The following is a 44,238-nucleotide window of genomic DNA, read 5'->3' as shown; positions in this document are numbered from 1 at the left end:
CTCTAACCGGTTTAATGGCGGCTTGGCTGTTTGACCTGTCACTGATGCAGGGCATTTTGGTCGGCGCAATTGTCGGTTCAACCGATGCGGCAGCGGTATTCTCTTTGCTAAAAGGGCAGAGCCTCAACGAGCGTGTTGGCTCAACCCTAGAGATTGAATCGGGCACCAACGACCCAATGGCGGTCTTCCTGACGGTGACCTTAATCGCGTTACTTGGCACCCCAGATGCCGAGATGGGAATGAACTTCCTACTGAAAAGCTTCGCGATGCAGTTTGGTGTTGGCACGCTTATCGGGCTTGGTGGTGGTTGGGTTCTATGGAGTCTAATCAACCGAGTACAGCTGGCTGATGGCCTGTATTCGATTCTTGTGCTCAGTGGTGGTGTGGCTCTGTTTGCCTTCTCTAACATGCTTGGCGGTAGTGGCATCCTATCGATTTACCTAGTGGGCTTGTTCATTGGTAATCGTCCGACGCGCTCTCGACACTCGATTCTTAATGTTCTCGATGGCATGACGTGGCTCAGCCAAATCGTGATGTTCTTAGTGTTGGGTCTATTGGTGACGCCATCGACCTTGATGGATATTGCACTTCCAGCATTAGCATTGGCTTTCGGCATGATCTTGTTTGCTCGTCCACTGTCGGTTTGGTTGGGCTTGCTGCCGTTCAGAAGCTTTACCACCAAAGAGCGCTGGTTTGTTTCTTGGGTCGGTTTACGTGGTGCAGTGCCGATCATTCTGGCTGTGTTCCCGATGATGGCTGGCCTACCTAATGCTCAGTTGTACTTCAATATCGCCTTCTTCGTGGTTATGGTGTCGCTGATTGTTCAAGGCGGCAGCTTAATGAAAGTCGCGAGATTGGCTCAGGTGACGTTACCTCCGACGCCGACACCGATTTCTCGTACAGGCATTGAAATCTACCCTGCTAGTGAGTGGGAGATGTTTGTCTATAAGCTGAAAGAAGAGAAGTGGTGTGTGGGCGAACCACTGAAACGCTTGTCTATGCCGGAAGGAACGCGAATTACTGCACTGTTTAGAAAGGATGCCTTGCTTCACCCATCGGGCAGTACCGTGCTAGAGGCGAACGATATTCTCTGTGTGCTTGGCCAAGATAAAGACCTAGATAGCCTAAGTGAGCTATTCAGTGAGGCACCTTTAGCTGAAGACGCAGCTCGATTCTTTGGTGATTTCTTCCTTGAGGTTGGATTATCGATTGCCGCGGTGAGTGACTGCTATGGCATTGAGCTTGGCTCGGAAGAAGAGCGCGACATGACCTTAAAACAATTGGCTGAACGGGAACTTGGCGCGCACCCAGTATTGGGCGATAGCTTCGAGTGGCATGACATCAATTGGGTAGTCGCAGAGATAGATGATCATAAAGTCGTCAAGCTGGGTTTGTGTTTGCCTAAGACGACTTTAGAAGAGGATATAAGCGAAACCTAGTTATGGACTTCTTGTAGCAAGATAACCGCTTGAGTTCGGTTTTTCACATCCAGTTTACGGAAGATGGCTGTCATATGTGCCTTGATGGTCGCTTCCGAAACATTCAATTCATAGGCGATTTGCTTGTTCAGCAGACCGTCAGAAAGCATCCCTAATACTTTGTATTGCTGAGGCGTCAATGTGGAAATCTTTTCCGCAAGGTCGCTACAGGCAGCATTGTTGGTAATCAGCCCTTCAGGGAAGAACGGGTCGCCATTCAGCACTTGATTGAGTGCGCTCACCAATTCACGCATATCACTCGACTTAGGAATGAAGCCAAACGCACCGTGGCTCTTTACTTGGGTCACTACGCTGGCATCTTCACTGGCAGAAATCACCACAATTGGTAGATCTGGGTATTCAGCACGAAGTTGAATGAGGCCAGACATACCATTTGCTCCCGGCATTTTCAGGTCGAGAAGTAGCAGGTCGGGTTCATCCTCTTTCTTAAGCAGAGTCAGTAAGGCGTCGAGAGAATCAGCCTCAAGCAGGTTCGCACCGCTGATCGCCATATGAACTGACTGAAACAGGGCGTTGCGGAAGAGAGGGTGGTCATCAGCAATGATGATGGTATAGGTCGAGTCCATGACGTTCATACTTTTAACAATTTAGTTAATATTTATTATCATCCTGATTGAGTATGTGGACAATATCTATGCATTAAAAGTCTGAACCATATCGACTTTTATCCCTGTTCTTGGAAAGCGTTTCCTATAATCACAAAAAAGCCGCACTGCCATCTCGTTATGAGGAGCAATGCGGCTTTTGCTAGAGCTTGTATTTAGACGAATGTCGTCGTTATAGCTGGTGGTCTTGCATGTGTTTTAAGAATACATCGGCAGGCATAAAACCAGTCACACGAGCATTTGGAACATGGTTACCCTCGCCATCCCAGAACTCAATCGTAGGCAAGCCGAGTACCTGCAATTGTTTAAGCAGTTCAATATCTTGAGGCATGTTTCTTGTTACGTCAGCCTGTAGCAATACGAAGTCAGAAAGCTTGTTCTCAACATCAGCTTGATGGAAGGTGTACTTCTCGAACTCTTTACACGCTACACACCAATCGGCGTAGAAATCGAGCATCACAGGTTTACCCAGTTTCTTCGCTTCGATGAGTTGAATCTCTAGCTCTTCAACGGTGTTGATGCGTGCAAATTGGATGTGCTGCTGTTCTACGGTTACGCTCTTCTCCGCAAACCAATAATTCAATGCAGGCTGTGCCGAAGCGAATAAGCCAAGCATCGCAATGATGCCCACCGCGCTCTGTTTCCAGCCGCCGAATGGTAGTGCATTTTTGCTGTGGTAAAGCCAACCAAAGGCGATGAAGCCAAGGCCAGACCAAAGCACAGTTGCCCATAATTCAGGGATAATGCGCTCTAGCAGGAAGATAGGTGCTGCTAGCAAGATAAAGCCGAATACGATTTTTACCTTGTCCATCCAGCTGCCTGCTTTCGGCAGTAGCTTATTACCAAATACCGCAACCAAAATCAGTGGGATACCCATACCCATCGCCAATGCGTACAGAGCAATTGCGCCGGTAAACAGGTCACCACTTTGAGCGACATACAGCAGCGCACCGGATAGTGGGGCTGTAGTACAAGGCGAACACACCAAGCCAGAGATAGCACCCATCGCGAACACGCCCAAGGTATTGCCACCTTGTTGCTTGTTACTTTGGTTGTTGAGCCAGGTTTGGATGCTGCTTGGAAGCTGCAGGTTATAAACGCCAAACATCGACATGGCTAAAGCCACGAACAGAACGCTCAACGCAATTAACACGTAAGGATGTTGCATCGCCGCTTGGAACTGCATGCCTGCAGAGGCAACCACTAAACCTAATAGGGTGTAGGTTAGTGCCATACCTTGCACATAGATGAAGGACAACATCAGCGCACGACCTTGGCTGAGCTTGCCGCCACCTAATACGATACCCGTTAGAATTGGGTACATAGGCAGAACACACGGTGTAAAGGCTAAGCCAACACCAAGCGCTAAGAATAATAGTGGCGTCCACCAACTGTCACCGAGCTTATCGGCTAGGCTCGCTTCTTTTGAAACGGGTGCACTTGATTGTGGAGTGGTGTTAGTTGCAACGTCTGCTTTTGGAGATGCTTGCTGTGTTGAAACATCGGCGTCATTGTTTGCAGCCGATGACTCTGGCGACACTACATTAGTTTGAGAGTCGCCTGAATCTGTAGCTGTAAATGGTTCAATATCGATGATTCGAGTTTCGGGTGGATAGCAGAAACCTGCATCCGCACAGCCTTGATATTTAACGATCAGCTGTGAACCATCTTGGTAACTCTGTAGCGGAACTTGCACGAATAATGGCTGGGTATAAATGCTCACCTCACCAAAGAATTCATCTTGGTGTGGCTTACCATCTTCTAATTCAACATTGCCGAGCGCGAGATTTTGCCCAGTGAAAGAGAGGCTATGTCGGTAGAGGTAGTAGCCTTCTTTAACTTGCCAGTCGAGAAGCACCTTGCCGTCTTGCTGGTAGTAATTGAAAGGGAAAGCTTGGTCAACAGGGACAAAACCGTTGTTATTGCCTCCGAAGCTTGGCTCGGCGTTGTCGTTTCCAAAAAGCGCCCACGCAGGCTGGGTGAACAGGGAAACACAAACAAAAAGTAATGTGGCAAGTCGTCGCATACTATTTAGTCATCAAAATGGAGTTGAAGGTATCTTAACTCAATCAGACCGTAATAGTTTGTGATTAGTTTCATCGACCAGCAAATATCCGCTACGGCGGGTGAGCCACTTTCTCAGGCAGTCGAGAGAAGGTTAGCTGTGCAACTGCAGTGAACAGCCCTTGCCAATAAGACATTTAGGCAACACCTAAGCGTGCTCTGACTACTTGTTCACAAGCATCGATATTCATCGTGTCTTTCGGGATAATTAGCACGGTGTCATTGCCGCCAACCGTACCGATAATCTCGGTATGTGGGTCGATATCGACTAATCTTGCGACCAACTGTGCGCAACCAGGGTTTGTTTTTACGATCACCATCGCTTGGTTGTGAGTAATTAATTCGATTTGTGATGAGATTGAGGCATCGACACGCACAGGCGCGCTTTCAACCGTGATGCAGTAAACCTTTTTACCACAGGCATTCTGAATTTTGACAACGCCAAGCTGTGACAAAATGCGAGAGACGGTCGATTGACTGATACCTGTATAGCCAATGTCGACGAGTTTCTCGCGCAGTTGATTCTGGGTCGAGAAGCTTTGTTGTTGTAGTAAGCGTTTGCACGCGGCAGTCAGTGTTTTATCTTCAGCTGAATACAAGCAACCGTGCTCAGTGATTTGGTTCATGAACAACTCCTTAAGGTCAACGTGTTGATATCGCTTGTCCATAGCGCAGAACGCACTCCCAAAGCCGTAGAGTACGATTGTTAATTAGGGCTTACCGATGAACCCCGAAATAAGAGGGAGGGTATGCGAGATGTATGATCATCTATTCATTTAGTCTAACACTAAAGGATAGTTATCTTTTTGAAGGCGATCACCAAACAAAATTCTGGTTAATTGCTTTTATTGTGGGGTTTTATTCTTTGGTTAAATGGATATTTATTCCGTGTTGGGAATAAATATCCATGAATTATTAAGGGTTTTTATTGCGCAGGTAATAGCGCTAAGGGTTAGCGAATTTCACTCATGATCTCGCGAGAGAATACTTTTTCACAGTAGTGACATTTTAGCTGTACGTTTTCGTGTTTTAGCTGCACTTTAAAGCTGCTTTCGACAGGTTCACCGTGCGAAATACAGTTGCTATTTGGGCAAGCGAACACACTGTTGATTTGTTCTGGCAGCACAAGTGTTAGCTTGTTGACCACTTTGTACTCTTCAATCTGATTCACAGTCGCTTGTGGAGCGTACAGAGCCAATTGGTTGGCTTGTTCCTTGGTCAGAAAGATGTTCTCAATCTTGATTAGGTCTTTGTTGCCGAGCGCTGATGATGGCAGGTTTAACCCCATCGTGATGCGTTGTTCTGTTTTATGCAGCTTGAACAGTTTGAGAATTTTAATCCCAAGATGAGCAGGGATGTGGTCAATCACGCTGCCGTTACGGATCGCTTCTACTTGTAGCTGAGTTTGTTTAACCATGACTGTATCTCCTGCTTATAAAGTGTCGTTTAGAACTAGGGCTAATAAAGCTTCACGTGCATACACGCCGTTTTCAGCTTGTTCGAAGTAGTAAGCGTGTGGCGTTTTATCGACGTCAGTTGTGATTTCGTCGACACGTGGCAGTGGGTGAAGCACCTTCATGTTTTGGCGAGCGTCTTTCAGCGTATCGGCCGTCAGAATGTAAGCCGATTTCATGTGCGCGTATTCTGACGCATCAAAGCGCTCTTTCTGTACGCGAGTCATGTACAGAACATCCAGTTCAGGCACCACTTCTTCAATGCTGCTGTGGGTGCTGTATTGGATGCCCATCTCTTCCAGTTCTTCACAAATGTAATCTGGCATGGCTAACACTTCTGGCGCGATAAAGAAGAAACGCACGTTATTGAATTTTGATAGTGCTTGCGTCAATGAGTGCACGGTGCGGCCATATTTTAGGTCGCCAACAAATGCCACATTGAGGTTGTCGAGCGTGCCTTGCGTTTCATAAATTGAGAATAGGTCCAACAAGGTCTGTGTTGGGTGCTGATTGGCACCGTCGCCACCATTCACAATTGGCACACCGTTAGAGAACTCAGAAGCTAAACGTGCTGCGCCTTCTTGTGGGTGACGCATCACAAAGGCGTCAACGTAAGAAGAGATAACTTGCACCGAATCGGCAAGTGTTTCGCCTTTTTTCGCCAGCGATGTGTTACCGCCATTATCAAAACCGATGACCGTGCCACCTAGGCGTTGAACTGCGGTTTCAAATGAAAGGCGAGTTCGAGTTGAAGGCTCAAAGAAGCAGCTCGCCACCACCTTATTTTTCAGCAGCTCTGGATTTGGTTCTGCTTTGAGTCTTGCGGCAGTATCGACGATAAGCTCCAGTTCATCACGAGATAGCTCTGGAATGGAGATGATGTGCTTGTTAAATAACGAATGCGCCATAACGGGTCTTCCTTTTTCTATGCATACAGTCAAATTGCGGACAAAAAAAAGCCCCCTAAAAATAGGAGGCTTCGAAACGATCAATAGAGCAAAATAAAAATGACACCACCGCCACTCTTTGGCGTGTAGTTTGACAATTATGTGCGACAGAATTGCGGTTCATTTTTTGCTCTCTTTAGACAAATTGCGGAGGATTATACTCAGATAAAAAGGCCATGCAATACTTTCCGTAAAGTATTAATTTAATGGATTTTTATGCGAAATTACGTCCGTTTCTAGCTTCCATTTAAGCCTTTGTTGGAACTGCGAATCTCAGGCTTTTTCAGGTAATAATCTCTTCAAGGACATGAAAAAAAATGCGGGTTTTATCCAAGGTTAAAATCCCAAGAACGCCACCCGCATTTCCCTGTTATTGCACTTAACTTGTCAATATCTTGCGAACAAGTGCGTGCTTAACTTCTTAACTTCTTAACTTCTTAACTTCTAACTTTTTAATTTATTAGCTGCCAAGTGTTGCAACCATTACTGCTTTGATGGTGTGCATGCGGTTTTCTGCTTCATCGAACACGATTGAGTATTCAGACTCGACCACTTCATCCGTCACTTCTACGCCATCTTTAAGCTGTGGATATTCAGCAGCAAGCTGTTTGCCGACTGTTGTATCTTCGCCGTGGAAAGCGGGTAGGCAGTGCATGAATTTCACATGTGGGTTGCCTGTTGCCTTGATCATGTCCATATTGACTTGGTAAGGCATCATTAGGTTGATGCGCTCAGCCCATGCTTCTTTCGCTTCGCCCATCGATACCCAAACGTCGGTGTATAGGAAGTCACAACCTTGCACGCCTTCTTGAACATCTTCAGTCAGTGTTATTTTGCCGCCAGTGTGTTCTGCGATTTCACGACATTGAGCCAATAGCTCTTCTTGTGGCCAGAATTGTTTTGGAGCAACAAGGCGAATGTCCATGCCCATTTTCGCCGCGCCAACCATCAGAGAATTACCCATGTTGTTACGAGCATCACCTAGGTAAGCAAAGCTGATTTCATGCAGTTGTTTACCACGGCCGTATTCCGTCATAGTTAGGAAGTCAGCCAGGATTTGTGTTGGGTGGAATTCGTCAGTCAGGCCATTCCATACTGGTACGCCAGCGTAAGCGCCTAGCTCTTCAACGATCTCTTGACCGAAGCCGCGGTATTCAATGCCATCGTACATACGGCCAAGAACGCGAGCGGTATCTTTCATTGATTCTTTGTGGCCAATTTGAGAGCCAGATGGGCCTAAGTAAGAAACTCGAGCACCTTGGTCGAATGCAGCAACTTCAAATGCACAGCGAGTACGAGTTGAGGTTTTCTCAAAGATAAGTGCGATGTTTTTGCCAGTCAGTGTTGGCTGTTCGTAACCGTTGTACTTCGCTTTTTTTAGCTCCATAGAAAGATCTAACAAGTGTTGAATTTCGCGTGGAGTGAAATCTAGTAGTTTTAGGAAGTTACGATTGCGTAGGTTAAAAGCCATGATGTATTCCTTCTTAGATTTAGGCGCTTTCCTGTTACAGGGAAAGAAAATTCAAGAAAGCGCGATTCAATTTTTGTGTATTAATTTCAGTTCAAACGGTGATTCAGTTTTCTCGCAAGGCTTAAAAAGCTCGCGAGTGGATTAATCTTTGGTGATATTGGTGCCCGCCAGGCCTTGCAGGATTTGCAAACCATCTTCGAGCGCACCGATACCGACGACCTTGCCGCCTTGTTGGATGAATTCGCATGACGCTTCAATTTTTGGCCCCATTGAGCCTGCATCAAATTCGAATTGCGCCAGTTCACTTGGTGTGGTGCTGCGCAGTGCGTGTTGAGTCGGTTTGCCCCAATCAAGGTAAACAGCGTCCGCGTCGGTCAAAATAAGCAGCGCATCCGCATCCAGTTGTTTCGCTAAGAAAGCCGCTGACATGTCTTTGTCGATAACTGCTTCAACACCGACTAATTTACCGTTCTCTTTTTTCACTGGGATGCCACCGCCGCCGGTACAAATTACGAGGTGGCCTGCATCGATAAGTTGGGTGATCGCTTCGTGCTCAACAATGCCAGTAGGGCGTGGGCTTGGCACAACGCGACGGAAGTGTTGGCCGTCTGGTTTGACGATCCAGTGGAATTTCTCCGCTAATTCACGCGCTTCCGCTTCTTCGTAGATCGGGCCAATCGGCTTAGTTGGATCGGCGAATGCAGGATCGTTTGGATCAACCGTCATTTGCGTCAACATGCACGAGATGTTGCGGTTAGGCAGATAGTTCTTGAACTCTTGCATCAGCATGTAGCCGATCATGCCTTGAGTCTCACTGCCCAACACATCTAGCGGATATGGATTTACTTTTTTGTATTCCAAACCTTGCAGAGCCAGTAAACCAACTTGTGGGCCATTACCATGTACTAGAACCACGTTGTACACTTTCGCGATTTCAGAGATGGTTTTAACCGCTGTTTCAATATTACGGCGTTGAACATCGGCTTCTAACGGCTCACCGCGACGAAGTAGGGCGTTACCGCCGAGTGCAACAACAACAGTTTGCTTAGTCATAATTGTGTTCTCTCATTTTGGCCAAGCTGAGATTATTTAAGATCGTTCAACTTGGCCGTTTCGTCTTAGTGATTAGATACCATCACGCTCAATTGGGCAGCTCATGCAGCGTGCGCCACCGCGACCTCGGCCAAGTTCGTCTCCTGGAATCGGAAGAACCGTGATGCCAGCTTTGTCGTATTTTTCATTGGTGTAGGTGTTGCCTTCGTAACCAATCACAACGCCAGGTTTAACCGTTAGAACGTTGTTTGCATCGTTCCACTGCTCACGTTCTGCATGGAAGTTGTCACCACCGGTCGTGATTAGGTTTAGCTTGTCTACGCCAAGTGCTTTTTCGATAGCCGTTACGAAGTAGCCTTCTTCTTTCACTTTCACTGCGCCAGACTCATCGCCAGTTAGATTCCAGCACTGTACGTCTTTACTCACCACTTCAGGGTAAACAGAGAACGTATCTTCGTTCATGTGCGTCATCACGGTGTCTAAGTGCATGCAAGAGCGGTGTTTTGGTAGCTGCATTGCGATAACTTGTTTCGCTTGACCGTGTTTGAATAGGCTAGATGCTAAGTGCTCAACACCTTGTGCTGTTGTACGCTCAGACATACCGATAAGAACCGTGCCGCGACCGATTACAAGAACGTCACCGCCTTCAATGGTTGAGTTGTCGTAGCTGATGTTTTCTTCATCGCCGAAGTACTTAATGAAGTCTTGGCCAGCAAATGTTGGGTGCCAGCGGTAAATAGCGCGAACGTGGTTGGTTTCACGTTGACGAGCAGGTTTCGCCATCGGGTTGATGGATACGCCACCGTATACCCAGCAAGATGTGTCACGAGTAAATAGGTGGTTTGGTAACGGTTCGATAATGAAGTCGGTTGGTGCGTGCATGCCTTGCATCATTGAAGATGATTTCATTGGCATCTCAGCGTAAGACAGACCGCCGGTTAGGATTTTTGCTAGTTCTAGGTTTGGTAAGTCGCCCAAGTAGCAGCGCACATCGTTAGCAAAAGTTTTGCCTAAGCGGTAATCAGAAACTTGATGATTCAAAAGCCAATCTTTCGCTTCTGGCACGGCTAGCGTGTCTGCTAGTAGGTCAGTAAGAAGAAGAACTTCAACACCTTGATCACGCAGCGTTTGAGTAAATGCGTCATGCTCTTTACCTGCACGCTCAACAGCCAGTACGTCATCAAACAGTAAATCGTGACAGTTAGAGGGTGTTAGGTGAGTCAGTGCGCGTCTTGGACGGTGAACTAGAACGCGGCGTAATTGACCTATTTCAGAACCTACATAGAACTTACTCATGATCGTCTCTCTCTTATATATTTGAATTACTTTTATCGCTAAGAGTAATTATTTATTTTCAGTTGAGAAGAATGAATTATTTTATTCATATCTCTTGTCTGGAATTAATATTACGCCTGCTAGTCAGGTATTCTTAGAGATCTATCACAAATCGTTTTTTATCCCGCAGCCCTTTAAAATTAAGGGTTTTAACAAAATTTATGCACTTTCAGTCATGACTAATACCTTCTAAATAGTTAGCAGTTAGGGAACTTTATGCACGCTTTTTTGACGAAACTTACTAGAATCTAATTTACGAGGGATTATATGCAGAATAGTTTTGTTGATAAGAATGTACTTAGCTTGGAAATATGCAGTGTTTTTATTTAGATATTTAATTTTGAATGTGGAATTAATTATTTATTAACAAAGTAAATGCGAATAAAGCTGTTGTGATCACATTTTAAAATCGGCTATTTAAGTGTGTTTTTTGATAAAAAAGGGCATTAACCCTCGTCTATTTATTAGGCTGTAAATTACTTTAAATATAATTAACGCTAATAAGTGACTAACTATTTGTTTAAACATCATGGTTGAAAATAGAGTGTTATTTCATCAAGAAAATTGGATGTTAAAAAGTAGGATTGATTCTTCTATTGCAAGCACTTTGAGTTTGGCTGAGCTTTGCTACGAACAGAAGATACCTTGAATATCGCGTGTATGGCTTTGAGGAGCTGTTTCAGTAGCAGAGGGTTATATTGTAGAGGGAACAATAAAAAAGCCGCTGTGAGAAGCGGCTTTGGATGAGATAGGTGTGAAGTGCTGTTAGTTAGATAAGCGCACCAATACTCAGTACAACAATACAGAAAACCATCAAGATACCGACTAGTGGCATCACCCATTTAACCCAGCGAACATAAGGGACGCGAGCAATCGCCAAACCACCCATCACCACCGCGGAGGTTGGGGTGATTAGGTTCACCAAGCCAGATGCTGATTGGTACGCAGTGATAACCAAGTCACGACCTACACCGGCAAAGTCAGCCAATGGTGCCATGATTGGCATGGTAAGCACCGCTAAGCCAGAGGTTGATGGCACTAAAAACGACAGTAGAATCTCTAAGAAGAACATCACGTTAATGAAGATAACCGAAGAGAGTCCCGTTACCATTTGTTCTGCAGAGAACAGAATAGTATCGGTGATCATACCGCGGTCCATCACCACAACGATACCACGTGCAATACCTATGATAAGCGCAACGCCAAGTAGGTCGCGGGCACCATCAATGAAGCTGGTGGTAAACTCTTCTTCGCTCATGCGAGCCACAATACCAACGATGATGGTTGCTGCTAGGAACATCGCTGAGATTTCAGCCATCCACCATCCAGCAACGGATACACCGTAAATCATCACAGCGAACGAGCCACCAAAAATGGTCAGAATCAGTTTGCGAGTTGCTGTGAATTCAAGTTTTTCGCCGCTCGCATTACCCAAGAAGTGCGCTTTGTTCTCTTCGTATTTGTCGTAGACAATTGATGTTGTTGGGTCGGCTTGAACCATTCTTGCGTAACGCATCACGTAGGCAACACAAATACCCCAACCAATAATCAACATCGCAATACGCAACACGATACCGTCCGTAAATGGAATACCAGAGGCGTTGGCAGCGATCACGGTTGCGAATGGGTTAATCGTTGAACCCAGAACCCCAATACCTGCACCAAGCAGTACGGTCGCAGCGGCAACAAGAGGGTCAAAGCGAGCTGCCATCATTACCGGCACTAGCAATGTATAGAAGGGCAGTGATTCTTCGGCCATGCCGTAGACGGTACCACCTGCGGCAAACAGCGCCATCAGTATTGGTATCATCAACTCTTCTCGCCCTTCTAAGCGGGCGGTGACGCGTTCGATACCGGCATCAATGGCACCCGTTTTGGTTACTAGCCCTAAGAAGCCACCAATGATTAAGATGAACAGCGAAACGTCGATAGCCGCCGCTTCATAGCTATTGTGGTCATAGAAGCCGTCAATAGGCGCGAGCAGTACATCAATCACGCCTTGAGGGTTACCTTCTACCGCTTGATAGGTTCCGGTTACGGGTACTTCTCGGCCTAGCTCTTCATTCATTGCACGGTCGTATTGGCCTGCTGGAACAATCCAGGTAAGCAGTGCGACGAACGCAATCAGAATAAATAGAATGGTGTAGGCAGAAGGGAATTTAAAGTTGGCAAAGAAGCCGCCCTTTTTTTTCTCGCTTGGTATCGTTTGAGTTGTCATGGCTATCTCCTTACATCATCTTAAATATAAGTGATGTGAATTAGCGACTAATGATTTATAGATTGTAAATACATGGACACTTATAAAGCACTCAACGATATAAAGTTGCTGACTTTAAATTAAGGTTGTTTTTATATTTACTAATCCAAATGAAGTTAGATTTAATTTAGCTGCGGTTATTTTATTCCTTACTCCGGTATTTAAGTTTGGTGCTGTTCACAAAAATAATGGCTAATGAACGGGCTGAGAAATGGCAGAAAATCGTCAAGGTTTTTTGGTTAGTTAGCTTGGATTAATATTCGTTGTGGATTAACTGGAAGTGGAAGGAGATTGATTTGGTAGGTGTTGTTTATGATTAGGCAGAATAATCTTGGAATTTTATTCAAACTTTATTTTTAGGCGGTTTTTAAAGTTTATAATGGTTATTTGATGCGTATCAAATAACACATTGAGCAGAAAACAAAAAAGGAAGCCGAAGCTTCCTTTTAAATGTTCAATCACCAGCGAATGTTAGATAAACAGACCGCCGAATGCGAAGCCGAGTGCTACCGCAGTACTGATTGTTACCACACCTGGAATGAAGAATGGGTGGTTGAATACGTAGTTACCGATACGCGTTGAGCCTGTGTCATCCATCTCAACCGCTGCCAGTAGCGTAGGGTAAGTTGGAAGTACGAACAGCGCACTTACCGCAGCAAAAGAAGCAACGGCTGTTAGTGGTGCTACGCCAATCGCTAGTGCTGCAGGCATCAGTGCAACTGTTGTTGCGCCTTGAGAGTAAAGCAGCATAGAAGCGAAGAACAGAACAAGAGCCAGCATCCATGGGTAGTCAGCCAGTAGAGCGCCTGCTACGTCTTTGATTTCAGCAACGTGTGCGTTTACAAACGTTGAACCTAACCAAGCCACACCAAGTACACATACACATGCCGTCATACCAGAACGGAACGTTGGTGCTGAAGAAATCTTCGCTGCATCAATCTTAGTGAACATCACGATAGCCGCTGCTGCTGCCAGCATTACAGACATGATCGCTTCGTTACGACCTAGCGCTGGGTTTTCAATTAGGCCAACAGAGCTAGAGATAGCCGCTGCGTAACAAACCACGAAACCAATTGCTGCTAGGAAGATGTACGTTGCTTTCTTCGCTGTAGGTAGAATTTCGCGTTTCTCTTCTGTTGCTAGCTTGATTAGACCTTTCTCTAGACGTTCTTGATAAACAGGATCGTCTTTCAATTCGCTACCCATGTAGTTCGCGACAATCGCACCAACCATACAAGCGATGAAGGTTGTTGGGATACAAACCATCAATAGCGTTAGGTAATCAACACCAAAGGGTGCCAACATTGCTGCGAAAGCCACAACTGCAGCCGAGATTGGCGAAGCTGTGATAGCAATTTGAGAAGCGACAACTGCGATAGACAGTGGACGAGAAGGACGAACACCTTGGCCTTTCGCTACTTCTGCAATAACAGGAAGCGTAGAGAATGCTGTGTGACCAGTACCCGCCATTAATGTCATTACAAAGGTCACAATCGGCGCGTAAAAGGTGATGCGTTCAGGGTGTTTACGCAAAAAGTTTTCGGCAATTTGTACCAACCAGTCCATACCGCCAGCAACTTGCATTGCAGCAATTGCGGTGATAACTGACATGATGATCAAGATTACGTCGATCGGGATGAAAGATTGGCTTGTTGGAACGCCAAGAATAAGTGAAAGGGCAATAACACCAGCACCACCGGCAAAACCAATACCGATACCGCCAATTCTGGCCCCCAAAAAGATAAAGAGCAGGACGACAAACAGTTCTACTGCAATCATAAGTAACACCTCATTTAGATTTTATTATGTGAACATTCGCCGCTGGAATGTTCACATAATAGTTCTATGGTTTAGATTCAATTTGGCAAAAGCGCAACCAACGGAAATCCACAAAATAATCATGGTTAACCGTATTGGAGCCTAAAAAAGGGCTCCGTTTGGAACCCTTTCTCGCTAACTTTATTCGTAGCGCTTCGCTTTATACTGAGGATGCATCAAATTTTCAACAGAGAAAATGTCATCAAGTTCTTCTTCGGTTAATAAACCGCGCTCTAGAACCACATCACGAACGCTCTTACCTGTCTCAGCACAGATCTTACCAACAATGTCACCCTCGTGGTGGCCAATGTATGGGTTTAGGTAAGTAACGATACCGATAGAGTTAAATACGTGAGATTCACACACTTCTTTGTTTACAGTAATGCCGTCTACACACTTGTCGCGTAGGTTCACACAAGCGTTTGTTAGGATGTCTAGAGACTCAAACATGCTTTGTGCAATAACGGGTTCCATTACGTTCAGTTGTAGTTGACCACCTTCTGCAGCGAAAGAAACCGTGTTGTCGTTACCTAGAACTTTAAAGCAAACTTGGTTTACTACTTCTGGCACAACTGGGTTTACTTTAGCAGGCATGATTGAAGAACCGGCTTGTAGTTCAGGTAGGTTTAGCTCGTTCAGACCAGTACGTGGGCCAGAAGAAAGCAGACGCAAATCGTTACAAATTTTAGACAGTTTCACAGCTAGACGCTTAAGTGCGCCGTGCGTCATTACGTATGCGCCACAGTCAGACGTTGCTTCGATAAGATCTTCAGCCGCTACACATTCTAGGCCAGTTACTTCTGCTAGGTGCTTAACTGCTAGGCCTTGGTAACCCGGTGCTGCGTTCAGACCTGTACCGATAGCCGTTGCGCCTAGGTTTACTTCAAGCAGTAGTTTTGAAGTGTATTCTAGGTTTTTGATTTCTTCATTGATGGTTACAGCCCAAGCGTGGAACTCTTGGCCAACCGTCATTGGAACTGCGTCTTGAAGCTGAGTACGACCCATCTTCAAAATCGTGTTGAATTCTTGGCTCTTAAGCTCGAATGCACCTTTTAGGTATTCGATCGCATCAATCAGTTTACGAACGCTGTTGTAAACAGAGATACGGAAGCCAGTTGGGTAAGCACAGTTTGTAGATTGGCTGCGGTTTACATGGTCGTTCGGGTTGATGAACTCGTATTGGCCTTTTTCTTTGCCCATAAGTTCAAGAGCCACGTTCGCAACAACTTCGTTTGCGTTCATGTTTACAGAAGTACCAGCACCACCTTGGAAAACGTCCGATGGGAACTGATCCATGCACTTACCCGTGTCTAGAATTAGGTCACAAGCTTGGATGATGTATTTAGCCACTTCGCTTGGAATTACACCTAACTCTTTGTTTGCTAAAGCCGCTGCTTTCTTAGTCATCACCATACCGCGAACGAATTCAGGTACATCTGAGATCGTTACATTTGAGATGTTGAAGTTTTCAACTGCGCGTAGAGTGTGGATGCCGTAGTAAGCATCAGCCGGAACATGACGTTGACCTAATAGATCTTCTTCGAGACGAGTAGCTTGAGGAGCTTCAACTTGAGCTTCTGATTGAGTAGCCATAACAGGATCCTTAGAGAATTATTCTGATTATATAGTTAGTTATTAGCCTATTCTGTGTGCAAATACTCCGTTCGCTAGAATATTGGGCTGATAAATCCGTCCTGACTTATGTGGCACATGATACTGTACTTAGCGCATAAAAATATTAAGTGGATCACCTTTTTCGGTTTTGTTTCGTCAATATTTTGCAAAGTTATTCTTGGTCAATAAACACGCTTATTTACAGGATAAATTTGAGATTGTTAGGGCTTTCAGCGTAAACTGCAAGGAACAAAGGAGGGCGTGTGTTTCCTATCTTATTATTACTATTTATCTTCGTACCCATCATTGAGATTGGGCTATTTATTCAAGTTGGTGGCTTCTTAGGATTGTGGCCAACTATTGCGTTGGTTTTGATCACTGCATTTGTGGGTGCATCGCTGGTTCGTAGCCAAGGCATTCAGACACTTATGTCTGTGCAAGGTCGTTTGCAACAAGGCGAAATGCCAGCACAACAGATTCTTGAAGGCGTGATGCTTGCAGTTGCCGGTGTATTGCTGCTGACTCCGGGTTTTATGACGGACGCACTCGGTATGTTGGTATTATTGCCAGCACCAAGAGCGATGATTGCCAAGAAAATGATGGAAAAAATGGTGGTGACCAACATGTCTGGTGGTTTCCATGCCGGTGGACAAGCTGGTTTTGGCCAGAGCCCATTTGGACAAGACCCATTCAATCGCGATCCATCTGACCAATCAAAAGACGGCAACACCTTTGAAGGTGAGTTTGAGAAGAAAGACGACGACAACGATCGTAACCGCTTAAACTAATCCGTTGTTTCTATTCTTTGTTTTTCTCTCTTCTTTATATAGAGGGAAAACAGAAAAGGCTCTTACCTTTATCCTTCGCAAGAAAGTGATAATGGTAAGAGCCTTTTTTATTGTCTGTCGCTAGCTGTTACTTACTGTTTACTATCGATAACAGATAACAGATAACAGATAACAGATAAAAGATAAGCTTGGTGTTCGGTTATACCGCGCCTTCAAAACCCATTTGTCGCCATGCTTCAAAAGCAATGATTGCCACTGCGTTAGACAAGTTGAGGCTGCGTGCGTCTGGCATCATTGGAATACGAATACGTTGCTCCATTGGCATGCTTTCGATGAACTCAGCAGGCAGACCGCGAGACTCAGGGCCAAACATCAGTACATCACCTTGTTGGAATTTCGCATCAACGTGGTGGCCTGTCGTTTTAGTGGTGCAAGCAAAGATGCGGAAGTCACCCTCGCGTTCATTCTCTAGATACTCAAGGAAAGCTTCTAGGTTCTTGTGACGCTTAACTCGTGCAAGGTCGTGATAATCTAAGCCCGCACGACGAACTTTTTTCTCTTCGAAATCAAAACCAAGCGGCTCGATAAGGTGCAGGTTTGCGCCGCAGTTAGCTGATAGGCGGATGATGTTACCCGTATTGGGCGCGATTTCTGGTTCGTATAGAGCGATATCAAACATGTTGGTTCACAAGAATAATCAAAGATAGCCAGAGTATACGGTGGCAAGCTGAGTGAGTACAGTTCGCCACCGTCACCATTCGCTTAAGCTTGGTTCGTTAGTGCTTGCGCGTAGTTTTCAGATACGGCATTCCAATTCACTACGTTCCACCATGCATTGATGTAATCAGGACGACGGTTTTGGTAGCTGATGTAATAGGCGTGTTCCCAAACATCGAGTGCAAGAATGGGCTCGCCATTACTGGCAACGGTATCCATCCACGGATTATCTTGATTTGAGGTCGAGATGATCTTCAGTTGTCCTTCTTCAACCACTAGCCAAGCGAAGCCTGAACCAAAGGTATTGATTGCCGCTTGAGCGAACTGATCTTGGAATGTCTCGAAATCTCCGAAAGTACTTCTGATAGCCTCGCCAAGCTCGCCCGTGGCTTCACCACCACCGTCTTGCGACATGCAGTTCCAATACAAGATGTGGTTGTAGTAACCGCCACCATTGTTACGAACCGCTGGGCTGTGCTGAGAAATGTTAGCGAAGATCTCGGTCAGAGACTGTTGCTCTAGCTCGCTGCCAGAAATAGCCGCAACAAACTTATCGTAGTAGGTTCTATGGTGCTTGCTGTAATGCATTTCCATCGTCTTAGCATCAATGTAAGGTTCTAGGGCGTCGTAAGCGTAGGGTAAAGTAGGGAAAGTGTGCGACATAGTAAATCCTCCATAATTAGAGGATTTACCATAGTGATAATAACAATCATTATCAACTGTGATCTTTGTGGGGGTATTACACCGGTAAGATAGGCAGCGTGATTTCGAGCTGTAATCCACCTAGTTTACTGCGGCTTGCTGTGATCGAACCACTGTGTTGACGAATCGCACTTTCTGTAATGGTTAACCCCAATCCTGTTCCGCCTGAGTTTCGATCTCTTGCCGTTGAAACACGATAGAAAGGTCGGAAAATTGAATCTAATTCGTCATCAGGAACGCCTTCACCGTTGTCATTCACGCAAATCGTCAGTTGGTCTTGTTGAACACTAAATTGAACATCAACTTGGTCTCTACCATAGTAAATGGCATTGCGAGTAATATTGTCGAGCGCGCTCATCAATAACTTCGGATTACCCGAGATAGAACGATTAGGAATTTTTGAAAACCTCATCTGCTTGCCCATTTGCTCTGCTTCAAACTCTGCGTCTTTTAGGATCTCTTCCCACAGGCTCGATAAGGGTTGCACTTCACGTGTGATGTGACTATCGACCTGCATACGAGACAAAGTTAAAAGTTCACTGATCATCTGTTCTAAACGCTGCGCTTCAGTATCGATACGCTCTAGCTCTTGGCTGTCGCCTTGCTTACGAATGGCGAGTGCATTCGCCATGCGTAATCGAGTGAGTGGAGAACGTAATTCATGAGATATATCAGACAATAAACGTTGCTGCCCTGAAATCATCTGGTTTACTGCTTCGACCATCTGGTTAAAGCTCTCACCGGCTTGTCTGAATTCTGATGTGCCTTTTTCCAGTTGAGGGTCAACCTCAAATTGACCTTTAGCAACGCGTTGTGCAGCAAGTTCTAGCCTTCGTGCTGGTTGACTTAGCGCCCAAGCTAACCAAAGCAGCAGCGGGGTACTCGCCAGCATCACGGCAAGTAATAACTGTAATGGTTTATCAAACAGTCGCAGTAAAAATGGTGGTGGCTGATCCCATTTAACTCCGATGTACATCATCAGGTCTTCACCGGCGAGTGAAACTGGGATTGGGCCTGCCACCATGTAATGCCCATACAGCTTTTGTTTTGGCACTTCAGGGTTATCAATCGTAGTCACGAAATTGCGAATTGCTTTCACTTTGTAATCTGAATGCTTTTTAGTCGTTAGTACTGAGCCTTCAAGGTCAGTCAAATACATCCGAGGGCGTGTGTCTTTTCTGCTGCGGGTTGGGCCTTCCAGTTGGAAGACAATCTTGCCTAAGTTGTCTTCTTTGGCGAATCGCTTCTCTGTACTTTTCGCAATGCGTTCTAATTTCTTGAGGTGCTCGACCGGTACATCGCGAGCAACTCGAGGATCTAAGTGTGGCAGTGATAGCACCGACAAAAGCACCAGTAACATGGTGAACCAAAAGATAGCAAAGATACGTCCATATAAGCTGGTGATTTTAGGTATACGCATTAATCCTCCTCTACTAACAAGTAGCCACGACCTCGTAAGGTTTTAATGCGAGATTTCCCGTCGCTGCGTTCTGGAATCTTCTTGCGCAGGTTAGATATGTGCATATCAATCGCACGGTCAAACGCCGCTAGCCTTTTACCTAACACGTCTAAACTCAATGCTTCTTTGGTGATCACTTGTCCAGGGTTCTGGATTAGGTGACTCAAGAGAGCGAACTCGGTAGTGGTGAGATCGATAATCTGACCATTGCAATAAGCTTCTTGTTTACCCGGGAAAACTTCGATGTCTTGATCTTGAACTCTATCACTGGCCGCTTTAGGCGCGGTGGCGGTTTGAGTACGACGCAAGATAGCTCGAATACGCGCTAACAACTCTCGGTCACTGAAAGGTTTAGGCAGGTAATCATCCGCGCCAAGTTCAAGACCAATCACACGGTCGATCTCTTCGCCTTTTGCGGTCAGCATTAGCACGGGTGTTTCCCAATTTTCTCTCAGTTTCTTTAGTGTTTCCATGCCATTAAGACGCGGCATCATCACATCTAAAAGAATCAGGTCAATCTCATCATTGATAGCTTCCAGCCCTGCATAGCCATCATTGGCTTCGGAAACAGTGAAGCCCTCAAAGCTCAGAATGTCTTTGAGTAAGCTGGTTAACTCGGTGTCGTCATCAATAAGAAGAATGTTCGCCATTGGGAAGCCTTAATCATTTAGTTAGGTTAATAATACTGCTAATTATTCGTCAACTTTCACTCTTTACGATTCTTTACGCTTTCTAAACGTCACTTTACGAGGGAAAGACTAATCTATATTCAAGCGCTGAGAAACAGACGCAACACATGACTTATTATACCGAATTGAGGCAACAATTATGAAAATGACTAAGAAACTTGTACTAGCAGCTGCGGCACTTCCACTTATTTTTGGTACAGCAAGCGCGTATGCTTACGGTGGTGGTGATAAAGGTGACCACAAAGGTATGCACGACAAGTGTGGCGGTTTCGATAAAAAAGTAATGCGCCAACTAGACCTAACCGACGCTCAAAAAGAACAGTTAAAAGAGATGCGTGAAGCAGACCGTGCTGAGATGAAAGCAAAGCGCGGTGCAAACAAAACGGCAAAAATGGCGCAAATGAAAGCGCATCACGAAAAGGTTCAAGCTCTAGTATTGGCCGACAACTTCGATGAAGCCGCTGCAAACGATCTAGCAAGCCAAATGGTTGCTAAGCAAACTGAACGTCGTGTCGCAATGCTGAAGAAACAACACGACATGATGAGCGTTCTGACAGCAGAGCAAAAAACTCAATTGAAAGAGATCCAACAAGAGCGTATGAGTAAGTGCGCTGACAAAATGGAAAAACGCATGAACAAAGACAAATAGTCTTTCATCTAATCTGGTGTTTAATCCCCAGAATAATGTGAAAAAGCGGCCGTGTGCCGCTTTTTTTGATCCCTTAAAATGAATCTCTTACATCATGTCTGTCATATTCAATTGATTGTTTGCAGGTTATACTTTGTGCTATCAGTCATTTTATAGCCAAATTATGAAACAAGAATACGCACGTTTAGTTACGCTCGCCGCTTGGGCAGCCACTACCATCGCCACAATTTTATTGATCGTGAAGGTCGCAGCATGGTGGGTGACCGGCTCTGTGAGTCTGTTGGCTTCCGTGGTTGATTCCTTGTTAGATATTGCGGCGTCAGTCGTGAACCTAATCGTCGTTCGATACTCTCTCCAGCCTGCCGATAAAGAACATACTTTTGGTCATGGCAAAGCTGAATCTCTTGCAGCACTAGCACAAGCGATGTTTATTTCCGGCTCCGCTTGTTTCCTTATACTTAATGGTATTGAACGCTTCTTTAGGCCTCACGAACTGAACTCTCCTGAAATTGGTATCTACGTCAGCTTATTCGCGATGGTGATGACTTTTGGTCTGGTTCGCTTCCAAAAACATGTGGTCAACAAAACGGGTAGCCAAGCTATTGCAGCCGATTCATTGCACTATCAATCAGACCTTTATATGAACGCCGCGATCATGCTGGCACTGGCATTAAGTTGGTTTGGGCTTGGCCAAGCGGACTCTGTATTTGCGGTGGGTATTGGTATCTACATTCTGTACAGCGCTTATCAAATGGCGATGGAAGCGGTTCAGTCTCTGCTTGATCATAAGCTGCCTGATGAAGAACTAAAGCAGATAAAAGAGACATCATTGAGCGTGGAAGGTGTGTTGGGTGTGCATCAATTACGAACGCGTCGCTCGGGGCCAATACGCTTCATCCAACTGCATCTAGAATTGGAAGATAATATCCCACTTATTGAAGCGCATCGCATTTCTGACGAAGTAGAGGCTAAGCTTATCTCCGTGTTCCCTGATGCTGATGTATTAATTCACCAAGACCCGTATTCGGTCGTATTTGGACCAGAGAAGCAGCAGAAATTCCACTCGTGGTAATGCGTGCTAAAAATCAGCGGGCAAATGGTAAGTGGGTGGCTTTTGAACTAAAGTGAGTAAAAATTACTAACTGTTAAGTGATTCAAAAACCACCTTAGTAACAATTAATGTTGATTCTGATGTGAATCAACAAAGTTATTGAGTAAAACTGTAATACTCTTACAGAAGTAGAAATGTTACATAATTTTACGCGATTTGAGTGCTATTCCTGTTGAGGAAATGTAACATAACGCACAAATATAGATTTAAAATCTTGTTGATATACAATCAGCAAGAACAAGAATTGAATAATAGATTCCCAAAAATCGAGGGTGAGCATGATTAAGAAGATCGGTGTTTTGACCAGTGGTGGTGACGCTCCAGGTATGAACGCAGCAGTTCGCGGCGTTGTTCGTACTGCGTTATCAGTTGGCATTGAAGTTTACGGTATTTACGATGGCTACCAAGGCCTTGTTGAAGACCGTATCGAAAAGCTTGACCGTTCAAGCGTATCTGACGTGATCAACCGTGGTGGTACTTTCTTAGGTTCTGCACGTTTCCCTGAATTTAAAGACGTTGCTGTTCGTGAGAAAGGCATTGAGAACCTTAAGAAGCACGGTATCGAAGCACTTGTTGTTATCGGTGGTGACGGTTCTTACATGGGTGCTAAGAAGCTGACTGAAATGGGTTACCCATGTATTGGTCTTCCAGGCACAATCGATAACGATATCGCGGGTACTGACTACACAATCGGTTACCTAACAGCGCTTAACACTGTTATTGATTCAATTGACCGTCTACGTGACACGTCTTCTTCTCACCAACGTATTTCTATTGTTGAAATCATGGGCCGTCACTGTGGTGACCTTACGCTTATGTCAGCAATCGCGGGTGGTTGTGAGTACATCATTACTCCAGAGACTGGCCTAGATAAACAACAGCTTATCAGCAACATCCAAGATGGTATTGCTAAAGGTAAGAAGCACGCAATCATCGCTCTAACTGAGTTAATGATGGATGCTAACGAACTGGCTAAAGAGATTGAATCTTCAACAGGTCGTGAAACTCGTGCAACGGTTCTTGGTCACATCCAACGTGGTGGTCGTCCTACTGCATTTGACCGTGTATTGGCTTCTCGTATGGGTAACTACGCTGTTCACCTTCTTCAAGAAGGTCACGGTGGTCGTTGTGTTGGTATCGAGAAAGAAGAACTTGTTCACCACGACATCATCGATTGTATCGAGAACATGCAGAACCCAGACCGTTCTGAGCTGTTCCGCGTTGCAGAAGAGTTGTTCTAAGCCACGCTTAGCGTTCGCTTAAAGAATTTAAAAACCGCTGATTATTCAGCGGTTTTTTTGTGCCTGCCGTTTGAGGTTTTAGGAATGACAGGTAATAAAAAAGGCCAACCTAAGTTGACCTTTCATCTAATCTAAACGGTGAGGTTTAAATTAAGCTTTTGCTTCAGCTGCTGCTTTAGCGATAGCTGCGAAGCTTTTCGCGTCTAGAGCTGCGCCGCCAACTAGAGCACCGTCGATGTCTGGTTGTGCGAAGTAAGCTGCTGCGTTTTCTGGCTTAACAGAACCGCCGTATTGGATAACAACTTTCTTAGCAACTTCTTCAGATTTCTCTGCGATGTGTGCACGGATTTGAGCGTGGATGCGTTGTGCATCTTCAGCTGTAGCTGCTTTACCAGTACCGATAGCCCAGATTGGTTCGTAAGCGATGATAGCGCCTTCAAGAGCTTCAACACCTTGAGTGTTGATAACAGCGTCAAGTTGACGAGCACATACTGCAACAGTTTCGCCTGCTTCGTTTTGTGCTTCAGATTCACCGATACAAAGAACTGGAGTTAGGCCGTTCTCTTTTAGGAATGCGAATTTCTTAGCTACGAACTCATCTGATTCGTTGTGGTATTCACGACGCTCAGAGTGACCGATGATGATGTGAGATGCGCCGAACTCTTTAAGCATTGCTGGAGACATGTCGCCAGTGAATGCACCGCTGTTGTTTAGGTCAGAGTTTTGAGCACCTAGGATGATCGCGCTGCCCGCTTCAGTAAGCGTACGCTCTGCTAGATCAACGAAAAGTGCTGGTGGAGCAACTGCTACGTCTACGCCTGTTACGCCTTCAAGTTCAGCGTTAAGACCGTTTAGTAGATCAACAACCATTTCTTTGCTGCCGTTTAGTTTCCAGTTACCCATAACTACAGGATGACGCATAGGAATATCTCCAAAGTATTTAAATAAATCGAATGTAAAAAAGTAAACTTTATTACGAAATAATATAACAGATTAATATCAACAGATCATGACTGTGGTCATGACTTTCTTGGATCTTACTCAATGGTCAGAGTAGATTTTGAGCATATATCAGTGATCCGGCAGACAGAATAATAGCTAACTTCTCGGATTTTTCATCGTTAGTTGTTATTAAGGGACAAACGATTGCGTTAACAACAGGAAGTAACAATGCCGAATCTAGTTCTAGAGTACTCCAATTCAGTGGATGAGCGAGTAAATATCCAAGGCTTACTGGAAGATCTCCACCAAGTCGCTCTCACATGTGGCTTGTTTGATGTGCCATCAGTGAAATCTCGTTCACTGCGTTGCCATAATTGGTTGGTCGGTGATGAGGAAGATAGTGTAGACTTTATTCATATCAGCTTTGAGTTACTTTCGGGACGAACGGAAGAGCAAAAGCGAGAATTGTCACGATCGTTAATGCAGATCCTGCAAGAACAAGCGAGTCATGTAAGAAGCTTAACAGTGAATATTCGTGATATGGATAAAAGTTGCTTTCAAAAAGTAATAAACTAACCATTGCTGCTGACTTTTAGCGGCGTATAAATTTGAGTATTTAAGATGTCGATGAAAGAATTACTGCTCTCTTTCAAGGGGAGAATTGGTCGTAAGACTTACTGGATTTGGAATGTTTTCTACTACATAGCGATTACCGGTTTTGCTTCAGGTATCTCTGTGTTGTTCCCTGCTTACTCTTATATCCTGCTACCAATCATCCTATTGATGCTTGTGATCCCAGACCTTGCGGTAACCGCTAAGCGCTGGCACGACCGCAATAAGTCTAATTACTGGCTACTATTGAATGTGCCATTAGTATTGGGTCGTTTAGCTTCGCCAATGGTTGCAACGACGACAGAGCCGGTATCGCCAATTCATATGGCGGCAACCGTCGCGGCATTAGTGTGTGGTTTCTGGATTCTGATTGAGTGTGGTTTGTTGAAAGGTACAGAAGGCCGTAATGACTACGGCGAAGATCCATGTAAATATTGATCGATAAGAAGGGAGCATTAAGCTCCCTTTTTCTTTTTAGTGCTTTGCTAATTTCAGTACATTTTAGGTTCGGTATTCGGCTTAAAAGGCACGACATTTTCAGGCAGAGATTCTTCAAAGCCGCAGCGCCCTTCGAGTGCATCTTGGAACTTACAGACCTGACAGCGCAGCTCTTGCATGAGTACGATATTGGCGTGGTGTGGGTTTTTACAACGGCTAACCACTAAGTCGATGTGACTTTGCTGCGCACGAAGTCGGTCTTGCATCACGTCTGAAGCCGAACAAATCATCTGTTCGCACATCTCGTGTTTGAATTGATTGAATGCTTTCGGGTCGCTTTTCGCGAGTTGGACAAGTTCATCAAAGGGTGGCAGTTTTTGAGCGGGTTGTGGATGCGCCATCATTCCTTCCTTAGCATTAAGCGTGTTTCATATGCTCTAAGCTTAAGAAAGAAATCTGTACAAATTTTAATCTATTTGTGTTTTCTCAATATTGAGACGGTATTAGCCGATTACCTTTGCAATCAAAGGGCGGGTGTTAAGGTGTAAGTGCAGCGTCGTTCGCCAGCAATGATGTGCTCTGTACGGCTCACGTGACACTCATCTTTTAGTAACTCAGTAAACACGTTGAGCTCAGATTGGCACAGGCTAGGGCAGCGAGTTGCAGCCTTACAGATAGGGCAGTGGTTCTCAATCAAGATGTAGTGATCATCATGCTCTTGAAGCTCAGCCATGTAGCCTTCGTCTTCACGAAGCTGGGTGAGTTTTTTAAGCTTGCTGATGAGTGAATCACAGCCAGACAGCGCAGTTTGATACTGCTTAAGAGTGTGTTGTTCACGCTCGGCAGCAACCTTAGCCAGCCCTTCTTTACCAAATAGATTCTCGACAGCATCAATCACTTGAATGGTGAGTTCACCATGTCGGTCTGAAAATTGGCTATGACCTTGTTGAGTCAGGGACCAGTGGCGAGTCGGGCGACCCACTTTCACTTTCACATCATGAAACGCAAGAATACCGTCATCTTCCAGGCTTTGCAGATGTTGCCTTGCCCCCATTGTCGTCATGCCAAATTCTTCTGACAGTTGTTTCGCGGTTACCGCGCCTTGACGCTTAATGGTCTGTAAGATTTTGTCGCTTGTTTTCATACTATCCCTACCTCATGAACCTTACTATTATGAGGCAAGGTGTTTATAAAGCAAACCATTTACTATATTGATAGTAATTTACTCGATAGATAGCGTTTTACTCTATTGGCAGCCATAGTGAGATTCTGCTGCGCTAATAAAACAAAAGGCTGATACTTGGTATCAGCCTTCGAATATTCTGCTTAACCGAGTTTTGGCTTACAGGATATGACCTACCACTTCTGGATCTTTACGCTCTAGGTAGTGGATAGATTTGATGCGGCGAATCGTACGGCAACGGCCACGGATAAGCAGAGTTTCTGTGGTTGCGATATTGCCTTGACGAGAAATGCCTTCTAGCAAGTCACCCTTAGTGATGCCTGTTGCTGAGAATACAACGTTGTCGCTGCGAGCCATGTCTTCCATTTTCAACACGATACCCGCCGTTACACCCATTTCTGCACAACGCTCTAGTTCAAGTTCACCGTGTTTGCGGTTCTCTTCTGTGTCGCCTTTTACTTCGTGACGAGGAAGAAGACGACCGTGCATGTCGCCGTCGAGTGCGCGAATTACCGCAGCCGAGACCACACCTTCAGGTGCGCCGCCGATGCAGTACATGACGTCTACTTCGCTGTCTGGCATACACGTTAGGATAGAAGCCGCAACATCACCATCTGGCACTGCGAATACACGAACGCCCATTGCTTGCATGTCGGCGATAACTTGATCGTGACGTGGCTTAGCCAGTGTCGTTACAACCAGTGTATCCAGTGTTTTGCCCAGAGCCTTCGCAATGTTTTCTAGGTTTTCTGTTAGTGGCAGTTCTAGGTCAATCACGCCTTTAGCGCCAGGGCCAACAACCAACTTTTCCATGTACATATCAGGCGCTTTAAGGAAGCTGCCTTTTTCGCCTGCCGCCAATACAGCCAATGCATTTGATTGGCCCATTGCTGTCATGCGTGTCCCTTCAATTGGGTCAACTGCGATGTCGACAGCGTCGCCGCCCACACCTACGTTTTCGCCGATGTATAGCATAGGTGCATCATCGATCTCACCTTCGCCGATAACAATCTCACCGCTAATTTCGGTTTTGTTTAATAGGCTACGCATTACTTCTACAGCAGCGCCATCTGCAGCGTTTTTATCGCCACGGCCAAGCCACTTGTAACCAGCCAGTGCTGCACCTTCTGTGACACGAGAGAATGACATTGCTAAATCGCGTTTCATGCGGACTCCAAAATTTTCAAAGGGGGAATAGAAATTTCGCGGCGAATTTTACCATATCCAAAAGGAAACGTTTGCCTTTTTGTTTTTTGGAGATTGCTCTCGATCAATTCGCAGTGGAAAACAGTTATTATTCATCAAAATAATCGGTTTGCCGTTGTGGCGGTAATCGTTCACGTCAATATTCGGTAAAAAGCGCTGTTTTTTTCATCGAATGGCGCAAAATATCGAATATATTGAGTGTTTATCCTTGCTCTGCTGAGTAGAATGGGGAAATAAGTGGAGTGAACCTTCACCATCAAACGGATAACTTAAAGGTAGGCCAGAATGTCTTTTGAAGTACTAGAGCAGCTAGAAGCAAAAATTCAAACAGCAGTAGATACAATTGCACTTCTTCAAATGGAAGTGGAAGAGCTTAAAGAAGAGAAACAAGCACTAGCAACAGAAGCTGGTGAGCTTAAAGCAAGCCGTCACGAGCTAGAGCAAAAAACTCAGCAAATGCAGGAAGAGCATTCAGCATGGCAAGATCGCATCCGTAACCTTCTTGGTAAAATGGATGAAGTAGAGTAATCGACTCTTCAGATTTAAAAAAACGCCCGCTACTCAGTAGCGGGCGTTTTTGTTTGCGTTCTAATACTTCGTATTCTTATGCTTTGTTGTCGTGTTCAAAGCCGAGTGGGTTACTCGACCTCTTCTTCCTCGACATCCAAATCAAGTTCTACATCTAGAGGTTCGGCAGAAAGAATGATGCCGGTGTTATCTGCGTACAGGTAATCTTCAGGTAAGAAGGTCACGCTGCCAAAGTTCACGGGTACGTCTAATTCACCGACACCTTCTTGGCTCGCACCAACAGGGATAGAAGCTAAGGCTTGGATGCCTAGGTTCATGTCTTCAAGCTCATCGACTTCACGAACGCAGCCGTAAACCACAATCCCTTCCCACTCATTGTCTTCGGCAAGTAGGGCAATCTCAGCATCGATCAGCGCTTTACGTAGTGAGCCGCCACCATCGATTAACAACACACGCCCCAGACCGTCTTGCTCTAGTACAGAGCGAATCAAAGCGTTGTCTTCAAAACACTTTAATGTCGTGATCTGTCCTGCGAAGGATGCACGTCCACCGAAGTTGCTGAACATTGGCTCCACGACATCAACTTGATCCAAATATATGTCGCACAGTGCTGAAGTGTTGTATTCCATTAGTATACCTTTTGAACAATGAGCTTACTTTGAGTATATCGGTGCTTGATCCCTTTGCAATGATTAGTCTCATTTAACTCAATAGAGTTTGAGCTACGACAACCCCTGCAAACAATAGGTTAGTGACCAGTGAGCATTTCACAATCACCGGCATCATTGGTGCGATTTGCGCTGGCTTTTCGGTTTCCCAAACAGCTTTGCCATGCTTGTAAACAATAATAATGCTCAGCAAAAATGGCAGGCTGATCCAGACCGGCTTTTCTTGAATAAGTAGGTAGATAGCGAAAGAAGCAAGGGCGAGGCCAAGCAGAGCAAAATGATAGTGTTTGGCTTTGCGTTGCCCTAGGCGAACCGCCATGGTGCGCTTACCGCATTCGCTGTCGTTTTCGATATCACGCATGTTGTTGATATTGAGTACCGCAACCGCCATCAAGCCACAGCCCAATGCCGGAAGGAATAGGCTTGGTTCAACATGGCCAGTGTGCAAGAAGTAAGTCCCTGAAACACCTAATAAACCGAAGAAGATAAATACCGATAAGTCGCCAAGGCCAATATAGCCATAAGGCTTATTACCGACGGTGTAAGCGATGGCAGCAACAATGGCTAATACGCCTAACGCAATGAAAGATAAGATACTTTCAATCGAGGTTAAGGCATGAAAAATAAGAATCAGCCCAGTGACCATAGTAAACACGATGTTGAGGATGATCGCTTGCTTCATGGTTTTCGCTGTTACCGCGCCAGATTGCATGGCACGTGTTGGCCCCAGACGATTTTCGTTGTCTGTGCCTTTTACGGCGTCGCCATAGTCATTGGCTAGGTTCGATAAAATCTGTAATAGGGTAGCGGTTAAAAAAGCCAGTAGTGCTATCGATAAAGAAAACTGATCGCTGGCGAACGCTAAACTACTTCCTGTAAGAATAGAGACGAGTGCGAGAGGCAGAGTTTTCGGTCGTGCGGCATCAAGCCAAATCAGTAGAGATTGTTTCATCGTAGGTCTATTTCGTTGTAAGTCTTCGTTTCATACTGTGATTTGAGTATACGCCCATTTTTCGGGTAATAAAAAGCCCACTCGAAAGTGGGCCTTGAATTCGCTTATTAGCTGCTATTTCTTTGAGTTAGAGCAATAAGTTGGAGTTTCGTGTGCTACAGGATGAAGCGGCTTAGGTCTTCGTCTTCAACGAACTCGCCAAGCTTCGCTGTTACGTAAGCTTCATCAATAACAAGCTTGCTGCCAGCTTTGTCTGTTGCTTCGAATGAAATCTCATCCATTAGACGCTCCATTACCGTGTGTAGACGACGCGCACCGATGTTCTCAGTGGTTTCGTTTACGCGCCATGCTGCGTCCGCAATCTGGTTGATGCCATCTTCAGTGAACTCAATGCTCACATCTTCTGTTTTCATTAGGGCAATGTATTGCTCTGTTAGAGATGCTTTTGGTTCAGTCAGGATGCGTTTGAAGTCATGCGCTGATAGTGCTTCAAGTTCTACGCGGATTGGTAGACGACCTTGTAGCTCAGGGATCAGGTCAGATGGCTTAGCCACTTGGAATGCGCCTGATGTGATAAACAAGATGTGGTCAGTTTTAACCATGCCGTGCTTGGTTGATACTGTGCTGCCTTCGATAAGAGGTAGTAGGTCACGCTGAACACCTTCGCGAGATACGTCTGGGCCTGAGCTGTCGCCACGCTTACAGATTTTGTCGATCTCATCGATGAAGACGATGCCGTTGTTTTCAGCGTTGAAGATCGCGTTCTCTTTTAGCTCTTCTTGGTTCACAAGCTTTGAAGCTTCTTCTTCCGTCAGTGCTTTGAATGCGTCTTTGATTTTCATCTTACGCTTTTTCTTGGTGTCGCCTGCTAGGTTTTGGAACATGCCTTGCAGCTGGTTTGTCATCTCTTCCATGCCTGGAGGTGACATGATTTCAACGCCCATTTGCGGCGCGGCTACATCAACTTCGATTTCTTTGTCGTCTAACTTACCTTCACGCAGTTTCTTGCGGAAAATCTGGCGAGTGTTTGAAGAGGTGGTGTCTTCAGTTGATTGCTCGTTCTGACCCCAAGCATCACGTGCTGGTGGTAGAAGGGCATCAAGAATGCGTTCTTCAGCTTGTTCTTCAGCGCGGTACTGTACTTTCTCCATCGCTTGTTGGTGTGTCATCTTGATTGCAACGTCCGTTAGATCACGGATGATTGTCTCAACTTCTTTACCAACGTAGCCAACTTCGGTGAACTTAGTCGCTTCTACCTTGATGAAAGGCGCGTTTGCTAGTTTTGCTAGACGGCGAGCAATTTCAGTTTTACCGACACCTGTTGGGCCAATCATTAGGATGTTCTTTGGTGATACTTCAACACGCAGGCTTTCTTCAAGCTGCATACGACGCCAGCGGTTACGCAGAGCGATAGCTACTGAACGCTTAGCGTTGTCTTGGCCGATAATGTGGCGATTGAGTTCGTGAACAATTTCGCGAGGAGTCATCTCAGACATGGTTTTTCCTTAATTCTTTAATCACTGTTGAATACAACGTTATTGATGGAAGCGGTCGTTACTCTGGCTTTGGCAGCTCAACGGTGCTTTCTAGTTCTTCAATAGTGTGGTGATGGTTGGTGAAGACACAGATGTCGCCCGCAATGTTCAGCGACTTTTCTGCGATTTCACGCGCATCTAAATCAGTATTTTCTAATAGTGCAGTAGCGGCTGCTTGAGCGAAGTTACCACCCGAACCGATCGCAATCAGGTCGTTCTCTGGTTGAACTACGTCACCGTTACCAGTGATGATCAGTGAAGCGGTCTCATCCGCTACTGCTAACAGTGCTTCTAACTTACGCAGAGCACGGTCGCTACGCCAATCCTTCGCTAGCTCAACGGCAGCTTTGGTTAGGTGACCTTGGTGCATTTGCAGCTTGCTTTCAAATTTTTCGAATAGCGTGAAAGCATCAGCGGTACCGCCAGCAAAACCTGCCAGTACTTTGTTGTTGTATAGGCGACGTACTTTACGGGCATTGCCCTTCATTACAGTGTTGCCTAGAGATACTTGTCCATCACCCGCGATGACGACTTTATTATTACGACGTACAGATACAATGGTAGTCACGAGTAGGGCCTCTTAATATTTCTTATCTTTGGGTATAAAAAGTATATGAGGATGGCGCTCGGATAATTCAAGGAAGGGTGAGTGATGTCGTGCAAACTTATCGGCGGAAGTTGTAAGGAAATTTGGTTAAAGGGGAGGGGATAAAAGAAAACCTCCACAGTGGGAGGCTTTCGGTGTTTGGTTTTCGGCTTTTACTAAGACCGAGACTGCCGCTGAATCTAAATTACTCGGTGTCTTTCCAAATAGCACAAGGTTCGATTTTCGCTCGTTGCAGCTTATGGCGATCTCGCTCTGCGTCACGCTTCAACTTGTATGGACCTAGAACCACACGGTACCAGCTACTGCCATCTTTCTTGCGGATCTCACTCGAGATACCTTGGAAGGCAATATCCAACTTACGAGCTTCTGCCTGCGACGAGGTTTTGTAAGCGCCACACTGCATGATGTAAGGGATCTTCGAGATCTCTTGCTCTTTGGCTTTCACTTCGATTTCGCGGCTTGGCAGCGTTTCAACGTAGTCCCATTTCTCTTCAGGAGGCGGCGGAATCACTTTCGCTGGTTTTGGCTTAGGTTTTGGTTTGGTTACCACAGGAGCAGGTGCTGGCGGCTCAGGATCATTACTCAATAGGTAAAGTCCGTAACCAAAACCACCGGCAAGGAGTATCGCCAAAAGACCACTGCGCCAAGGTTTACGGCGAGGGGCTTGTTTTTTGGTCGGTTTTTTCGTACCACGACCGCGCTTTACATAATCTCTATTAGCCACAAGACAATTCAATAGTTGCTGATTCTGCCCTCATGGTAATCCAGATTGCGCGAGGATAATAGTGCAGAAATGGAAGCGGCACATCAAAATGTGCCGCAGATTTGTAAGGGTATTTTTGAAGGTTACATTCGAGGTGGTGCTGTACTGCCTCGAACCACTAATTTAGCTTCAAGTAGACGCGAACCTGCTTGCACATCGTTGCCTTTCAGTAGATCAAGCATCATCAACATCGCTTGGCGTCCAATCTCATAACGAGGCTGAGAAATGGTAGTTAGCGGTGGATCGCAGTATTGAGCGAATTGGATGTCATCAAAGCCGACAATCGATAGGTCTTGAGGAACGCGTAAGCCCAGCTTCTTCGCTTCTTGAATCGCGCCAATGGCCATCGCGTCGTTATGACAGAAGATAGCTGTAGGCTGTTCAGGAAGTGCCAACAATCGACGAACCGCTTGAGCACCGGCTTCAAAAGTAAAGTCGCCGACAGTGCTATAGGCAGGGTTCATTGATACTCCAGCGCGACGCAGCGCTTGTTGATAGCCTTGTTGGCGGAACTTACACAGCGTTGCCGATACTGGCCCTGATATTTGAGCGATACGCTTATGACCTAACTGAGCTAGGTAGTTCACGGCTTCAAATGCAGAGGTCAGGTTATCGATGTGTACGGTAGGAAGTTCAAGTTCAGGGGCAAACTCACACGCCATCACCATTGGTGGTAAGTTCTTTTGTTCAGACTTACTGACGTCAAATGGATGGTCAGTGCCAAGCAATAGCATACCGTCAGCTTGTTTGGTGAAAACTAAGTTAACAAACGAAGACTCACGCTTCTTTTGTTGGCCGCTATCACCCAGTAAGACAAGGTAGTCATTTTCTACTGCGGCATCTTCGATACCACGAATGATCTCGGCGAAATAAGGGTCACAGATATCAGGAACGATAGTGATGATGGTTTTTGATTCGTTGCGACGTAAGTTTCTAGCTAATGTATTGGGTGAGTATCCAGCTTCAAGTACTGCTGTTTCCACTCGTTTGCGAGTCGAAACTGAGACTTTCTCAGGGTTCATCAATGCACGTGATACCGTGGCTGTTGAGACGCCTGCTAGCTGGGCAACATCCTTCATTGTCGCCATAAATTAAACCCTCTTTTAAGTTCCTTTGCCGCCTAAGTATCTAAGGCGTGAATAATAAATGTAATCGAATAGATATTATGAAAGTGTTGCTAACACTTTTTTTATTGCAATATTTTATTCGTTTAATCCGTGTAAAGTTACGGCTAGATTAACAAAAATCACATGACTAGTGTGAAGTTGCTCACGAGAAATATGAAATATTTGTGAACAAACTTATCATTAGTTTTAACCCAAGTGGGTTTAACTCAAATCTTGCGGCTCAATATCGAGTGACCAGCGAACTTTTTTCGCAGCAGGTAACATATTGATGGCCGGCTTGGCACTCATTAATAGCTTCTGCATTAACGAGCGCGTCTGAGTTTGTAAGATTAACTGCCAGCGCGATTTGCCTGCACGTTTTGCTAACGGAGCCGGGGTTGGCCCTAACACCATGCAATATTGGTCAAACAACGGATGTGATTCCAATGTGTGACGAACCTGACGCAAGAACTCTTCCACCAAGCGGGTGTCATTGGCTTCTGCTCTAAACAGCGTCATAAAGGTATAAGGCGGTAACATTGCCTGCTTACGTTCTGCCAGCGCCGTCTGAGCAAAATGGTTGTAGTCTTTGTGTAGCAAGGCTTGCAGCAACCCATGTTCTGGGTGGTGGGTTTGTAAGATCACCTCACCGGGTTTGCTTGATCGCCCTGCGCGTCCCGCTACTTGGATGAATAGCTGGGCAAGACGTTCAGACGCACGGAAGTCACTACTATATAAAGAGCCATCCACATCCAATAACGCCACAAGTGTCACGTCAGGGAAATGGTGACCCTTAGCAAGCATCTGCGTGCCGATAAGAATTTGGAATTCACCCTTACGAATCGACTCGAGCGCGCTTTCTAAGCTGCCTTTACGGCGGGTGCTGTCGCGGTCAATACGAATGGTTTTGTATTCCGGGAATAGTTGACCAAGTTGAGCTTCTAACTGCTCGGTCCCGACACCCACTGTCACTAAGTTTGCAGATCCACAGCCTTGGCAATTGTGCACGATATGCTGCTGAGAACCACAGTGGTGGCAGCGCATCTCATTGCTGTATTGGTGATAGGTGTAGTAAGCATCGCAACGTTTACATTCGGCTGTCCAACCACAATCGTGACACATTAATGCCGGAGAAAACCCTCGACGATTGAGGAACAGCATCACTTGGTTGCCAGCTTTGAGGTGTCTTTGCATCTCTGCAATTAACGACGCAGACAAACCACTTTCTAGATATTCACCTTTAACATCCAACACCTTATTGGTGGTCGGCAGTGCGACACCCGCACGTGAAGTCAGGGTGAGATAACTGTATTTGCCGATCTGAGCGTTGTGCAGCGTCTCAAAGGCTGGAGTCGCCGAGCCTAACACAACCGGGATCTGCGCTTTATGAGCACGCATGATCGCCACATCTCGAGCGTGGTAGCGCAGGCTATCTTGCTGTTTATAAGAGGCATCGTGCTCTTCGTCGACAATGATAATGCCTAGGTCAGCAAACGGCGTGAACAGAGCTGAACGGGTACCAATCACGATGCCCGCTATTTTATCGCGCGCCGATAACCAAGCATTCAGTCGCTCAGAATCGTTTAAGCCCGAGTGGATAACCTCAACAGGTACATTAAAGCGTCGCTTAAAGCGGTTAATCGTTTGAGGGGTGAGACCAATCTCGGGCACGAGCACTAATGCTTGTTTACCTTGGTCGAGAATCGGCTTAATCATATTCAGGTAGACCTCGGTCTTACCTGAGCCAGTGACACCCTCTAGCAGGAAACAACCGAAGTCGGTCTGGCTATTTACGGTCGCAATCGCGATGGCTTGTTCGGCATTGAGTTTAGGCTTGTCTTGGTCGTTTTCAAGATCAACTGGCCACGGCTGACGCTTTGGCTTTTTCTCTACCGATTCAATCCAGCCTTTCTCTTCTAGTGTCTTGAGTACGGCGCTGCCAACTTCTTCATCAATGAACTCTTGATGGGGAACGGGGCCTTGCTCAAGCATATGCATCACTTTGGCTTGCTTGACCGCGCGACCAAAACCTTGCATTAACTGATCTTTGCCTGATGGCGTTAACTGCCACTCAACCAGCGTCGCGAAGTCGGCGGCTTTGCCTTTTCTTAGAGCGCTCGGAAGGGCGTTAGCAAAGGTTTCGCCAAGGGGGTACTGATAAAACTGACTGCACCACATTAACAGTGAATAGACAGATTCCGGCCAAACAGGCTGATTGTCTAATAAGGCTTTAATGGGTTTGAGCTTGTCTAGCTCGAATTCAGATTCGTTAACCAGAGCCGTGACAATGCCGGTTAAGGTTTGTCGTCCAAAAGGCACAGAGACTCGTCCACCAATAATCGGAAATAGGTGGCTTGGAATCTTGTAATCGAACTGCTTGTCGAGTGGAACAGGCAGTGCCACGCGGGCAATCATTGGACGCATAAAGGGACGGCTTTATCTGAGTTGACGAGAGCGAACAGTCTAAAGGATAAGGCGGTTAAATTCGAGGAGCAGTTTGAATGAGAGAGGGCAAGCTAACGCATGGAGGCAGCTTCATCCCCAAATTTCAATCAACGCTTCTGCTTAAAAAGGAAATAAAGACACAATTGGTGAAAAATGTATCAAATCAGTTGATCCTGCCTTATAGATTCATTACTATACTGCGCCTTAAAGGTATGGCTTCGTCACTCTTTTGTGCGAATGCGGTGTCTTTATTTCTTTTTTAAACTACGTGTGGTGTGCGGCTTAGAATCGTATAGCGACACGGCCTACTTGAGGTTATCCCATGAAAGCTGGAATCCACCCAGAATACAAAGCAGTTACTGCTACTTGTTCTTGCGGCAACACATTTGAGTTCAACTCAACGCTAGCAAAAGAATCAATCCACCTAGACGTATGTGACAAATGTCACCCGTTCTACACTGGTAAGCAACGTATCGTAGATACAGGCGGCCGTGTTGATCGCTTCAACAAGCGTTTCGGTGCTCTTTCTAGCAAGAAGTAATTCTCGCTATTTAGACATAAAAAGGACACTTCGGTGTCCTTTTTTGTTGCCTGCAATTTGTAAAATTACTGACTTCCATTCAAGTATCCATCTCACCTAACGATAAGTTGCCTCTTTATTCTATTGCAGGGCAGTTCCTTGCTTATCATTCACCACTAAAATTCCGCACGAAAGTTCAACAAGCGATAGTAATTTCAACTGCTCACTGGTCTTATTAGTAGTGAAATCTCGTTTTTTAATGAGACAGAGGCTTCAACCACCTAGGAACTTTGAAGTACATCCATTAACATGAACAAGATCCCCCAAATAATAATATCCTAGGAACCTACACCTATGTCTGAAGACAGCAGCCAAGCTCAATCCTCTCAAGAATTATCACCTCAAGAACAATTCCGTCAGCAAGCTCTTGATTATCATGAGTTCCCGATTCCAGGCAAAATTGCCGTAGAACTGACGAAGCCTGCAAACTCTGCAGAAGACCTAGCACTTGCATACAGCCCAGGCGTGGCTGAGCCTGTTCGCGAGATCGCACAGAACGTTGATAACGTCTATAAGTACACAGGTAAAGGCAACATGGTTGCTGTTATCTCTAACGGTACAGCGATTCTTGGCCTAGGTAACCTTGGTCCTATTGCTTCTAAACCAGTAATGGAAGGTAAAGCGCTCCTGTTTAAGCGTTTTGCTGGTTTAGATTCTATCGATATTGAAGTGAAACACCGCACAATCGATGAGTTCGTTGATACGGTTGCGAATATCGCAGATACATTCGGCGGTATTAACCTAGAAGACATCAAAGCACCAGACTGTTTTGAGATTGAACGTCGCCTGATTGAACGTTGTGATGTGCCGGTATTCCACGATGACCAACACGGTACAGCGATTGTAACGGCAGCGGGTATGCTGAACGCGATCGAGCTTCAAGGTAAGAAACTTGAAGAGTGTAAGATCGTTTGTTTAGGTGCTGGCGCAGCGGCGGTTGCTTGTATGGAACTACTGATTAAGTGTGGCGCTCAGCGTGAAAAAATCTACATGCTTGACCGTAAAGGTGTGATTCACACTCGTCGTGATGACCTAAATGAATACAAAGAGCTGTTCGCAAATAACACTGACAAGCGAACGCTTGAAGATGTTATCGAAGGCGCTGACCTATTCTTGGGTGTATCGGGTCCTAACCTACTGCCTGCTGAAGCACTAACGTTGATGGCTGATAAGCCTGTTGTGTTTGCATGTTCAAACCCAGATCCAGAGATCAAGCCTGAGCTTGCACACGAAGTTCGTTCTGACCTAATCATGGGTACAGGCCGCAGTGATTACCCTAACCAAGTAAACAACGTACTTTGTTTCCCATTCATTTTCCGTGGTGCACTAGACGTGCGTGCGAGCGAAATTAATGACGAAATGAAGCTAGCGGCGGTTAAAGCGATTCGTGAACTGGCGAAAGAAGCAGTTCCAGCTGAAGTACTAGCAGCTGCGGGCGAGACTGCACTGGAGTTCGGTAAGGGTTACATCATTCCTAAGCCAATGGACCCACGTCTACTTCCTCGCGTAGCACGAGCAGTTGCGGAAGCGGCTGTTGAATCTGGCGTAGCTCGTATCGAGATGCCTGCTAACTATATGGCTTAATAGCTGTTGCTCTATTGAGCCAAAAAGAATAATAAAAAACCGACTCATCTGGAGTCGGTTTTTTTATGTCTATCATTCACAGCGCAATCATAAAAAGCTATGCGCGATGTGATAAATAAGGTTCAGCTAGAGCGAATCAATAATGAAGGCAGTGACTGAGTTGTTTTTATTCTTCGTCAAACGCTTCGAACTCGATACCCATCTCTGTCATCAGCTTTTTCACTTCAGCAGGAATATCGTCTGGGCGGTCTTTACGAAGGTCTTCATCCGTTGGTAGTGGTTGGCCTGTGTACGCATGTAGAAAGGCTTCGCACAGTAGCTCACTGTTTGTTGCATGGCGTAGGTTATTAATCTGGCGGCGAGTACGCTCGTCAGTAAGAACCTTTAACACTTTTAGAGGGATAGAAACTGTAATTTTCTTTACTTGTTCGCTTTTCTTTCCATGCTCAGCATATGGGCTTATGTATTCACCATTCCAGTCGGCCATTGCGTACCTTCATCACTTTAGTTGTTAGAATAAATTAATAGTGGTGATTTTAGCGGGATTTACTGCCATAAGCAAAGACATATAGACATATAGACGTCTAGAAGTGTTGACGTCTCACGTTTATGAAAGTAAAGTGAATAACATATATCTAACACAGCCGCAAAATGCCGACAAGCAGCTGTGATTCTCAGACGCAAAACTTGTAAGGAAGCACCTATGAGCAGCCGGAAGCCAGCAACAATCGCAGTACGTACTGGTATCGAGTCAGACACGCAACACCATGCCGTTGTCCCACCCATTTATCTTTCGACTAACTATGGGTTTCCCGCTTTTGGTGAAGTGCCAAAGTACGATTACACCCGTTCTGGTAACCCAAACCGCGGTTTATTAGAGACGGCACTGTTTGAGCTTGAATCAGGCAAAGGCGCGGTTGTGACTAACTGCGGTACTTCGGCGCTTAACTTATGGGTTTCGGCTTTCTTAGGCGGCGATGATCTTATTATTGCACCGCACGACTGCTACGGCGGTACGTACCGTCTGTTTAACACTCGCTCGCTAAAAGGTGACTTCAAAGTTCTGTTCGTTGATCAATCGGATCAAGCCGCGCTGGATGCGGCGATCGCGCTTAAGCCAAAGTTGATCTTAATCGAAACACCATCGAATCCACTGGTTCGTGTGGTTGATATTGCAGAAACTTGCCGTAAAGCGAAAGAGGTTGGTGCTCTGGTTGCTGTCGACAACACGTTTTTGACTCCTGTGTTCCAAAAGCCTTTAGAACTGGGTGCGGATTTTGTTATCCACTCAACCACTAAGTACATCAACGGACACTCGGACGTTATTGGTGGCGTTGTCGTCACGAAAACGGAAGAGCACGCTGAAGAGCTAGCATGGTGGGGCAACTGTATTGGTGCGACCGGCACACCATTTGATAGCTACATGACTCTACGTGGTATTCGTACGCTAGGTGCGCGTATGCGAGTTCATGAAGAAAGCTCACGTGAAATTCTGGCATCTCTGCAGCAACAAGATTTAGTAGGCACTATTTACCACCCAAGTCTTCCTGAACACCCAGGTCATGATATTGCGAAGAAACAGCAGTTTGGCTTTGGTTCAATGCTGAGCTTTGAGTTTTCGGGCTCATTCGAGGCGCTTAAATACTTTGTTGATAAGTTAGAGCTGTTTTCTTTGGCAGAATCATTGGGCGGCGTTGAAAGCCTGATTTGTCACCCTGCGTCTATGACTCACCGCGCGATGGGCGAAGAAGCATTAGCAGAAGCGGGTGTTTCTCAGCAACTACTGCGTCTATCTGTTGGCCTTGAAGATGCAGAAGACCTAATCGATGACCTCAAGCAAGCGTTTGAAAAGACACAGCGCTTTATCGCTGAAGGGGAGGGTTAATAATGGCAACCTTTCGCCAGCTACATAAATTTGGTGGCAGCAGTTTAGCGAATCCTGAATGTTACCAACGCGTGGTCAACATTCTTAGAGAATACTCATCAGCATCTGATTTGGTGGTGGTATCGGCAGCAGGCAAAACAACCAACCGTTTAATTGAATTTGTTGAAGCGCTCGACAAAGATGGTCGTATTGCCCATGAATGCCTACAAGCACTTCGTCAGTTCCAACTCGATCTGATTGAAGCACTGCTTGAGGGTGAATCAGCCGCACAACTTACTGCAACCATTCAACAAGAATTTACCGCTTTGGGTGAGCTAACGGCTCCCTTGAGCGAAGCACAAAAAGCAAAAGTGCTAGGACACGGTGAGGTTTGGTCTTCACGTCTACTCGCGGCTTTGTTGTGCCAACATGATTTACAAGCCGTTGCTCAAGATGCGCGTGCTTTTTTACGTGCAGAAGTGGGCGCTCAGCCTGAAGTCGACCGCGCACGTTCTTACCCTCTGATTAAAGAAGCTCTGGCGCAGCATGCACATTGCCGCGTGGTGATTACGGGCTTTATGGCTCAGAACTGCGAGGGTGAAACCGTACTGCTTGGTCGCAACGGTTCGGATTACTCAGCGACCGTGATTGGTGCTTTGGCTGAAATTGAACGCGTGACGATTTGGAGTGATGTGGCGGGCGTTTACAGCGCTGACCCTCGTCTGGTTTCAGATGCGTGTCTATTGCCTCTACTTCGCCTTGATGAAGCCAGCGAATTGGCTCGTCTTGCCGCTCCAGTGCTTCACAGCCGAACACTACAGCCTGTGGCTCAAAGTGCTATGGATTTAAGCTTACGCTGCAGCTATCAGCCAGAAGCGGGCTCTACACAGATCGAGCGTGTATTGGCATCGGGTCGTGGCGCAAAAATTATTACCTCTTTGGATGAAGTGCTTATCGTGCAACTGACCTTTGGTCACGGCCATGATTTCGACCGTCTAGAGAGTGAAGTGCTTGAAGGGCTTAAGCGTGCTCAACTTGAGCCGCTTGCTTATGAGCTTGAACCGGATCAACACTGTTTGCGTCTTGCCTACACAGAAGAGATCGCTGGTGGTGCATTAGAATATCTCCAAGACCATGCGATTGAAGCTGAGATTAAGCTAAAAGAAGGTTTCTCTCTGATTGCTGCAGTGGGTGCGGGTGTGACTAAGAACCCGAACCATTGCTACGGTTTCTACCAGCAGCTTAAGAGCTCTCCGGTTGAGTTCATCTCAGAAGCGAACTCAGGCTTAAGCTTGGTGGCTGTGATTCGTAAGAGTGAAACATCAAGTCTAGTGAAAGGCATTCATTCTCAACTGTTCCAAGCGCAGAAGCGTGTTGCGATTGCCTTGTGTGGTAAGGGCAATATTGGTTCAAGCTGGTTAAGCCTGTTTGCTGAGCAAAAAGCGGAACTTGAAAAGCGCCGTGGAATGAACTTTGAATTGGTTGCCGTGGTTGATAGCCAAACCTATTGGTTCGACGATCAAGGCATTGATGCGACTTCGGTAGGTAAGCGCTTTGACGACGAAGCGATTGCTAACAATGGTAACGACTGGTTAGAGCGTTTGGGCTCTATTCAAGGTTATGACGAAGCAGTGGTTCTGGATGTGACTGCGAGCCCAGTGCTTGCAGCAAAGTATCTGCAAATCGCACAACAAGGTATTCACCTAATCTCGGCGAACAAGGTGGCAGGTTCTGCATCGAGCGAGTATTACCATCAAGTACAAGATGCTTTCGCTAAGATCAGCCGTCATTGGTTGTACAACGCGACAGTGGGTGCTGGATTGCCGATTAACCACACGGTACGTGACCTACGTGAAAGTGGCGATGACATCATTGCGTTGTCTGGCATTTTCTCGGGCACGTTGTCTTGGTTGTTCCAACAGTTTGATGGCACCGTGCCGTTCAGCGAGTTGGTTGACTTAGCATGGCAACAAGGCCTTACGGAACCTGACCCTCGTGCTGACCTAGATGGCTCAGACGTGATGCGTAAGCTGGTGATTCTGGCGCGTGAATCTGGTTTGGATATCGAACCTGAAAACGTAAAAGTGGAATCGCTCGTACCTGCAAAGCTGCAAGATCTATCTGTGGATGACTTCTTCGACAAAGCTTCTGTACTGAGCGAAGAGCTGGCTGAGCGTTTAGAGAAAGCGCACTCTCAACAGAAAGTTCTACGTTACGTAGCGCGTTTGGAGAAGAACGGTAAGGCAACCGTAGGCGTTGAAGCACTGTCTAAAGAACATGCTCTGGCGAACTTGTTGCCTTGCGACAACATCTTTGCGATTGAGAGCAAATGGTACAAAGATAATCCATTGGTTATCCGTGGCCCAGGTGCAGGACGTGAAGTCACAGCTGGTGCAATTCAATCTGATCTAAACAGAATGTCTAGCCTGTTTTGATTTTCAAATCGGTTGGTTTAGTGTCTAAATAGCATACTATTCACTAAGATAAATGAGGCTGAAAGCACGATGTGTTTCTCAGCCTTTTTTCTTCCTTATTTCTGCTTTGCGACCCATCTAATGACTTGAGTTTTACTCACGATCTACTTGAAAAAAATTCATAATGGATCTGTTGACATTAAATCGTATTCAATACATCCTACAGACATATAGACGTCTAAACGTCGTTTAAGGATTTGAGTTTTTAGTGGTTGCTTTTGCCACAGGGAGAGTAAGATGGGATACACACACGCTAGTCATATCGACGCTTTAAATCAGAATATCGCTGAGCTTTCTGACAACATCAATGTGTCATTTGAGTTTTTTCCACCAAGCAATGAGAAGATGGAAGAGACCCTGTGGAATTCTGTTCACCGTCTTAAAACACTTCAACCAAAGTTTGTATCGGTAACTTACGGTGCAAACTCGGGCGAACGTGACCGTACTCACTCAATCATTAAAGAAATTAAGAACCAAACCGGCCTAGTGGCTGCACCGCACCTAACGTGTATTGATGCGAGTCGCGAAGAGCTGATTCAAATTGCCGACGATTACTGGGCGAATGGTATCGAGAGTATTGTTGCGTTGCGTGGTGATATTCCAGCAGGCGGCGGCGCGCCAGATATGTACGCATCTGACCTAGTCGAGCTACTTAAATCTCGCCACGATTTTGATATCTCAGTAGCGGCATTCCCTGAGGTTCACCCTGAAGCAAAAAGCGCTCAATCGGATCTTATTAACCTTAAGCGTAAAGTCGATGCGGGTGCTAACCGTGCTATCACTCAGTTCTTCTTCGATGTTGAAAGCTACCTACGTTTCCGAGACCGCTGTGTGGCGGCTGGTGTAGATGTTGAAATTGTTCCGGGCATCCTACCGGTTTCTAACTTCAAGCAAGCGTCTCGCTTTGCTGCGATGAACAACGTAAAAGTACCGGGTTGGATGGCGAAGCAGTTTGAAGGTTTGGATGATGATCCAACGACTCGTCAGCTTGTTGGTGCTAGCCAAGCAATTGATATGGTTCGTACACTGAGCCGTGAAGGTGTGAAAGACTTCCACTTCTACACGCTAAACCGTGCAGAAATGACTTACGCACTTTGCCACACATTAGGTGTTCGTCCACAAGTCGCTGCGCTTTAAGCAAAGTCTAAGAAGTAAAGCCTAAGTGCTTGTAAAAGCCTCTGGCTGTAAAATTTCAAATCCTATAGATACAAAAAAGGCTTGGACTCTAAGAGTTCAAGCCTTTTGCTATTCTAGCTTCTAGCTTCTAGCTTCTAGCTT

General features: G+C 45.8%; 40 protein-coding genes. 13 read left to right on the top strand and 27 right to left on the bottom strand.

Features of this window, described 5'->3' with window-relative positions; genetic code table 11:
• On the top strand, window positions 1-1,439 hold a 1,439-nt coding region (locus tag A142_RS09855), incomplete at its 5' end, for a potassium/proton antiporter (protein WP_019821544.1).
• On the opposite strand, the gene A142_RS09850 is transcribed toward A142_RS09855, so the two are convergent.
• The 11 genes from A142_RS09850 to aspA all read right to left on the bottom strand — a co-directional run bounded on the left by A142_RS09850 (window position 1,436) and on the right by aspA (window position 16,096).
• Window positions 1,436-2,065 (bottom strand): response regulator, encoded by a 630-nt coding sequence (locus A142_RS09850; RefSeq protein WP_019821543.1) that lies wholly within the window; start codon window positions 2,063-2,065, stop codon window positions 1,436-1,438. The genes A142_RS09855 and A142_RS09850 overlap by 4 nt on opposite strands.
• Window positions 2,066-2,276: 211 nt before the next feature.
• Window positions 2,277-4,130 carry a protein-disulfide reductase DsbD gene (locus tag A142_RS09845; RefSeq protein ID WP_019821542.1) on the bottom strand — a complete coding sequence of 618 codons (1,854 nt, stop codon included), beginning with the start codon at window positions 4,128-4,130 and terminating at the stop codon, window positions 2,277-2,279.
• 175 nt (window positions 4,131-4,305) lie between these two features.
• Entirely contained in the window at window positions 4,306-4,794 is a 489-nt protein-coding gene (locus tag A142_RS09840; protein ID WP_004729722.1) for an arginine repressor, read from the bottom strand.
• A gap of 326 nt (window positions 4,795-5,120) precedes the next feature.
• Window positions 5,121-5,585, bottom strand: a complete 465-nt coding sequence (gene pyrI / locus A142_RS09835; protein ID WP_004729721.1) for an aspartate carbamoyltransferase regulatory subunit — start codon at window positions 5,583-5,585, stop codon at window positions 5,121-5,123.
• 15 nt (window positions 5,586-5,600) lie between these two features.
• Complete coding sequence (gene pyrB / locus A142_RS09830) at window positions 5,601-6,530, bottom strand: aspartate carbamoyltransferase (protein WP_004729720.1); 930 nt, start codon at window positions 6,528-6,530, stop codon at window positions 5,601-5,603.
• A gap of 499 nt (window positions 6,531-7,029) precedes the next feature.
• Entirely contained in the window at window positions 7,030-8,040 is a 1,011-nt protein-coding gene (locus A142_RS09825; protein ID WP_004729719.1) for an ornithine carbamoyltransferase, read from the bottom strand.
• A 141-nt stretch (window positions 8,041-8,181) separates the two neighbouring features.
• Complete coding sequence (gene arcC / locus A142_RS09820; RefSeq protein WP_019821541.1) at window positions 8,182-9,093, bottom strand: carbamate kinase; 912 nt, start codon at window positions 9,091-9,093, stop codon at window positions 8,182-8,184.
• Between the two features lie 72 nt (window positions 9,094-9,165).
• Window positions 9,166-10,389: an arginine deiminase gene (gene arcA / locus A142_RS09815; RefSeq protein WP_017062724.1), complete on the bottom strand. Its 1,224-nt coding sequence runs from the start codon at window positions 10,387-10,389 to the stop codon at window positions 9,166-9,168.
• 808 nt (window positions 10,390-11,197) lie between these two features.
• Window positions 11,198-12,646 (bottom strand): YfcC family protein, encoded by a 1,449-nt coding sequence (locus A142_RS09810; protein WP_017062726.1) that lies wholly within the window; start codon window positions 12,644-12,646, stop codon window positions 11,198-11,200.
• Between the two features lie 510 nt (window positions 12,647-13,156).
• On the bottom strand, window positions 13,157-14,464 hold the full coding sequence (locus tag A142_RS09805; protein ID WP_019821540.1) for an anaerobic C4-dicarboxylate transporter: 1,308 nt from the start codon (window positions 14,462-14,464) through the stop codon (window positions 13,157-13,159).
• Window positions 14,465-14,644: 180 nt separating this feature from the next.
• Window positions 14,645-16,096: an aspartate ammonia-lyase gene (aspA, locus tag A142_RS09800; protein WP_019821539.1), complete on the bottom strand. Its 1,452-nt coding sequence runs from the start codon at window positions 16,094-16,096 to the stop codon at window positions 14,645-14,647.
• A 284-nt stretch (window positions 16,097-16,380) separates the two neighbouring features.
• On the opposite strand from aspA, the gene A142_RS09795 reads away from it, so the two are divergent.
• Window positions 16,381-16,905, top strand: a complete 525-nt coding sequence (locus tag A142_RS09795; RefSeq protein WP_012604974.1) for an FxsA family protein — start codon at window positions 16,381-16,383, stop codon at window positions 16,903-16,905.
• Window positions 16,906-17,104: 199 nt separating this feature from the next.
• On the opposite strand, the gene A142_RS09790 is transcribed toward A142_RS09795, so the two are convergent.
• The 4 genes from A142_RS09790 to A142_RS09775 all read right to left on the bottom strand — a co-directional run bounded on the left by A142_RS09790 (window position 17,105) and on the right by A142_RS09775 (window position 20,433).
• Window positions 17,105-17,584: a tRNA (cytidine(34)-2'-O)-methyltransferase gene (locus A142_RS09790; RefSeq protein ID WP_019821538.1), complete on the bottom strand. Its 480-nt coding sequence runs from the start codon at window positions 17,582-17,584 to the stop codon at window positions 17,105-17,107.
• An 83-nt stretch (window positions 17,585-17,667) separates the two neighbouring features.
• Window positions 17,668-18,285 carry a superoxide dismutase gene (locus A142_RS09785; protein WP_019821537.1) on the bottom strand — a complete coding sequence of 206 codons (618 nt, stop codon included), beginning with the start codon at window positions 18,283-18,285 and terminating at the stop codon, window positions 17,668-17,670.
• A 76-nt stretch (window positions 18,286-18,361) separates the two neighbouring features.
• A complete protein-coding gene (gene cpxA / locus A142_RS09780) occupies window positions 18,362-19,744 on the bottom strand; it encodes an envelope stress sensor histidine kinase CpxA (RefSeq protein WP_019821536.1) in 1,383 nt (460 codons plus the stop codon).
• Window positions 19,744-20,433, bottom strand: coding sequence for a response regulator (locus tag A142_RS09775; protein WP_019821535.1), 690 nt, complete (start codon window positions 20,431-20,433; stop codon window positions 19,744-19,746). Before A142_RS09775 ends, cpxA begins: the two co-directional genes overlap by 1 nt.
• A gap of 178 nt (window positions 20,434-20,611) precedes the next feature.
• On the opposite strand from A142_RS09775, the gene A142_RS09770 reads away from it, so the two are divergent.
• The 3 genes from A142_RS09770 (at window position 20,612) to pfkA (ending at window position 23,473) form a co-directional block, all read left to right on the top strand.
• Entirely contained in the window at window positions 20,612-21,121 is a 510-nt protein-coding gene (locus tag A142_RS09770) for a CpxP family protein (RefSeq protein ID WP_010435378.1), read from the top strand.
• A gap of 163 nt (window positions 21,122-21,284) precedes the next feature.
• Window positions 21,285-22,193, top strand: a complete 909-nt coding sequence (gene fieF / locus A142_RS09765) for a CDF family cation-efflux transporter FieF (RefSeq protein ID WP_029405387.1) — start codon at window positions 21,285-21,287, stop codon at window positions 22,191-22,193.
• Between the two features lie 317 nt (window positions 22,194-22,510).
• Window positions 22,511-23,473 carry a 6-phosphofructokinase gene (gene pfkA, locus A142_RS09760; RefSeq protein ID WP_029405386.1) on the top strand — a complete coding sequence of 321 codons (963 nt, stop codon included), beginning with the start codon at window positions 22,511-22,513 and terminating at the stop codon, window positions 23,471-23,473.
• A gap of 150 nt (window positions 23,474-23,623) precedes the next feature.
• Here the strand turns inward: pfkA and tpiA are convergent, their stop codons facing one another.
• Window positions 23,624-24,394 (bottom strand): triose-phosphate isomerase, encoded by a 771-nt coding sequence (gene tpiA, locus A142_RS09755; RefSeq protein WP_017061158.1) that lies wholly within the window; start codon window positions 24,392-24,394, stop codon window positions 23,624-23,626.
• Window positions 24,395-24,643: 249 nt separating this feature from the next.
• Here tpiA and A142_RS09750 point away from each other — a divergent pair, with 249 nt between their 5' ends.
• Both A142_RS09750 and A142_RS09745 read left to right on the top strand, forming a co-directional pair.
• Window positions 24,644-24,991, top strand: a complete 348-nt coding sequence (locus A142_RS09750; RefSeq protein WP_017061157.1) for a 5-carboxymethyl-2-hydroxymuconate Delta-isomerase — start codon at window positions 24,644-24,646, stop codon at window positions 24,989-24,991.
• A 45-nt stretch (window positions 24,992-25,036) separates the two neighbouring features.
• Entirely contained in the window at window positions 25,037-25,465 is a 429-nt protein-coding gene (locus tag A142_RS09745; protein ID WP_017063673.1) for a DUF805 domain-containing protein, read from the top strand.
• A 53-nt stretch (window positions 25,466-25,518) separates the two neighbouring features.
• Here the strand turns inward: A142_RS09745 and A142_RS09740 are convergent, their stop codons facing one another.
• The 3 genes from A142_RS09740 to glpX all read right to left on the bottom strand — a co-directional run bounded on the left by A142_RS09740 (window position 25,519) and on the right by glpX (window position 27,815).
• Entirely contained in the window at window positions 25,519-25,866 is a 348-nt protein-coding gene (locus A142_RS09740) for a DUF3135 domain-containing protein (protein ID WP_019821532.1), read from the bottom strand.
• Window positions 25,867-25,988: 122 nt separating this feature from the next.
• A complete protein-coding gene (locus A142_RS09735) occupies window positions 25,989-26,609 on the bottom strand; it encodes a helix-turn-helix transcriptional regulator (protein ID WP_019821531.1) in 621 nt (206 codons plus the stop codon).
• Between the two features lie 198 nt (window positions 26,610-26,807).
• The gene (gene glpX / locus A142_RS09730) at window positions 26,808-27,815 is read right to left on the bottom strand and encodes a class II fructose-bisphosphatase (protein WP_017061153.1); all 1,008 of its coding nucleotides are present in this window, start codon (window positions 27,813-27,815) and stop codon (window positions 26,808-26,810) included.
• Window positions 27,816-28,139: 324 nt separating this feature from the next.
• Between glpX and zapB the strand changes: the two genes are divergently transcribed.
• Window positions 28,140-28,382, top strand: a complete 243-nt coding sequence (gene zapB / locus A142_RS09725; RefSeq protein ID WP_008219652.1) for a cell division protein ZapB — start codon at window positions 28,140-28,142, stop codon at window positions 28,380-28,382.
• A 110-nt stretch (window positions 28,383-28,492) separates the two neighbouring features.
• Here the strand turns inward: zapB and rraA are convergent, their stop codons facing one another.
• From rraA to priA, 7 genes are all read right to left on the bottom strand, one after another.
• Window positions 28,493-29,011, bottom strand: coding sequence for a ribonuclease E activity regulator RraA (rraA, locus tag A142_RS09720; protein ID WP_017071322.1), 519 nt, complete (start codon window positions 29,009-29,011; stop codon window positions 28,493-28,495).
• A 73-nt stretch (window positions 29,012-29,084) separates the two neighbouring features.
• Window positions 29,085-30,002 (bottom strand): 1,4-dihydroxy-2-naphthoate polyprenyltransferase, encoded by a 918-nt coding sequence (locus A142_RS09715; protein ID WP_019821530.1) that lies wholly within the window; start codon window positions 30,000-30,002, stop codon window positions 29,085-29,087.
• Between the two features lie 155 nt (window positions 30,003-30,157).
• Window positions 30,158-31,498, bottom strand: a complete 1,341-nt coding sequence (gene hslU / locus A142_RS09710; RefSeq protein ID WP_019821529.1) for an HslU--HslV peptidase ATPase subunit — start codon at window positions 31,496-31,498, stop codon at window positions 30,158-30,160.
• Window positions 31,499-31,556: 58 nt separating this feature from the next.
• On the bottom strand, window positions 31,557-32,105 hold the full coding sequence (gene hslV, locus A142_RS09705) for an ATP-dependent protease subunit HslV (protein WP_004729692.1): 549 nt from the start codon (window positions 32,103-32,105) through the stop codon (window positions 31,557-31,559).
• Between the two features lie 223 nt (window positions 32,106-32,328).
• Window positions 32,329-32,868, bottom strand: a complete 540-nt coding sequence (locus tag A142_RS09700; protein ID WP_029405385.1) for an SPOR domain-containing protein — start codon at window positions 32,866-32,868, stop codon at window positions 32,329-32,331.
• A gap of 122 nt (window positions 32,869-32,990) precedes the next feature.
• Window positions 32,991-33,995 (bottom strand): DNA-binding transcriptional regulator CytR, encoded by a 1,005-nt coding sequence (gene cytR, locus A142_RS09695; protein WP_019821527.1) that lies wholly within the window; start codon window positions 33,993-33,995, stop codon window positions 32,991-32,993.
• A gap of 240 nt (window positions 33,996-34,235) precedes the next feature.
• Window positions 34,236-36,437 carry a primosomal protein N' gene (gene priA / locus A142_RS09690; protein ID WP_019821526.1) on the bottom strand — a complete coding sequence of 734 codons (2,202 nt, stop codon included), beginning with the start codon at window positions 36,435-36,437 and terminating at the stop codon, window positions 34,236-34,238.
• Between the two features lie 343 nt (window positions 36,438-36,780).
• Between priA and rpmE the strand changes: the two genes are divergently transcribed.
• Window positions 36,781-36,999: a 50S ribosomal protein L31 gene (rpmE, locus tag A142_RS09680; protein ID WP_004737142.1), complete on the top strand. Its 219-nt coding sequence runs from the start codon at window positions 36,781-36,783 to the stop codon at window positions 36,997-36,999.
• Window positions 37,000-37,332: 333 nt separating this feature from the next.
• Entirely contained in the window at window positions 37,333-38,622 is a 1,290-nt protein-coding gene (locus A142_RS09675) for a malic enzyme-like NAD(P)-binding protein (RefSeq protein ID WP_019821524.1), read from the top strand.
• A gap of 166 nt (window positions 38,623-38,788) precedes the next feature.
• On the opposite strand, the gene metJ is transcribed toward A142_RS09675, so the two are convergent.
• On the bottom strand, window positions 38,789-39,109 hold the full coding sequence (gene metJ, locus A142_RS09670; RefSeq protein ID WP_004415993.1) for a met regulon transcriptional regulator MetJ: 321 nt from the start codon (window positions 39,107-39,109) through the stop codon (window positions 38,789-38,791).
• Between the two features lie 216 nt (window positions 39,110-39,325).
• Here metJ and A142_RS09665 point away from each other — a divergent pair, with 216 nt between their 5' ends.
• From A142_RS09665 to metF, 3 genes are all read left to right on the top strand, one after another.
• Entirely contained in the window at window positions 39,326-40,507 is a 1,182-nt protein-coding gene (locus A142_RS09665) for an O-succinylhomoserine (thiol)-lyase (RefSeq protein ID WP_029405384.1), read from the top strand.
• Window positions 40,508-40,509: 2 nt separating this feature from the next.
• Window positions 40,510-42,921: a bifunctional aspartate kinase/homoserine dehydrogenase II gene (locus tag A142_RS09660; protein WP_019821522.1), complete on the top strand. Its 2,412-nt coding sequence runs from the start codon at window positions 40,510-40,512 to the stop codon at window positions 42,919-42,921.
• Between the two features lie 276 nt (window positions 42,922-43,197).
• Entirely contained in the window at window positions 43,198-44,097 is a 900-nt protein-coding gene (metF, locus tag A142_RS09655; RefSeq protein ID WP_029405383.1) for a methylenetetrahydrofolate reductase, read from the top strand.
• Window positions 44,098-44,238 lie beyond the last annotated feature (141 nt).

It is taken from the genome of Vibrio splendidus 12E03, from assembly GCF_000272105.2.
Lineage (GTDB): Bacteria > Pseudomonadota > Gammaproteobacteria > Enterobacterales > Vibrionaceae > Vibrio > Vibrio splendidus_I.
The sequence above is the reverse complement of the archived record's forward strand: the minus strand, read 5'-3'. Positions and strand labels throughout refer to the sequence as shown.

Excerpts from the sequence above, each read along its gene's own strand:
- arcA (WP_017062724.1), bottom strand. The coding sequence starts at position 10,389 with ATGAGTAAGTTCTATGTAGGTTCTGAAATAGGTCAATTACGCCGCGTT.
- A142_RS09825 (WP_004729719.1), bottom strand. The coding sequence starts at position 8,040 with ATGGCTTTTAACCTACGCAATCGTAACTTCCTAAAACTACTAGATTTC.
- A142_RS09735 (WP_019821531.1), bottom strand. The coding sequence starts at position 26,609 with ATGAAAACAAGCGACAAAATCTTACAGACCATTAAGCGTCAAGGCGCG.
- metF (WP_029405383.1), top strand. The coding sequence starts at position 43,198 with ATGGGATACACACACGCTAGTCATATCGACGCTTTAAATCAGAATATC.
- arcC (WP_019821541.1), bottom strand. The coding sequence starts at position 9,093 with ATGACTAAGCAAACTGTTGTTGTTGCACTCGGCGGTAACGCCCTACTT.
- fieF (WP_029405387.1), top strand. The coding sequence starts at position 21,285 with ATGAAACAAGAATACGCACGTTTAGTTACGCTCGCCGCTTGGGCAGCC.
- A142_RS09750 (WP_017061157.1), top strand. The coding sequence starts at position 24,644 with ATGCCGAATCTAGTTCTAGAGTACTCCAATTCAGTGGATGAGCGAGTA.
- A142_RS09785 (WP_019821537.1), bottom strand. The coding sequence starts at position 18,285 with ATGTCGCACACTTTCCCTACTTTACCCTACGCTTACGACGCCCTAGAA.
- glpX (WP_017061153.1), bottom strand. The coding sequence starts at position 27,815 with ATGAAACGCGATTTAGCAATGTCATTCTCTCGTGTCACAGAAGGTGCA.
- hslU (WP_019821529.1), bottom strand. The coding sequence starts at position 31,498 with ATGTCTGAGATGACTCCTCGCGAAATTGTTCACGAACTCAATCGCCAC.
- A142_RS09840 (WP_004729722.1), bottom strand. The coding sequence starts at position 4,794 with ATGAACCAAATCACTGAGCACGGTTGCTTGTATTCAGCTGAAGATAAA.
- tpiA (WP_017061158.1), bottom strand. The coding sequence starts at position 24,394 with ATGCGTCATCCTGTAGTTATGGGTAACTGGAAACTAAACGGCAGCAAA.
- A142_RS09715 (WP_019821530.1), bottom strand. The coding sequence starts at position 30,002 with ATGAAACAATCTCTACTGATTTGGCTTGATGCCGCACGACCGAAAACT.
- A142_RS09810 (WP_017062726.1), bottom strand. The coding sequence starts at position 12,646 with ATGACAACTCAAACGATACCAAGCGAGAAAAAAAAGGGCGGCTTCTTT.
- A142_RS09675 (WP_019821524.1), top strand. The coding sequence starts at position 37,333 with ATGTCTGAAGACAGCAGCCAAGCTCAATCCTCTCAAGAATTATCACCT.
- A142_RS09665 (WP_029405384.1), top strand. The coding sequence starts at position 39,326 with ATGAGCAGCCGGAAGCCAGCAACAATCGCAGTACGTACTGGTATCGAG.
- rraA (WP_017071322.1), bottom strand. The coding sequence starts at position 29,011 with ATGGAATACAACACTTCAGCACTGTGCGACATATATTTGGATCAAGTT.
- A142_RS09845 (WP_019821542.1), bottom strand. The coding sequence starts at position 4,130 with ATGCGACGACTTGCCACATTACTTTTTGTTTGTGTTTCCCTGTTCACC.
- cpxA (WP_019821536.1), bottom strand. The coding sequence starts at position 19,744 with ATGCGTATACCTAAAATCACCAGCTTATATGGACGTATCTTTGCTATC.
- A142_RS09790 (WP_019821538.1), bottom strand. The coding sequence starts at position 17,584 with ATGTTTGATATCGCTCTATACGAACCAGAAATCGCGCCCAATACGGGT.
- pfkA (WP_029405386.1), top strand. The coding sequence starts at position 22,511 with ATGATTAAGAAGATCGGTGTTTTGACCAGTGGTGGTGACGCTCCAGGT.
- aspA (WP_019821539.1), bottom strand. The coding sequence starts at position 16,096 with ATGGCTACTCAATCAGAAGCTCAAGTTGAAGCTCCTCAAGCTACTCGT.
- A142_RS09775 (WP_019821535.1), bottom strand. The coding sequence starts at position 20,433 with ATGGCGAACATTCTTCTTATTGATGACGACACCGAGTTAACCAGCTTA.
- pyrI (WP_004729721.1), bottom strand. The coding sequence starts at position 5,585 with ATGGTTAAACAAACTCAGCTACAAGTAGAAGCGATCCGTAACGGCAGC.
- A142_RS09740 (WP_019821532.1), bottom strand. The coding sequence starts at position 25,866 with ATGGCGCATCCACAACCCGCTCAAAAACTGCCACCCTTTGATGAACTT.
- rpmE (WP_004737142.1), top strand. The coding sequence starts at position 36,781 with ATGAAAGCTGGAATCCACCCAGAATACAAAGCAGTTACTGCTACTTGT.
- A142_RS09660 (WP_019821522.1), top strand. The coding sequence starts at position 40,510 with ATGGCAACCTTTCGCCAGCTACATAAATTTGGTGGCAGCAGTTTAGCG.
- cytR (WP_019821527.1), bottom strand. The coding sequence starts at position 33,995 with ATGGCGACAATGAAGGATGTTGCCCAGCTAGCAGGCGTCTCAACAGCC.
- A142_RS09770 (WP_010435378.1), top strand. The coding sequence starts at position 20,612 with ATGAAAATGACTAAGAAACTTGTACTAGCAGCTGCGGCACTTCCACTT.
- metJ (WP_004415993.1), bottom strand. The coding sequence starts at position 39,109 with ATGGCCGACTGGAATGGTGAATACATAAGCCCATATGCTGAGCATGGA.
- A142_RS09745 (WP_017063673.1), top strand. The coding sequence starts at position 25,037 with ATGTCGATGAAAGAATTACTGCTCTCTTTCAAGGGGAGAATTGGTCGT.
- pyrB (WP_004729720.1), bottom strand. The coding sequence starts at position 6,530 with ATGGCGCATTCGTTATTTAACAAGCACATCATCTCCATTCCAGAGCTA.
- A142_RS09805 (WP_019821540.1), bottom strand. The coding sequence starts at position 14,464 with ATGATTGCAGTAGAACTGTTTGTCGTCCTGCTCTTTATCTTTTTGGGG.
- A142_RS09850 (WP_019821543.1), bottom strand. The coding sequence starts at position 2,065 with ATGGACTCGACCTATACCATCATCATTGCTGATGACCACCCTCTCTTC.
- priA (WP_019821526.1), bottom strand. The coding sequence starts at position 36,437 with ATGCGTCCAATGATTGCCCGCGTGGCACTGCCTGTTCCACTCGACAAG.
- zapB (WP_008219652.1), top strand. The coding sequence starts at position 28,140 with ATGTCTTTTGAAGTACTAGAGCAGCTAGAAGCAAAAATTCAAACAGCA.